This window comes from Sulfurimonas sp. NWX79, from assembly GCF_039667035.1.
GTDB lineage: Bacteria > Campylobacterota > Campylobacteria > Campylobacterales > Sulfurimonadaceae > Sulfurimonas > Sulfurimonas indica.
The window spans coordinates 115,344-159,429 of the sequence record NZ_JALCZL010000002.1; the positions used below are offsets into that span (position 1 = coordinate 115,344).

At 36.7% G+C, this 44,086-nt stretch carries 41 protein-coding genes (1 of these 41 running past the window's edge); 24 read left to right on the plus strand and 17 right to left on the minus strand.

Going from position 1 to position 44,086, the window contains the following annotated elements; genetic code table 11:
- A protein-coding gene (locus MNY27_RS01605) for a hypothetical protein (protein WP_346391788.1) crosses the window boundary here: on the minus strand, positions 1 to 934 show its 5' portion. Its footprint begins 341 nt before the window's first position; 934 of the gene's 1,275 nt are visible here — the first part of the coding sequence; it begins with the start codon at positions 932 to 934; the stop codon falls past the left edge of the window.
- A 111-nt stretch (positions 935 to 1,045) separates the two neighbouring features.
- Here MNY27_RS01605 and MNY27_RS01610 point away from each other — a divergent pair, with 111 nt between their 5' ends.
- From MNY27_RS01610 to MNY27_RS01620, 3 genes are read left to right on the plus strand one after another with little or no spacing between them, the layout of a single operon-like run.
- The gene (locus MNY27_RS01610; RefSeq protein ID WP_152183783.1) at positions 1,046 to 1,474 is read left to right on the plus strand and encodes a hypothetical protein; all 429 of its coding nucleotides are present in this window, start codon (positions 1,046 to 1,048) and stop codon (positions 1,472 to 1,474) included.
- 2 nt (positions 1,475 to 1,476) lie between these two features.
- Complete coding sequence (locus tag MNY27_RS01615; RefSeq protein ID WP_152183782.1) at positions 1,477 to 2,028, plus strand: thiamine phosphate synthase; 552 nt, start codon at positions 1,477 to 1,479, stop codon at positions 2,026 to 2,028.
- 9 nt (positions 2,029 to 2,037) lie between these two features.
- Positions 2,038 to 3,366 carry a cation:proton antiporter gene (locus MNY27_RS01620; RefSeq protein ID WP_152183781.1) on the plus strand — a complete coding sequence of 443 codons (1,329 nt, stop codon included), beginning with the start codon at positions 2,038 to 2,040 and terminating at the stop codon, positions 3,364 to 3,366.
- On the opposite strand, the gene MNY27_RS01625 is transcribed toward MNY27_RS01620, so the two are convergent.
- Positions 3,355 to 4,599, minus strand: a complete 1,245-nt coding sequence (locus tag MNY27_RS01625) for an NAD(P)/FAD-dependent oxidoreductase (protein WP_152183780.1) — start codon at positions 4,597 to 4,599, stop codon at positions 3,355 to 3,357. The two genes, MNY27_RS01620 and MNY27_RS01625, sit on opposite strands and share 12 nt — an antisense overlap.
- A gap of 26 nt (positions 4,600 to 4,625) precedes the next feature.
- Between MNY27_RS01625 and MNY27_RS01630 the strand changes: the two genes are divergently transcribed.
- On the plus strand, positions 4,626 to 5,300 hold the full coding sequence (locus MNY27_RS01630; RefSeq protein ID WP_152183779.1) for a tRNA-uridine aminocarboxypropyltransferase: 675 nt from the start codon (positions 4,626 to 4,628) through the stop codon (positions 5,298 to 5,300).
- Between the two features lie 47 nt (positions 5,301 to 5,347).
- Positions 5,348 to 6,097: a carbonic anhydrase family protein gene (locus tag MNY27_RS01635; RefSeq protein ID WP_152183778.1), complete on the plus strand. Its 750-nt coding sequence runs from the start codon at positions 5,348 to 5,350 to the stop codon at positions 6,095 to 6,097.
- 24 nt (positions 6,098 to 6,121) lie between these two features.
- Here the strand turns inward: MNY27_RS01635 and MNY27_RS01640 are convergent, their stop codons facing one another.
- The 4 genes from MNY27_RS01640 to pgsA form a co-directional block, all read right to left on the minus strand.
- Positions 6,122 to 6,514 (minus strand): DUF6858 family protein, encoded by a 393-nt coding sequence (locus tag MNY27_RS01640; RefSeq protein WP_152183777.1) that lies wholly within the window; start codon positions 6,512 to 6,514, stop codon positions 6,122 to 6,124.
- 120 nt (positions 6,515 to 6,634) lie between these two features.
- Positions 6,635 to 7,309, minus strand: a complete 675-nt coding sequence (locus MNY27_RS01645) for a YggS family pyridoxal phosphate-dependent enzyme (protein ID WP_152183776.1) — start codon at positions 7,307 to 7,309, stop codon at positions 6,635 to 6,637.
- Between the two features lie 3 nt (positions 7,310 to 7,312).
- Complete coding sequence (gene rseP, locus MNY27_RS01650; protein ID WP_152183775.1) at positions 7,313 to 8,371, minus strand: RIP metalloprotease RseP; 1,059 nt, start codon at positions 8,369 to 8,371, stop codon at positions 7,313 to 7,315.
- Positions 8,368 to 8,922 (minus strand): CDP-diacylglycerol--glycerol-3-phosphate 3-phosphatidyltransferase, encoded by a 555-nt coding sequence (gene pgsA / locus MNY27_RS01655; RefSeq protein WP_152183774.1) that lies wholly within the window; start codon positions 8,920 to 8,922, stop codon positions 8,368 to 8,370. The genes rseP and pgsA overlap by 4 nt, the downstream gene beginning before the upstream one ends.
- Positions 8,923 to 8,999: 77 nt before the next feature.
- Between pgsA and MNY27_RS01660 the strand changes: the two genes are divergently transcribed.
- Positions 9,000 to 9,626, plus strand: coding sequence for a class I SAM-dependent methyltransferase (locus MNY27_RS01660; RefSeq protein WP_346391789.1), 627 nt, complete (start codon positions 9,000 to 9,002; stop codon positions 9,624 to 9,626).
- 75 nt (positions 9,627 to 9,701) lie between these two features.
- Positions 9,702 to 9,836, plus strand: coding sequence for a hypothetical protein (locus tag MNY27_RS01665; RefSeq protein ID WP_281346806.1), 135 nt, complete (start codon positions 9,702 to 9,704; stop codon positions 9,834 to 9,836).
- Positions 9,837 to 9,877: 41 nt separating this feature from the next.
- Here the strand turns inward: MNY27_RS01665 and MNY27_RS01670 are convergent, their stop codons facing one another.
- A complete protein-coding gene (locus MNY27_RS01670; protein ID WP_346391790.1) occupies positions 9,878 to 10,654 on the minus strand; it encodes an enoyl-ACP reductase in 777 nt (258 codons plus the stop codon).
- A 1-nt stretch (position 10,655) separates the two neighbouring features.
- Positions 10,656 to 11,549 carry a 4-hydroxy-tetrahydrodipicolinate synthase gene (dapA, locus tag MNY27_RS01675; RefSeq protein WP_346391791.1) on the minus strand — a complete coding sequence of 298 codons (894 nt, stop codon included), beginning with the start codon at positions 11,547 to 11,549 and terminating at the stop codon, positions 10,656 to 10,658.
- 168 nt (positions 11,550 to 11,717) lie between these two features.
- Between dapA and MNY27_RS01680 the strand changes: the two genes are divergently transcribed.
- Genes MNY27_RS01680 through MNY27_RS01695 form a run of 4 tightly spaced genes read left to right on the plus strand, consistent with a single transcriptional unit; the run spans position 11,718 to position 17,762 of the window.
- On the plus strand, positions 11,718 to 13,604 hold the full coding sequence (locus MNY27_RS01680) for a hypothetical protein (RefSeq protein WP_346391792.1): 1,887 nt from the start codon (positions 11,718 to 11,720) through the stop codon (positions 13,602 to 13,604).
- On the plus strand, positions 13,601 to 15,463 hold the full coding sequence (locus tag MNY27_RS01685) for a hypothetical protein (RefSeq protein WP_346391793.1): 1,863 nt from the start codon (positions 13,601 to 13,603) through the stop codon (positions 15,461 to 15,463). Before MNY27_RS01680 ends, MNY27_RS01685 begins: the two co-directional genes overlap by 4 nt.
- A complete protein-coding gene (locus tag MNY27_RS01690) occupies positions 15,460 to 15,870 on the plus strand; it encodes a hypothetical protein (protein ID WP_346391794.1) in 411 nt (136 codons plus the stop codon). The genes MNY27_RS01685 and MNY27_RS01690 overlap by 4 nt, the downstream gene beginning before the upstream one ends.
- 11 nt (positions 15,871 to 15,881) lie before the next feature.
- Positions 15,882 to 17,762, plus strand: coding sequence for an EAL domain-containing protein (locus tag MNY27_RS01695; RefSeq protein WP_188109503.1), 1,881 nt, complete (start codon positions 15,882 to 15,884; stop codon positions 17,760 to 17,762).
- 1 nt (position 17,763) lies between these two features.
- Here the strand turns inward: MNY27_RS01695 and MNY27_RS01700 are convergent, their stop codons facing one another.
- The 4 genes from MNY27_RS01700 to MNY27_RS01715 form a co-directional block, all read right to left on the minus strand.
- Complete coding sequence (locus tag MNY27_RS01700) at positions 17,764 to 19,014, minus strand: pitrilysin family protein (protein WP_152184785.1); 1,251 nt, start codon at positions 19,012 to 19,014, stop codon at positions 17,764 to 17,766.
- Positions 19,015 to 19,121: 107 nt separating this feature from the next.
- Positions 19,122 to 20,183, minus strand: coding sequence for a quinone-dependent dihydroorotate dehydrogenase (locus MNY27_RS01705; RefSeq protein WP_152184769.1), 1,062 nt, complete (start codon positions 20,181 to 20,183; stop codon positions 19,122 to 19,124).
- A 36-nt stretch (positions 20,184 to 20,219) separates the two neighbouring features.
- Positions 20,220 to 22,223 (minus strand): EAL domain-containing protein, encoded by a 2,004-nt coding sequence (locus tag MNY27_RS01710; RefSeq protein ID WP_152184770.1) that lies wholly within the window; start codon positions 22,221 to 22,223, stop codon positions 20,220 to 20,222.
- Complete coding sequence (locus MNY27_RS01715) at positions 22,220 to 23,095, minus strand: ABC transporter substrate-binding protein (protein WP_152184771.1); 876 nt, start codon at positions 23,093 to 23,095, stop codon at positions 22,220 to 22,222. Before MNY27_RS01715 ends, MNY27_RS01710 begins: the two co-directional genes overlap by 4 nt.
- A gap of 112 nt (positions 23,096 to 23,207) precedes the next feature.
- Here MNY27_RS01715 and MNY27_RS01720 point away from each other — a divergent pair, with 112 nt between their 5' ends.
- Positions 23,208 to 23,768, plus strand: a complete 561-nt coding sequence (locus MNY27_RS01720; protein WP_152184772.1) for a DJ-1 family glyoxalase III — start codon at positions 23,208 to 23,210, stop codon at positions 23,766 to 23,768.
- A 14-nt stretch (positions 23,769 to 23,782) separates the two neighbouring features.
- On the opposite strand, the gene MNY27_RS01725 is transcribed toward MNY27_RS01720, so the two are convergent.
- The 5 genes from MNY27_RS01725 to murJ form a co-directional block, all read right to left on the minus strand.
- Positions 23,783 to 25,696 carry a methyl-accepting chemotaxis protein gene (locus MNY27_RS01725; protein WP_346391795.1) on the minus strand — a complete coding sequence of 638 codons (1,914 nt, stop codon included), beginning with the start codon at positions 25,694 to 25,696 and terminating at the stop codon, positions 23,783 to 23,785.
- A gap of 87 nt (positions 25,697 to 25,783) precedes the next feature.
- The gene (locus MNY27_RS01730; protein ID WP_346391796.1) at positions 25,784 to 26,698 is read right to left on the minus strand and encodes a class I SAM-dependent methyltransferase; all 915 of its coding nucleotides are present in this window, start codon (positions 26,696 to 26,698) and stop codon (positions 25,784 to 25,786) included.
- 12 nt (positions 26,699 to 26,710) lie between these two features.
- Positions 26,711 to 27,655 (minus strand): nitrate reductase, encoded by a 945-nt coding sequence (locus tag MNY27_RS01735; protein WP_152184775.1) that lies wholly within the window; start codon positions 27,653 to 27,655, stop codon positions 26,711 to 26,713.
- Positions 27,656 to 27,658: 3 nt separating this feature from the next.
- On the minus strand, positions 27,659 to 29,059 hold the full coding sequence (gene cysS / locus MNY27_RS01740) for a cysteine--tRNA ligase (RefSeq protein WP_346391797.1): 1,401 nt from the start codon (positions 29,057 to 29,059) through the stop codon (positions 27,659 to 27,661).
- On the minus strand, positions 29,046 to 30,452 hold the full coding sequence (gene murJ, locus MNY27_RS01745; protein ID WP_152184777.1) for a murein biosynthesis integral membrane protein MurJ: 1,407 nt from the start codon (positions 30,450 to 30,452) through the stop codon (positions 29,046 to 29,048). Before murJ ends, cysS begins: the two co-directional genes overlap by 14 nt.
- Before the next feature lie 89 nt (positions 30,453 to 30,541).
- On the opposite strand from murJ, the gene MNY27_RS01750 reads away from it, so the two are divergent.
- From MNY27_RS01750 to MNY27_RS01805, 12 genes are all read left to right on the plus strand, one after another.
- Positions 30,542 to 32,458 (plus strand): flagellar assembly protein A, encoded by a 1,917-nt coding sequence (locus MNY27_RS01750; protein ID WP_346391798.1) that lies wholly within the window; start codon positions 30,542 to 30,544, stop codon positions 32,456 to 32,458.
- Between the two features lie 10 nt (positions 32,459 to 32,468).
- Positions 32,469 to 33,041 carry a Holliday junction branch migration protein RuvA gene (gene ruvA / locus MNY27_RS01755; RefSeq protein WP_152184779.1) on the plus strand — a complete coding sequence of 191 codons (573 nt, stop codon included), beginning with the start codon at positions 32,469 to 32,471 and terminating at the stop codon, positions 33,039 to 33,041.
- A 14-nt stretch (positions 33,042 to 33,055) separates the two neighbouring features.
- A complete protein-coding gene (locus tag MNY27_RS01760) occupies positions 33,056 to 34,102 on the plus strand; it encodes a D-alanine--D-alanine ligase (RefSeq protein WP_152184780.1) in 1,047 nt (348 codons plus the stop codon).
- Entirely contained in the window at positions 34,102 to 34,836 is a 735-nt protein-coding gene (locus MNY27_RS01765; RefSeq protein WP_346391799.1) for an alpha/beta hydrolase, read from the plus strand. The genes MNY27_RS01760 and MNY27_RS01765 overlap by 1 nt, the downstream gene beginning before the upstream one ends.
- On the plus strand, positions 34,837 to 36,282 hold the full coding sequence (gene murF, locus MNY27_RS01770) for a UDP-N-acetylmuramoyl-tripeptide--D-alanyl-D-alanine ligase (RefSeq protein WP_346391800.1): 1,446 nt from the start codon (positions 34,837 to 34,839) through the stop codon (positions 36,280 to 36,282).
- Between the two features lie 33 nt (positions 36,283 to 36,315).
- Entirely contained in the window at positions 36,316 to 36,801 is a 486-nt protein-coding gene (locus MNY27_RS01775) for a TRAP transporter small permease subunit (protein WP_152184783.1), read from the plus strand.
- Positions 36,798 to 38,081, plus strand: a complete 1,284-nt coding sequence (locus MNY27_RS01780) for a TRAP transporter large permease subunit (protein WP_346391801.1) — start codon at positions 36,798 to 36,800, stop codon at positions 38,079 to 38,081. The genes MNY27_RS01775 and MNY27_RS01780 overlap by 4 nt, the downstream gene beginning before the upstream one ends.
- 10 nt (positions 38,082 to 38,091) lie before the next feature.
- Positions 38,092 to 38,592: an HIT domain-containing protein gene (locus tag MNY27_RS01785; RefSeq protein ID WP_346391802.1), complete on the plus strand. Its 501-nt coding sequence runs from the start codon at positions 38,092 to 38,094 to the stop codon at positions 38,590 to 38,592.
- The gene (locus MNY27_RS01790; protein WP_346391803.1) at positions 38,576 to 39,892 is read left to right on the plus strand and encodes a M23 family metallopeptidase; all 1,317 of its coding nucleotides are present in this window, start codon (positions 38,576 to 38,578) and stop codon (positions 39,890 to 39,892) included. The genes MNY27_RS01785 and MNY27_RS01790 overlap by 17 nt, the downstream gene beginning before the upstream one ends.
- Before the next feature lie 80 nt (positions 39,893 to 39,972).
- Entirely contained in the window at positions 39,973 to 41,175 is a 1,203-nt protein-coding gene (locus MNY27_RS01795; protein WP_152184939.1) for a molybdopterin-dependent oxidoreductase, read from the plus strand.
- A gap of 11 nt (positions 41,176 to 41,186) precedes the next feature.
- The gene (locus MNY27_RS01800; protein ID WP_152184940.1) at positions 41,187 to 41,495 is read left to right on the plus strand and encodes a sulfite:cytochrome C oxidoreductase subunit B; all 309 of its coding nucleotides are present in this window, start codon (positions 41,187 to 41,189) and stop codon (positions 41,493 to 41,495) included.
- A gap of 121 nt (positions 41,496 to 41,616) precedes the next feature.
- Positions 41,617 to 43,740, plus strand: coding sequence for a methyl-accepting chemotaxis protein (locus MNY27_RS01805; RefSeq protein WP_152184941.1), 2,124 nt, complete (start codon positions 41,617 to 41,619; stop codon positions 43,738 to 43,740).
- The last annotated feature ends 346 nt before the right edge of the window (positions 43,741 to 44,086 follow it).

Below are 44,086 nucleotides of genomic sequence, written 5' to 3' on the forward strand. Positions count from 1 at the left end.
AGATGGCCGAAGCATTGGAGAGATGGGAGAGCAGTTGATAATAGTCCATTTGTAGGGAAAGTTTATCTAACTGTTTTATAAGCTCTAATTTTTGGGGATGGTTTGTACTATTTAACTCTTCAAGACTTTTTTTGATAACAGCTTTAAAATCATCACTAAAAAGCTCTTGAATTTTTGTGGACTTTAGGAGTTTTTCAGGTTTATTGAGCTGCTGGAGTTGTGTATACAACTCTTTGGTCTCTTTAGTGAAAAGAATATCTTTTGGATACTGTGTTTTATCAAAATGTGAAAGTATCTGTTTATCTAGTTTATCCAATATCGTTGTTACTTTACTGCTCAACTGCGTGAGCATTGCTTTGTTTTGCTGTGGTGTTGTAAAAAGTTCACTTGAGAGTAGTGCTTTGATATCAATAAGCAGAGTTTTTACAACAGGTACTTTAGAGTCTTGCAGCTGAATGGCAAGCTCTTTTAGCTGCATTTGTAAATCTATTTTAGGGGCTGTGAAGTTTTTGAGTTTTGATTCTAAAAAAATGCCTGAGTTTTCCAGTCTGTTTTTGAGTGCTTTTTCTGTGATAATCGTGTTGTTACCCAGTGTAGTTGTAAGGATTTTTTGGAGCTTTTCCAAGGCAGGTAAAGGCTCTTTAGGAAGCTTTGTATCTAAAAGCTGTGCAAGCTCTTTGAGGCTTGTTGTAACATTTCCAAGAGATTTGAGCGTTGGATTGTTCTTTAAGAGTGTCAGCAGTGCTCTGTTTTGTGTCGCATCCTGTGGAGTTTTTTTTATAAGAGACTCTAAAACGGAGCCAAGGTCTTTCGCTTTTGCTAGTAGTGCCAACTCTTTTGGTGTTATATCTTTGAGCACCTCACGCAGCGCTTTGTTCGTATTTGCTAGAACAATGTTTAAAGTTTTGTTACCTGAGCTCTTTATATCTATCATAATAGGCTAAGTATAGCATTTTTTTTGTATAATTCTTATCACCACCCCAACAAACTAACTCAAAACTTGAGTTAGTTTGTTGGGGTGGTGATAAAAAAACAAGGGTGCTTTATGGATAGTAAAATAACAAAAGTATTGGATATTTGGCATAAATATTTTGCAGATGAGGAGAATCAATACTCTGAGTTTGAGCCTTCTGATATTGAGTATTTTGTAGGTTGTATGCTCTATAACCATTTTGCTTTTTCAAAGGCACACCATAATCTAAAAACGATGGACTTGAGTTATGACTTTTTATCTTCATGTGGTGATGCGTATGAAGCAATCCAAGAGATAATCAGTTCCATATGTTTTGAGAGTGAAGAAGAAGCACTTGCATACTTGCAAAGCTATATTCAGGAGGCAAAGGCAAAGTATACAAAACCGGAACTCTATCTCTTAGATAGACTCGACTATCATGTCTCTGCAATGGCTGAGCGTTATGCAAAAAATGTTGATGTTGAGTATATTGACTTTGCAAATCCGCTGCTGAGGAAGTAGGGATGAAAAAGTATCTCATTACCTCACGTGAGCATTATACAGATACACCGGCAGTCTTTCGCTCTATTTTACAAGAGGGTTTAAAAAAACATCTGCCTGATTTTGCACTCTATAGGGACAAAAACAATCCACACTATGCAATACAGGCTGACCATTTTTTAGATGTTTGTAAAAACTTTTATGGGCTTAAGGCTTTTTTACATCAAGATTATAACTTAGCAAGTAAACTTGGTGCAGCAGGAGTGCATTTGACTTCACAACAATTTGATGATATTTCTCTTGCCAAAGATTTGGGTCTTGAAGTTATCATCTCAACACACACACATGATGAAGTGCATATTGCTGAGGCAATGGGTGCTGATTATGTAACTTATTCGCCTATCTTTTCCACTCCCGGCAAGGGGGAGAGCAAAGGTGTTGATGACTTGGCAGAGATTGCCGGAATGACAGATATTGATATTTTTGCACTTGGTGGTATAATAGGTGATAACGAAGTCGCAGCACTCCAAGAGAGTGGTGCCTTTGGATTTGCATCAATTCGATATTTTGAGTAGGAGGAAGTGATGGGTGGACATGACTTGTGGACATACTCTGCCATTATTATCTTCTTCGTTGTTTTAGCGAAGATAATTTCACAAAAAACTTCCACCGTTGATGTACTCTGGCTTATTCTTTTTGGATCCATCGGTGTTAATCTAGGCATACTTCCCGAGCATAATGCAATACTTGAAGCTATTGGAGAGTGGGGGATTGTCTTTGTTATGTTCGCACTTGGGTTTGATGAGGACTTGAACCACTTCATACAAGGGCTCAAGCGAAGTTTTGGTATTGCCGTCATTGGTGCAATCTTTCCTTTTTTAGCCGGTTTTTATACTGCAAAACTCTTTGGCTATGACTTTAACTCACAGATGATTTGGGGTCTTACGATGACCGCAACGGCAGTCAGTCTGACAATGGTAAGTCTGCGGGAAGAGGGCCTGCATAGAACAACAGCTTCAACAGCTATTATGAGTGCGGCAGTAGTTGATGACATCCTCTCCCTTATTGGTCTTGCTATTATGATTCCTATTGCTATCAGTGCTACAGGAGGATCTTCTCAAAGTGTAGAGTTTGGAGAAATCGCAATAATCATACTCAAGGTTCTTCTCTTTTTTGGAATTATCAGTTTTATCGGTATGGTGCTTTTTCCTGATAGTCTGCAAAAAGAGAAAGGAAAAGAGCACGGTAAGTTTTTTCATTTGGCAGTAAAGGTAAGAAAGTATCTTGGTATCAGACGTTTACTGACTGCATACAGTGGAAAATTCACACCGCTTGTAATGATATTTACAGCATTTTTATTTGGTGCCATTGCAGACAAGTTTGGATTTCATCCGGCAATTGGGGCATATTTTGCAGGACTTTTTCTGCGTGAGGAGTATTTTGTCATTGAAGTTGACAATGTACTAAGAAGTCATAAAAGAGATGGTGAGTTCGTTATCAATCATCTGGCCTATACTATTTTTGGTCCTATCTTCTTTGTTGAGCTTGGAACAAAACTGATTTTTGATTATCATGTACTTTTTGATATTTTGCCAGCAGTTTTTGTACTCTTTTTTGCCGTATTGGTTTTTCAGGTGCTTTCAGCTGCTTTTGCAGCACGCTATACCGGTGGCTATGCTTGGCATCAAAGTGTTATGGTAGGACTTGGGATGCTTGGACGTGCTGAACTTGCTTTTATTGTTATTGATATTACTTATACTGATAACCATATTATCGATTTTCATCAGTTTTATATTTTAATATGTGCTATCTTTATGCTTAATCTTGCAGTCCCAACTGCCATTAAGTGGTGGGAACCTTACTATATGGGTAAAAAAGAGTTTCGTCTTTTTGGTGTGAAATTATCGAAGTAGTTTACCTGCAAGATAACCGCTTGCAAAGCTCCACTGCAGGTTATAACCTCCACAGGGACCATCAAGGTTCATAACTTCTCCACAAAAATAGAGTCCGTCAATAAGTTTACTTTGCATTGTTTTTGGGTTTATCTCTTTTAAACTGATACCGCCACGGGTAATCATTGCCATTTTAAAGCCGTCATGCCCTGTGACAGTCAGTGGTGTCCATGCAAGCAAAGAGATAAGTTTGTCACGCTTTTTTCCTTCTATCTTTTTGTATTTATCATCAGGATTTATTTTTGCAAGTCTGCAGAGCTCACGTGAGAGTGCTTCTGGCAGTAGTGTTTTTAGAAGATCTAAAACAGTTTTGATATTCTCATGCACAAGCTCTTGTTTGAAGTGCTCTCTAATCTGCTCCTCATTTTTTCCTTTTGTAAGATTGAGTAGCAGGGGTACTTCGCCATATTTTTTTAAAAGCGGTGTCACTTCTCGTGCAAAATCAAGTACGACAGGACCACGAATACCGCTCTTTGTAAAGATAAGGTCCCCTTTTGCACGTAGTTTTTTATGTTTTTTAATATCTACCCGAAGTTCAACTTTTGCAATGGTATCAGCACGGCAGTTTTGTACCCAATCCTCTTTTGTTTTAAGTGGCATCATGGCCGGAGAGAGGTCTGTGACTTTGTGTCCGAGCTCGCTTGCCAAATTATAGCCGTTACCTTCAGCTCCAAGGAGAGGATAACCAAGACCACCGGTGGCAACGATAACATTGGGAGCAAAAAATGTTTCGTTTTCTGTCCGTACACCATCGATATGTTTGCCGGTTGAGAGCAGGCGAGTGACCTTTTGATTGCATCTTACTTCTACACCAAGACGCTCCATCTCTTTTTTAAGACCTTCTATGATAGTTAGAGACGAGTGAGAGGTTGGAAAGATTCGAAATCCGTCAGGTGCATGTGTTTCTATGCCGATTTCTTCCAAAAAAGCAATGAGTTTTTTATGATCAAAGGCTTGCAGCGCATCTTGCATAAAACGACCGTCTCTGCCAAAACGTGCCATAAACTCTTCATTAGATAAGGTATTTGTCAGGTTGCAGCGTCCACCACCGGTTGCTTTGAGTTTTGCTGCGATTTGAGAGAGCTTTTCAAGAAGGAGTACTTTACTACCGTCTCTCGCTGCAACAATTGCCGCAATGATGCCTGCTGCACCAGATCCGATGACAATTAAACCATACTGTTTTTGAGTAAGCATAAGGCTATTTTAGTATAATTTTGCTAATGAAACAGACATATTATGGTAATAGAGAAAAATGTTATAGATGTTACAGACCAAAAAGCTCCTGTATGTGCGAGTACTTTTGTGAGATAGAGACAGAGACAAAATTTGTTATCTTAATGCATCCAAAAGAGTTCAAGAAGGTAAAGAATAATACAGGACACTTTACACATCAAAGTCTTAAGAATTCTGAGCTTTTTATCGGTATTGATTTTACTCATAACAGACGTATCAATGAGATTATTGCAACACATGAGAGTTATATTCTTTTTCCTTCACCTCATGCACTCAACCTTACGCAGAAAAATCCAAAAAAAAGTAACAGGCCGCTTGCGATTTTTCTTATAGATTCTACATGGTCGTGCACAAAATCGATTTTCTATCACAGTAAAAATCTGCAAAATCTGGGACATATGAGCTTTACAACAACAAAAAAGTCACAGTATCAGATAAAAGAACAGCCAGATGCAGCGTATCTCTCTACAATGGAGTCCACCCTTGTTGTTTTAGAAGCGTTGAATCAGCATGGTGTTGAGTATATAAAAAAAGAGTCATTAGAACTTTTTTTGGAACCGTTTTATAAGATGATAGCGTATCAACAAGCACTAATAGCAAATCCAAAAAGTAATGCAGTACGTTTTAAACGCTATAAAGAATTAAACTTCAACCATTTATAATGAAAATAATTCTATCATAAGAGTTGAACTTAACAGTAAGGAATTGAATGAAATTCAATAATATTTTAATAAGCAGTTGTCTTTTAGCAGGCTCTTTATTTGCAGGTGTACATCACTCTCACTGGGGATATACAGGGCATGAAGATCCTGCACATTGGGGTGATCTAGATCCAAAATATGCAGAGTGTAAACTGGGTGGTTCTCAATCTCCTATAAACATCAGAAAAGAGATTATCGTAGAGACAAAAGGTCTTGTACCGATTAATTTTCACTATACAACAGGTGCATCTGAAGTGATTAACAATGGACACAGTGTACAGGTAAACATTAAACAAGGCAGTTTTATCATGATTGACGGAAAAGAGTTTGAACTCAAGCAGTTTCACTTTCATACACCAAGCGAAAATCAGATTGACGGAAAAAACTTTCCGCTTGAAGCGCACTTCGTTCATCAGGCAAAAGATGGTGCTTTAGCTGTTGTCGCTGTGATGTTTGAAGATGGTAAAGAGAATGCAATTATCAATAAAATCTGGAAAAAAATGCCAAAAGAAGCAGGCAAAAAAGTACAATGCGGATTATCTGCTGCAATGATGAATGAGCTTTTACCAAAAGAGAGAGCTTACTACAGATTTGATGGTTCTCTGACTACACCACCATGTTCTGAAGGTGTAAGATGGTTTGTTCTAAAAGACTACTCAACTGTTTCAAAAGAGGAAGTCGAGGAGTTCCTGCATACAATGCACCATCCTAATAACCGTCCGGTTCAGCCTGTAAATGCCAGAAAGGTTTTGCAGTAAATTTTATAAGTAAGAGATTTTCTCTTACTTGTTGGCTACAGATTTAGCCCACTCCTCCATAACTTTGTGAAGCTGTTCGTTTGGTGCTTCCAAAAAGTCAATCACGAAAGAATCTTCCAGCTCACTCACACCAAAACTTCTTGGACGTGCTGCTAATATCTTTGTATTTGGAATCTGTTTTCCAAAACAGAAAATGAGGTTTTGTGCATCTTTGATATCTGGATTTATCTCACCATCTGCAAGATTTGCAGTATGCTCGTAGTGATTAAAAAGAGCGATGTATGTTGCGATGGGATGATTGTCAACTTTATCTTTCAGATAGGCAATAATTTCTGAGACCGTTGTAAATGTCGTTTCATTTTTAGCTATTTCTAGAGAGAAGACCGGATATTTATCCATAAGAATAGTTTTTTTCATAGCAGGTACCTTATAATAGTTTTATTTAGAAATTTTATCTAATAATTATTATAAGGCAATAAAATGATTAGGGTTACCTGAATATTTTAAGATTTCTTTTTATTTGTTTGTTCGTTCAGTCTATCTGTTAAACATGATAGAGCCAAGACGAACCATATTAGAACCACACTCGATAGCAAGTTCAAAGTCACTGCTCATTCCCATCGAACAGATAGTCGCACCCTCTAGTTGTGTAAAGATATTGTGTGTTGTTACAAAGCTTTCTTTGACTTGCTCTTTATCATCAGAGTGTGCACCAATGCTCATAACGCCTTTTAAGTTGATATTTGGGCACTCTTTTTGAATTGCTTCATACGTTGCAATAGCATCTTCAGGAAGTACACCATGTTTGGATGCTTCTTTAGCAGAGTTTATTTGCAAGAGGCAATCAAGTGTCATCTCACGCACTGCAAGTCGTTTTTGCAGTTCATGTGCAAGCTCTAAAGAATCAAGCCCTTGAAAGAGTGATGGATTTATCTCTAGGAGTTTGTTTATCTTGTTCTTCTGTAGGTTGCCGATAAAGTGCCATTCAAGAGGTAAATCTTCAAGTTCTGTTACTTTTTTCTCTAAGTCTTGTACTTTATTCTCTCCAAAAGCACGCTGACCTATATGGTAGAGTTTTTCTACCTCCTGCGATGTTGAGTACTTGCTTACTGCTACTATCTTTACAATATGATGAGGACTTACTCTTACTCTTGCAGCTTCTACGCGGCGTATAACATCATCTATTTTAAGTTTGTATTCGATATCGTTCATTTTTTATCCTTGTCCCATTAGTCTGTTTATATCATTGAAAAGCCCTAGCCCCATTAATCCAAAAAGAATAACCCAACCTGCAATAGTAAGGTTTATAAGGATTTTCTCACTTGGCTCACGGCGAAAAAGCATCTCATAGAGATTAAACATAATATGTCCGCCATCAAGTGCAGGAATTGGAAGCAGATTTAAAACTCCCAGGTTAACAGAGATAAGTGCAGCAAAGAAAAGAACACTCATCCAGCCTGCATCAGTTGCATCAGAGGTAAGTTTTACAATACTTATAACACCACCCATTTCAGATGCAGGTACTTCACCGAAGATGAGTTTTTTGACCCCTGTAAAGATAAGCGTAGAAGCAAAAACAGTCTGTTCTGTTGCATACTCGAGCTTCTCAATAAAGTCCAGTTCCCTCTCTTTCATAACACCGGCTGCAGAGATACCTATCATTTTACGTTTGATATCTTCACCATACATATTTTTGGCATCTTTTAATTCCGGTGTGAGTGTTATAAACTTGAGATAGCCTTTTCTGTCAACTTCAAGTGCAATACTGCCTTGTGACTCCTTAATGAGCTCTGCCATCTCTTTCCAAGAGGCTATTTTTTTGCCATTGATAGAGAGGATGGTATCATTGGATTTTAGTCCTGCAACATATGCTGGAGAGTCTTTTGTAACCTCGCCGATAACAGGGGCCAATACTGCAGGATTACCCATCGCAATGGCAAAGTAGAGAAAAAATGCTAAAACAAAGTTTGCAAGTGGTCCTGCTACAAGGATGAAAATACGCTGCAGGGGTGACTTGGAATTATAACTGTCTTGGTCGTAGTTCTTTTTTGTAGGGTCAGAATCATCTTGACCTTTCATACGGACATAACCACCAAGTGGAATGGCTGAGATACTCCACTCTGTGTTAAAAGCTCGAAATGTAAAGAGCCTCTTTCCAAAACCGATACTAAAAACCTCTACAGAAACACCCATCATTTTGGCAGCACTATAGTGTCCAAGTTCGTGAAAAAAGATAAGTCCTGAGATAACTATCAGTGATACGAAATAGCTCATGAAATTTCATCCTTCAGTAGGGCTTTTCGAAAGCCCCAAAGATATTCAAGACCGGAATAAATTGTTAAAAATACCGCAAACCAAAGTAGGGCATCTCCAAAAGGCCAGCGCATTAGTAAAAAACCGATAGCTATCATCTGTGCTACTGTTTTTACTTTACCGGCCCAGCTTGCTTTTACACTTACACCTTCACTTACAGCTACTGTGCGGATACCTGTAATGAAAAGCTCACGTACGATGATGATGTAAATAGCCCATGCAGAAGCTTCTCCTATAACCATGAGACCCAAAAATGCAGCAAGGGTTAGCATCTTGTCTGCAAGGGGGTCGAGTATGGCACCAAGAAGTGTCATCTGATTCCACTCTCTTGCTATATAGCCGTCAAAAAAGTCTGTAACAGATGCTAGAACAAAGAGAAGTGAAGCAAAATAGTAGTTCCATGTAATGTCAAAGCCATTGTTTGTAAATATTTGGGGATTTAAAATAACCCAGAACATCAATGGCGCAAGTACTATACGGATGGATGCCAAAAAATTTGGTAAATTTAACAATAAAGTTCCTTAAAAATTATAATAATAGGATTTTATCTTTTTATTGCTTATCAATGGTTGATACGATAAGATTAGGCATGAAAGAAAGATGTCCCTTATGTGATACACTAAGTCAAAAATTTTATGAAGATATGCAGAGATATTGTAGATGTCCGGAGTGCAGGGCTGTTTTTGTAGTGCAAGAGGATTTACCAAAGCAGGATGAAGAGGTAGAACGTTATGAGCTGCATGACAGTGATACGGAAGATAGAGGATATAGAAAATTTGTTTCACCTATTACAGAGAGTATCACTAAAGATTTTCAAGCTTTTCATAAAGGATTGGACTTTGGAGCAGGAACATCGGCTATCATCTCTGCAGTTTTACGTGAGAAGGGTTATGATATTCAAAACTATGATCCCTATTTTCATAACTATCCTGAACTTTTAGAGACGCAATACGACTACATCTCCTCATGTGAGGTCATAGAACATTTTTACAATCCTGCAAAAGAGTTTGGGCATCTGCGTGAGATGCTGCGTGAGGGTGGTAAGCTCTATCTGATGACAGATATTTATGATGAGAGAGATTTTGGCTCTTGGTACTATAAAAATGATCCCACACATGTCTTTTTATACACAAAAGAGACATTTTCTTGGATTCAAGAGCAGTATGGCTTTAAAGAACTTTTTATAGAGAAACGATTAATAGTTTTGACATTATAAAGATTTATGATTTGATTCATATTAACTTATAAGTTATATAATTGTAAAAGAAAAATAGAAATAAAGGAGCTCGTTATGAAACATGCGTACCTAACAAAAGAGTCTGTTCGTGATGCTTTAATACATCATGCAATTACAAAAAAAGAGGCTGAAAAATTAGAGAAGTGCCTTGAGTGTCAAGAGAAAATCTATGAAGCTACACATAGCTAACAAAGTCTTGGAGTGTCAGTCAGACACTCTACAAGCCTATTTTATTGGAATGTTGTTCCACCATCTACTACGATAGTCTGTCCTGTTAGCCAAGAAGAATCATTTGAACATAAGAACTTACAAGCACCTGTTAAATCCTTAGCTTCACCCATACGGCTTAGTGGAGAACGTGCTACAACTTCAGCTTTTACCTCTTCATAGTTTGGAAAAGCTTTGAGTGCATCTGTATCGATTGGTCCACCGCTTACGGCATTAACACGGATTCCTTTATCCCCAAGTTCTGCTGCTGCGTAGCGTACCATTGTCTCAACTGCCGCTTTGTTTGCACCATGACCTGCATAGTTGGGAGTATATACAAGATTACCTGTTGAACTCATAGAAATGATACTACCGCCACCAACTTTCTCTATTCTTTTTGCAGCTTCTTGAGCACCGACAACAAAAGCATCTACTGTCGCAGTCCAGATATTGTCAAGTCCTCGAGGTTTAAGGCGCATAAATGGACCAAAACCACCAACAACGGCACGACCTGAGATGATTGCATTGGAGATAAAGAAGTCTAATCTGTCAAAATCTGCGTCAAACTCTTTAAATACATCTTTATAAGTGTTTGGCTCTAGAATGTTCAGTTTGTATGCACGGCTTTTTACACCAAACTTGCTCTCAACATCTGCAATGATTTCATTCGCAGTATCTGCGCTTGAAGCGTATGTAAATGCAACATCTGCTCCAGAGGCTGCAAAAGCATAAACAATAGCTTTACCAATACCACGTGTACCACCACTGATAAAAAGAGTTTTTCCTTTAAAGTCTGCCATTCTATAGTCCTTTTATGTCGTAATTTTTCATTACTTCTTCGATTTTTTTCATATTTTCGCTGCTTGGTGCAAGAAGCGGAAGTCTGTACTCCAGAGTATCAAGCAGACCTGCGATGTACATGGCTGCTTTTACAGGGATAGGGTTTGCTTCACAGAACATCACTTTGTTTAAAGGGTAAAGTTTGTCATTGATAGCTTTTGCACCTTTGAAGTCACCAGAGAAAGCTTTATTTACTAACTCTGATTTGAGATCTGGCATTAGATTTGATGTCACAGAAGTGATACCCGCTCCACCATTTGCCAGAATTGGATAATCAATCGCATCATCACCAGAGAATACTTTTAAATCCGGTCTGCGTGAGAGAAGTTCTACTGTACGCTCTAAGCTCCCTGTTGCCTCTTTCACACCATAGATGTTAGTTACATCATCAAAGAGTCTTATTGTTGTATCTGCAGAGATATCGACTCCTGTACGTCCCGGAACATTATAAAGCATAAACGGAAGTTCACTTACAGCTTCTGCGATTGCTTTATAGTGCTGATAGAGTCCCTCTTGAGATGGCTTGTTATAGTAAGGTGATACAGAAAAGATAGCATCAACACCACAGCTTTGTGCATGTTTGGCAATCTCGATAGCTTCATGTGTTGCATTGCTTCCTGCACCGGCAAGAACCTTAGTGCCAGTTCCTTTACAAACTTCCACAGCAATCTCTATACAGCGTTTGTGCTCATCATGTGTGAGTGTAGCACTCTCACCTGTTGTACCTACAGGACAGACTGCATCCATGCCATTTTTGATCTGTCTGCGAATGAGCTCAGCATATTTTGCTTCATCAAGTTTTCCATTTTTAAATGGAGTAATAAGTGCGGTTGAAGAACCTGTTACGATATTCATAAAACATTACCCTTTAAATTGATAGCCGAATTATAGCTAAAAAGTTTTAAAACTTATATTTGTTTTATATCAAAACAGTTTAATTATAAAATATTTGAATTTGTGATGATGAATTAATGTTGATTTAAGTCGAAAATGAGGATAATAAAATCTATATGAGGATGGTATATGAAACTTTTGCTTTTTTCTATCTTGTTAGTTGCAAGTGTTAGTTATGCAAATGACTTAGATGCTTTACTGCAAGATTATCAAAAAGAGTCGGATTTTTCGAAAAAGACGAAAGATGAGAGTGCAGGAAATCTGATCATCTATACAAGAGATGACATGGAACGTATGCAGGTTGAAACACTCAAAGATATTCTCAAATCACTCAGAGCATTTATCTACGCAGAAAACAGAGTTGCCCAACCGGATATTTTAAATCAAGACCCTATTATCTATTACTCCAAGGGTGTGCGTGTCTACTTGAACGAACATGAACTTTTAACACCGCTCACAGGAAGTGGCTTTATCATCTTTGGTGATATGAATATGGATTTTATCGATCATGTAGAGATATATGAGGGTTTTCCTACTTTTGAGTTTAGTGTTGAGCCTGCGACAATAGTCATTCGTCTTTATACTAAAAATGCGGAACATGATGAGGGAGGACGTTTGAAACTCTCTGCGGGAAGCTATGCATCAAATAAAGAGAACGTATACTATGCAGGAAGTGATGAGAGTCTCTCTTTCTTTTTATATGCAAATCATTCTGAAAATAATCGTGATACAAAAGAGATAAATGCAGAACAATTAAAAAGAGATAAAAATACAAATGAGTTTTATGGTTCACTTACAAATGGGCATCATTCGATAGAACTACATGCACTTAACTCCAAGGGAGATGCGTTTTTGGGATCATTGATCGGTAATGTTCCAAAAAACACGCAAAAAGAAGCTACTTTCTTGAATATCTCGACAAATTCAAAATTTATGCAAGACTCTTTGGTGCTAAATCTCTCCTATATGAAGCAAAAAGATGAGTTCTCATCACTCTATGATCCTACAGCTCCGGTTTTTGTTCCACCAGCTACATTGGTAAATAGCTATGCACAGAGTATTGATGAAGAGGCATTTACAGCTAATTTGAAAAAAGAGTTCATTTATAAAAACAATGATATGTCTGTTGGGATTCAGTATAGGTATAAATATTTTGACTTAACAGATGTCAAGTTCAATGGTATCGATAGCAATATTACACAGGCATATAAAAAAGAGAATGTTTACTCTGTATTTATTCAAGATTTAATCACACTCTCAGAAAGAAATATGTTGACACTCTCCTTGATGCATCAAATATATCAAAGAAAAGGGGATGTGCACAAGTCACATACGACACAGCTCCGTATCGGATATATCTATTCAGATAAGCAATGGGTTGCCAAGACATTTCTTTCCTCTCAAGAGTTTGCATCTGAACCATATATGACAATATCACCTTATTATGGTAATCCAGAGTTACAGTCTGAATCATATAAGTCTATCTTTGAGGAGATAAGTTATACAACACAACAGACACTTACAAAACTCGTTTTAGGCTATGGGAAAAATTACGATGTACCTATACTTTTCAGTGATGGAAGCGGTGGGGTTATTATGCAAAACTCTTCAATAGATATTGATGGATATTCAGCATCCCTGGAGTTTACATATTACTTTAGAAGAGATGACAAGCTTGAACTTCAGGCAAATTATACACAGATAGAATCACCATATGGAAACAGTGCAGGTAAATATATAAATTATGTAGTGCGAATGTTAAATAATGTCGGTAAATTCAATATATTCAATGAGTTTATCATTAACAGTGGATATGAAGGAGTTGATGCAGGTTATGATTATACCGCAGGTATCCGCTATGAAGCGACGAAAGATCTGCACTTCAATCTCAAGGGTGAAAATATCTTCAACAGTGCCTTAAAGCAGAGTTTTTATATTAAACTTTTGCCCCAAGAGACGGAAGATTTTTCAATAGTGGATCAGAAAGTTACACTCAGTATGGAGTACCTGTTTTGAGTAGAATAGTTGTAATACTAATGATGATAAGCAGCGTAATACTATTTGCAGATGATCTTGATGTACTCCTAGACAAATACCAATCAGAATCAGAACTTTCAAAAAAAACAAAAGATGAAAATGGAGGTCATCTCATTATCTTTACCAGAGATGATCTTGAGCGTATGCAGGTCGAGACGCTCAAAGATGTCCTGAAATCTATTCGATTTTTCAGGTATTTGGAAAATCGAATAGGTGAACCGGACTTGCTGAATATTGATCCTGTGCTGTATAGCTCAAAATCTGTAAGAGTCTATCTGAATGATAATGAATTGGTTTTACCGATAACAGGCAGTGGCTTTTTAATGTTTGGTAATATTGATATGGACTTCATTGATCATGTTGAGGTATATGAGGGATTTCCATCGTTTGATTTTGGAATTGAACCTGCAACGATAGTTGTCAGACTCTATAGTAAGGTCGCAAGTAGAGATAGTGGAACACGTATTAAGTTTTTAGGTGCGTCACATACGTCAAATAAAGAAAATATCTATACAGCAGGGCAGAGTGATGAACTTTCATTTTTTGCTTATGCAAATCATTCGCAAAACAAACAAGAGAAATATAGTGTCGAAGGCAATACAATTGCAAGAGATATAACTATGAAACATTTTTATGGTTCACTCTCTAAAGCAAACTATAAAATTGAATTAAATGCTTTGCGTATGGAACATGACGGATTTTTGGGTTTGTTACCTGTTGAAGTTCCAAAGAGTACAAATATGCAGAGGGATTTTGTAAATGCTTCTTTTGCTTCTAAGTTTCAAGATGAATCACTTACACTGAATATCTCTTATATTTATGCCGATGGGGAATATGAAGCAAATTATTCTACACCTGTTTATGGTCTTTTCTCAACAATGCAGCAGGAGTATGACTCTGATATACTCACAGCAATTTTACAAAAAAAGATAAAGCTAGATGTTCACACGCTTAGTATAGGATTGCAGTACAGATATAAATTATTTAAGTTTGATGAGGTTAAATATGATGGTGTTCCATCAACACAGCAGCAAAAATATGACCATGAAAATATTTACTCGCTTTTTGTAGAAGACTCTATACTGTTAAATACAAACAGTCTCTTGGGAATCTCTCTGATGCAACAGTACTATGAAAGAAACAAAGCTATGAAGAATGAGTCTGTTACACAGTGGAGACTCTCCTATATATACTCAACAAAGAGCTTTGTCTCAAAAACATTTGTAGCAAGACAAGAGTTTATACCTGAGCCTTTTATGACAGCAGAGGCACACTTCGGAAATCCTGAACTAAATTCTGAAAAATATCTTGCTATCACGCAGGAATTCAGTTATAGCAAGGAGAATACACTTTCCAAATTTATTTTTGGGTATTCCAAGACAAAGGGTTTTTTAGTGTCTGACAGTTCTGGAGTAGTACAAAATTCATCGAAAGACTTAAAAGCACATTATGCTGCTGTAGGGTTTAGCTATTTCTTTCGAAAAAAGGATAAGTTGGAGCTACAGGTTGACTATACACATCTTGATGTCCCTGGGAGTAGAGATATTTTAAATCATTATAATTATCTTGCAAGAGTTATAAATACGTATGGAAAATTTGACATTTTTAATGAAATTATCATCAATAGTGGATTTGAAAATTTAGATACAGGCTATGATTATTCTGCTGGTGTGAAATACAGAGCAACACCTAATTTGCATTTTGGACTCAAAGGGGAAAATATTTTCAATCAAGGTTTGAGTCGAAAATATTATTATGACCTTCCTACTTCAAATGCACAGTTTGAAGTACCTGTAGTCGAGCAAAAATTTATGATAAGTATGGAGTATCTGTTTTGAGAGCTTTACTTTTCATCCTCATTTGTATTGGGACTGTTTTTGCAAACGATGTTGCCTTAGAGTCTGCCATATTTAACAAAGTCATTATAGCTGTTACAACAAAAGAGTATCCGGAAGTTTATATTTATAAAGAAAATAAGGCATTAGAACAATTTCCGGGTAAATTAAAGATTGTCAATAGTTGCAAAGAGGCGGATATTGTCATCATTACAACACTGAAAAACCTACCAGAAGCATGTAAAGAGAAGATACTTTTTGGGACAAGGTATTCTCATTTGCGTGATAACAGGGTTGTTGGAGCATTTTTTTGGCAAAAAGGACGACCAAACATTCTCTTTTATAAAAGAAGACTTGAGAGATACAATATAAAACTTGATGCAAGTTTTGACAAGTATATTGAAAAATGATGAGTAATAAGATGAAAATAAGTAGAAGTTTTATTATATTAGCTTTTGTCATTCCCCTTGTTACCATTGCATCTATGGTGATTTATTTTGAGTTTATAGAGGCTAAAGAGAGTGTATTTAAAATAATAAAAGAGCATCTTATCATGCAAAAAGTATCGTTGTTTCAAAAATATGTTGAGAGTATGGAAAAGAATTATGGAGATAATCTTGCGGAACTTATCATAGATAATCCCAATATCGCTTATGAGCTTGAAAGTGATCTGGCACTGCTACAAGGGGATGATGTAAAGTACCTTTATATGCTTTATAGAGATGAAGACGGTAAATACAGATATCTTTTAGATGCAACAAAAGATGAGAATGAAAGAGCCTTTTTAAATCAGAAATTTGATACAGAATCAGATATTTGGCAAACAGCTTATAAAACGAAACAGTATCAGGTTACCCAGCAAAATGCCTTAGAAACTCTGTGGGTTACTATCGCCTATCCAATAGTTATCAATCAAAAAGTAATAGCAGTCTTAGGAGCTGATTTTACCTATGATGTTTACACGCAAATCGTGAATATTTTAAACCCTATCGAAACCATCTTCTTTTATATCAGTTTTTTTATGTTTATAATGCTGCTTTTGGCATATATATTGGTTTATCTCTATTATAAAACAAGAAAAAAAGCTTTGGTTGATTCGCTGACACATGTTTATAACCGACAATATCTTTCAGAGTTTTTAGAAACAACTTCACTGCAAAACTATTATTTGATGATGATAGATTTGGATAATTTCAAGCTTGTGAATGATAATTATGGACATGATGTTGGTGATGATGTTTTAGTAGCTGTGGTCAAAGAGATAAAATCAAATATCCGACATGAAGATATACTCATCCGCTTTGGTGGAGAAGAGTTTATCTTACTTGTGGATAAAAAAGAGTCCAAAGAGTCTATTCGTGTTGCAGAACGCATACGAAAAGCGATAATGAATCTTGATATTGAGAGTCGTAACAATAAAATCAATATGACACTCTCCATCGGTGTAAATCCTTTTCCATACAGTGCGAAAAATATAGAAGAGGCGATCAAGATTGCTGATGAACAGCTCTATATAGCAAAATCTTCAGGACGTAATCGGGTCGAGATATTTGATGAAGCGAAAAAATATGAGAGTGAAGCATCCAATCGTATCAGTGATATTCGATTTGCCATAGATGAGGGTGGGATAAAGTGCGCATTTCAGCCCATCTTTCATGCAAAAACAAATGAAATAAGAAAATATGAGATGCTTCTACGTATGATGAACAAAGAGGGTAAAATCATTCCACCAAATAATTTTCTTCCTTCTATTCGTCATACACAGGTTTATATCTCTTTGACAGCCATTGTGTTGGAAAAAGGAGTGCAGACGCTGCAGAAGAGACCTGATGTACATCTCTCAATCAACCTTGATATTCAAGATATTTTAAATGAGGATATTTTAGAGTTGTTACGTTTGACTTTCAAAGGAAACAAAGAGCTTGCAAAACGTGTGACCATCGAGATTTTAGAGCATGAAGAGATTACAAACTTTGAGATAATTTCTCAAAGTATTTCCAAGTTAAAAGAGTTGGGGCTTTTAATTGCTTTGGATGATTTTGGAAGCGGTTATGCCAATTTTAGATATATGATAAATCTTGATATTGATATCTTGAAAATTGACGGCAGTATCATAAAAAATGTCGATAAAGACAAAACAGCATATAACATCATAAAAGCAATAGTTTCGTTTGGAAAAAGTATGAATATGAAGATAGTAGCCGAGCATATTGAGACGAAAGAGGAGTATGAAACAGTTATTGCTCTTGGTGTGGATTATCTGCAGGGCTACTATTTGGGTCGCCCTGAATTTGAAATATAGTTTACTTTTTAAGAATTACTGTTGTAGCAGTTGTAAAATCAAAATACTTCAGTGCTGCTTTTTGTACTTTTTTTGCAGTAACTTTGTTGACTCTCTCTTCATACTCCTGAAGTGGTGTTATGTCACCTCTGACAAGATAGCTTCCATAAAGGTTAGCAACAGAGCTTGAACTCTCTAAAGAGTGGATAAAGTCGGATTTTGTATTGATTTTTACTTTTGCAAGCTCCTCTTTTGTTACCGGTTCATTTTTAATCAGCTCTATTTGTTTGATAAGCTCTTTTTCTACCTTCTCAGCTTTTACATCAGGATTACAGGTTGCCAAAAAGATAAAAAGTCCCGGATCGATATTTTCCATATTATAAGCATAAACAGAGTTTACCAGATGCTTTTTATCAACAAGCTCTTTATAGAGTCGTGAACTTTTTCCAGAGTAAAGAATTTCAGAGATAACGCTCAGTGTTACCTGATCTTTATGCTGGAAGTTTGGAATGTGAAAAGTAATGGCAATCATTTCAACTTCACTCTCTTTGTGGATGATTACTCTTTTGGGACCATCTTGTTTTGGCTCTATGAACTTGACTTCAGGAATTTCTCCAAAGTTTTTAATAGCACCAAAAGCAGCTTCGGCCTCACGGAAGACCTCTTTTGGATCTATATCACCTGTTACCATCAAGATGGCATTTTGCGGCTGATAATAAGTTTTATGGAAGTTTCTGATATCATCAATTGTCCATGTTTTTATATCATTGATAAAACCGATAGGTGTCCAGTGGTACGGATGATAGATATAGGCATTGTTAAAGAGTCTAAAGTAGAGATATCCTAAAGGGTTGTTATCCGTTCTCCAGCGTCTCTCTTCCATAACAACATTACGTTCGGGCTGAAACTCTTCATCTTTGAGGTTTAAATTTTGCATTAACTCTGCAAAAAGTTTTACTGATTTTTTAAAGTTTGGTGTTGAAGATTTGATAAAGTAGTGTGTATAATCAAAACTTGTCGAGGCATTATTGACACCACCGACACTTTTTACTTCCTTGTCAAACTCTCCGGCTTTGAGGTTTTTGGTACTTTTAAAGTTCATATGCTCAAGCATATGTGCGATTCCTGTTTTGCCCATAACCTCGTTACGACTTCCGACCTTATAAAATATATCGGTAGAGACAACATTTGTCTCATTATGTAGAGGAATCACTACAATCTCTAGTCCATTTTTTAGGGTCTTTGTTTCATACTGTGGTAATGGTGAAGGCATTTTATGTTTCTCACTCTTTTGTATTTTATTTTGCTTGGTTGCTTTATAGTTGATAAATGATGATGCAAATATCAAAGAAGAGCCAAGCAGCAGTGTTGTTAGAATTTTCATTGTTTTCTATCTGCTCCGATAGCCTCTGTGATGTTGCTATAGCCATCAGCGCGTAAAAGCTCAATAAGCTCACGGTTGATGTTCATAATCATATCTGGACCATGAAAGACGATGCCGCTTAAAATCTGTACCAGTGAAGCACCAGCTTTTATACGTTTATATGCTTCCTTGGCTGAGTCAATACCACCGACAGAGATAAGTATAGTCTTACCATAGAGCTCTTTTGCAACTGCTTCAAAGATCTTAAAACTCTTCTCTTTTAAAACTGCACCACTGATACCGCCAATCTCTTTTGGATGTTTTACCAATGAGTAATCAATAGTGGTATTTGTCGCGATAATGCCATCAGCTCCTTTTTCAACTGCCAGAGTAGTAAGGGCAACAGCATCTTCAGAGGTCATATCAGGTGCGATTTTGAGAAGAATAGGCATATCTGTGAGTGCTTTGGCCTCAGCAAAAAGTTTTGTGATGAACTCTTCATTTTGCAGGTCACGAAGCCCCGGAGTATTTGGTGATGAGATATTGATAACGAAGTAATCTCCTAAACCATTGAAGGCTTTAATGAGGTGTGTATAGTCATTTATGGCCTCTGTTTCAGGTGTGACTTTGTTTTTTCCAATGTTAATACCGATCGGTGTTGTAAAAGGGTATCGTTTTTTTAGACGCTTAACCACTTTGTAGGCACCGTCGTTGTTGAATCCCATCGCATTTTGAATACTCTCTTGCTTAACATGGCGAAACATACGTGGTTTTGGATTTCCGGCTTGGGGTTTTGGAGTAACGGTACCTATCTCTGTAAAACCAAATCCAAGGATTTCAATACCACGAATCATTGTCGCATTTTTATCGAATCCAGCTCCAAGACCTATCGGATTGTAAAATTTACGTCCAAAAAGTTCCTGCGTGAGGATATCATCTGTTACAAAATGGGATTCTAAAAATGGATTGAATGGGATTTGACAAATATTTGGCAGACGCAATACGCACTCTGCAACATGGTGTGCATTTTCAGGCTGTAGTTTAAATAAAAGCGGTTTTATAGACTCATAGTTTATCATTAGACAATCACTTTAAAAAATTTAAAGAGATTATACTCAAATTTCAGTAATAATAGAGTTATGTACTCTAAAAAGTGTTTCAAATTCTTGAACAGGCAGTGGTTTTGAACAGTAGTAGCCTTGATACTGCTCACATTTCATCTTTTTGAGATATTCAAGCTGTTCTCTGTTCTCAACACCTTCTGCTACAACTTCCAGCCCTAATTCATCGGCAATAGTTACAATCATATTGACAAAGGATTGGTCTTGTTTGTTTTCTAAATCATCAATAAAACTTTTATCGATTTTCAGTGTATCGAAAGGAATTTGTTTGAGATAAGATAGTGACGAGTAACCTGTACCAAAATCATCAAGTGAGAGGCTAAGGCCAAGTGTTTTGAACTGATGAATGACTTTGAGTTTTGCATCAAAGTCACTCATAAGTACTGACTCGGTCAGTTCAATATCAAGTTTTGAAGGGTCAATGTTCTTTATGGCATTTTCTATGATTTTGAAGAGGTTTTTATTTTTAAACTGTACTCCGGAGACATTGATAGAGAGTTTTATATCTTGCAGCGGTGTATTTTCCCAAAGTTTGAGTTGTTTTGCAGCCTCTTCAATGATCCAGTTTCCAAGCGGAATGATAAAGTTGTTCTCCTCTGCAATATGAATGAATTTATCAGGCGAAATCAATCCGTGAATAGGGTCAATAAGACGGATTAAAGCCTCACAAGCGACAATTTGATTTGTTTGGATATCTACTTTTGGTTGATAAAAGAGTTTGAAATTGCCTTCTTCAAGTGCATTTATCATCAATCTTTGGATATTCATCTTCTCTTGAATCTCATCATTAAGGGTTTCTGTAAAAAAATGAAAGTTGTTTTTTCCAAGCTCTTTGGATTTATACATTGCAATATCAGCATTTTTCAAGAGCTCTGTAACATTTTTTCCATCTTTTGGATAGATTGTGATACCGATACTGCAGGTGATATGGTATTTGTAATTATCAAAGACAACCGGCATTGACAGTGAATGTTGGATTCTTTTAATAACTTCCAAAATAGATTTATTATCTGTAATGTCCGGTAAAACAATGACAAACTCATCACCACCGATTCTTGATACTATATCATTGTCTCTTACAGAAGACAGGAGGACTTTTGAGATATGTTGCAGGACTTTGTCTCCAAATTCATGACCTCGTGAATCATTGATATTTTTGAAGTTGTCCAGATCCAAAAATAACAGAGCAAATTTCGCATGTGAGCGTTGACTTCTAGAAATGAGCCAATTGATCTTTTCTATAAGACTCAAACGGTTATATAAACCACTCAGTGGATCTTTTGTAGAGAGATTAAAAAGTTCTTCTTGCTCTTTTTTAAGACGTCTGAAGGTGAGTTCCAGTGAATAACGAATACTCTCTAGCTCTTGGATAAGAAACTGCCTTGGAGTTTTCTCTGAATAGTAGGCAAATTGACGTAACTCTTCTAATGGAGCGATAATAAATTTTCGAATCGTAAACCACAGAAGAAGAATGAAGATGATAGTGTAGCTGATAAAGAGCCCCAGATATTTAATGATTTTATCTTTAAGCAGAGAGTCTAGATAATCTTTGTCCAGATAAACAATAGAACTGTAATAGTAAGGCTTCAGCCCATCGAAGAGTTTTATTGAAAAGGTATAGCATTGCTGCTCAAAAATATCTGAACTAATGATTTTTGAAATAGCACTGCAGTGTACTCCTTCATGTTCTAATAGCGTATCTCTGTCTGTTGCATAAAGCAGTTTTCTTTGGTTGTCAATAATGTGAATATCATTGATTACCGTATTGGAATTAACTATATTGTCGAGATAGGCTTTTAGTTGGTTGATACTGTTTTTTTGCAGATTTTTATCTAAGAAATATTTGATGTTTAAAATATTGACCTGAATATTCTCTTCAAGTAGTCTTTCTGTAACCTCTTTTGAATCATCAAAAAATTTATAAAAAAGATAACTGCCTCCCGTAAAAAGCAGGAGCATAACAATAGCTGTAAAAAGTTTTATCGATATAGTTTTCATTTGATTAATTGCTTTTCATCATAATCCATAGGTTTTATACGTTTTAGCAGCTTTTTAGAGGGATTGTTAATCCACTCGATAAGTTTAAACGAATTAACATACTCATCATAGCTGATATTTCCAAGATAGCCTTTTGTAATTTCATAGGAGAGTTGTTTATTGGCCTCTATTTCATGGATGGAACGATCGATGATTTGTTTGAGTTCTTGCAATCTTCTTTGATATATGTCTATTGTTGCCTGATTACTGCAGAGTGAATCGATAACGACAATCGTCTCCATATCTTTTGTTGAGGCAATCTCTTTGAAGCCTTTTTTTTCAAGGGAAAGATTATAAGGTACATAGGTAACTATCAATATGTTTTTATCTTTTTGGGGTTTTAAATCTTCTATTTGGGCCTGGTCTTTGTTTATGTACTTTATTTTATTTTGATCTATTTTGTAGTGTTGTAAAAAGTCTTCCAAGATTTCTGCATTGATAGAATCTATCTCTAAATAGGCATAGATTTGCTTTGCATTGACAAGTTCATCAATAGTTCTGTTTGATAAAATCATATCACCGCCATTAGAGCGATCAAGTAGAATTATAGGAACAATGGCGTGACCTGAATTTTTCAACATATGGTATTCATGTAGTGTTGTCGTCACAAGATCTGCCTTGCCGACACTATAGATATCTACGGCTTCTGCCAAAGAAACATTTGTAATAAGCTTGATGTTGAGTGCATCAAGATAACCTTTCTCCTTTGCATAGAACAGAGGAGCATATCCTATCCATGAGTTGGTCGCGATGCGTAACTCTTCTTTTTTCTTTTGAGTACAGGAAGAGAGAAATAAAAGAGAAATTAATGCAAATAATAAAATTTTTTTCATAAAAATACTCCAAGTTCGTTAAATGCTATCAGATACTCCTTTAAATATAGATTAAAAGAGAAGTGATAAAATAGTTCATATTGTTTTATATCGCAGATAATAAGGAGAGGTTATGAATAGAGTATTAGTGCCATTGGCAGCAGGTTTTGAGGAGATTGAAGCAGTAAGTATCATCGATGTACTACGTCGTGCAGAGATAGAAGTCCTCGTTGCAGCACTCAACAGTAATATGTTGGTCAAAGGAACAAACGGTATAACGATTCAGGCAGATACAGAGGTAAAGGATGTTAGTGTTGATACCATAGATATGATAGTACTTCCTGGTGGTTGGGGTGGAACCTATGCGCTTGCAGATGATAAGCATGTACAAAGTATCTTGCGTGAGATGGATGCAAAAGGCAAGCAGATAGGTGCTATCTGTGCAGCACCGTTCGCACTCAACAAAGCGGGTGTTTTAAAAGAGAACTATACCTGCTATCCGTCAGTAGAAGAACAGATAAGAGAAGAGGGGTATCAAGGTGATAAAGCTATGGTTGTAGAAGATGCGAATGTTATGACCTCACGTGGACCTGCAACTGCTCTTTGTTTTGCTTTGGAAATCGTAAAAAAACTTGAAGGCCATGAAAAGTATCAGGCTCTAAGAGAAGGACTGTTGGCAACATATTGCCAGTAGAGATTTATGGTGCTTTAAATTATTTGAGCACCATAAAAATTAATATCATTTATAACTTGAAGACCAGTGTACTTAACCTGGCATTTAATACTTTTATGACTATCTATCGTTTCATCTAAAGTAAGAGTGATAATATCATTCAGTGAAAGCGTAATTGTTGACTCTTTATAATAAAAAGAGATACCATGTTTTGATTTGTCAAAGATATAAACATTATTGCCTTTTTCATCTTCTGCTAAAATTGGAGGTGTTAAAACTGTTCTCTCATCGCCTCTTTTATTGAGCACAATATCAAAACCGTCTGCCAATGTTTTCAACTCTGCACTTTTTAATGAGATTGTATGCATTATCTCCTTTGTATTCTCCGCATTTTCAACAAGTAAATGGCTTGAAGCTTCTACATCATTGAGATTCTCATCAACACTGTTAAGCATTTTTGAGGCATTGATAAACTCATCTTGAAAACTATCCAAAGATGTTGAGATCAGATTAAAGGTCTCTTCTACTTTTTCAAAACTTGTATTGATTTTTTGAGAGTTTTCTACTAATGCTAGGACACTCTCTTTGGAATTTAAAGCACTTGAAGAGACTCTCTTTATCTGTTCGTTGATTTTGTTCAGTACTTGGGATATATCTTGGGCATTTTCTCTTGATATCTCGGCGAGTTCTCGAATCTTATCCGCTACAACGGCAAAGCCACGACCATGCTCTCCTGCATGTGCAGCTTCTATGGCAGCATTGAGAGCAATAAGATTCGTTTCATCTGCGATATCTGTAATAATTTCAGTCATCTTAGATACTTCTTCTGAAAAACTTTTGAGATCATTGATGCTATGGGATGTTTCATCCATAATTGATGCTGTTTCATTCCCCTGTTTAAGGCTATTGTCTACATCTTCCTTGCTTTTACTGACAATTTTTTTGGACTCTTCTGTGTTGTTCATAAGTAAGTCCAGTGAAGAGACCATACTGTTGTTTACATCAAGTACATTCTCAAGTTGCTCTTTAGAGTGGTGGACAAACTCACTTTGTTGTTTGGCATATTGGTTTGTATCATCAATTTTCACATAACTATAACTTGCTTGAAAAGCCATATTTTTACTCGCTGTAACGACATTTGCAATAACAGGCTTGAGTGAATCCACCATTTTTTTGGTATGTCGAAAGAGCTTGTCAATCTCATTTTGTGAATTTTCATTCTCAAGAGGTTCATCTTTGACTAAATCCTCAATGACAAAATTACCTTTTTCAACTCTAAAAATGAGTTGAAGCAGTTTATTGATACGTGAGGATACATATTTCTTAAATAGAAAATGTGTTAGAAAGAGAATGATGATAATGTTGATAACCCCTGTACTAACAGTCAGTATAATATTCTCATTTAAAGCATTATAGTAATCTTCCAAATCGATCATAACATCTTCAACAGCTACTACATTACCTGCTGTCCAGTCCGGGTGGCACATTTTACACTTCTCTTCGGCAATAATCGGTCTTGCTGAGATAAAGTACTCCTTACCTTTATGACTGATTGTGTCATCTATCTCTTTGAGCTCTCTGTTTTTGGAAAATCTTTGGATTAGCTCCACCTCATAAGGAGTTGCTTGGTTGAGTGGATCGTAAGGGTTTGGACGAGCTTCTTTGAAAAAGACTTTTCCTTTGGAGATTTCTGTGAATTTTTGAAATACTTCATTTTGAATGACTTGCGGTGTCTCAGGGGATTCACCACTGAAAAATTTTTCGTTTCTAGATTCTAAAAGGACATCTGCAAAATTAAGTACTGTTGTTGCTTGCTGTTTGAGTTGCTCTTTTTGATTTTTCACCTGTTGTGTGTAAGCATAATAATAAAAGAGAGCAGATACAAAGATAAATGCCCCTGCAAACATGATAGAAAACATTGTGGCAAGTTTAAATTTTTGTACATTCATCTGCAAAGTCCTTAATTGTCAATTACAAAAGATTGTAGCAATTTGAAAATAAAGACTAGATTATAAACTCTAAAAGAGCATCTTATACTAGATATGACGTGTAAAAATAAGATTTTTTAGTGATTTTTCCTCATCGGCACTTGCAAACTCTGTAAGATTAGGTAAACGCTTTTGAAATTTAAAGCTTGGTGCCCACTGCTCAATGAGTTCTATTAAAAAATTGCTCTCTAGCTCTGGAGAGTTAAGACAGGCTAAAAGTATGCAGGCATCGCTTGCAATTTGTGGTAGTTTTTTGATGATTTTCTCATAATCTTTTGTCGCCTCAAAACTTCCTTTCTGGAAGCTTGGCGGATCGATGATGATAAGGTCATAAGGACCTTTTCTTCGAATGTTTGAGAAAGATTTTAGGATGTTATACGGTAGAAAACTCACTCCTTTTGGATTGAGTTGATTGAGCGAATGGTTAGCCATACCGACTTTAAGTGCACCTTTGCTCATGTCTATATTTACAACACTTTTGGCTCCTCCAAATTTTGCTGCAACTGAAAAGGCACAGGTATAGGAGAAGAGATTTAAAACATGTTTCTCATTTGCTATCTCACGCACAAAAGCACGACCATTTTTCATATCGGGAAAGTAATAATTGTTTTTATTTGAAAGCAGGTTGAGTTTGAGTTTCATACCGTTTTCAAGTATATACAGATCTTGAGGGAGCTCTCCGATAAGTACTTCTGATGGTGCACCTTTTTGGTAGCGTCTCTGGACTACAAAAGTATCAAACTTTTGACTCTCCTTGACAAATGTTTGCAAGGCTTCTAATAGCTCTGATTCATGCTCTTCTTCAAAGTAGAGCGCAACACTTAAAATATTGTTAATGGAGTCAACAGTGAGATGTCTCCAGCCATCATAGAGTCCACCACGTCCGTGAAAGACCCTTTGGAACTCCTCATTAGTTGTTTGTGTGTTTTTTGCAATCAATGCTACAATATCTTTTACCTGCATTATAATCATCCTTTAATCCAGTTTCCAGTAGTAAATATAGGGGCTGTTTTCACTGCTGTAAAGCTCTTTTTCATTGACAAATTTTATCTGATTTATCACTGCTTTATGTCCACTTAGTTCGTGTAGTTTTTGCTTTGTTTGTATAGAGAAGAGTTGGAGTTTGTTATCTTCACCGCTACTATAGATACCGGTTTTTCCACTTGGTGTGATACCAACACAGTAAACAAGAAAATCACTCTTGATATGGTAAGGAGTTCTTCCTTTTTGATAGACACCGATACGTCTGTCCTGACCTGCCGTGAGTGTGACACCTTTTGCGTGTGCGACATGAAAAACATTGTCTACATTCTCTGATGATAAAATCTGTAGGGTTTTTGAACTAGCAACATCGATAATACGGGCTTCTCCACTTTCATCTGCTATAATAATATGCTTTTTATCCTGCGTGAGGGTAATGTCTCCAAGCGTGCTTTGTGTAACATGACGTTTGTAGCGATTATATTTTTCACCCATATCATAAAGAATAATCTCTGAAGCAAAAGTTGCTAAGAGAATTTTCTCATTATCAATAAAACGCGCCTCTTTTATGCTTAGTTTTGCATCTTCAAAGATGATCTTGTTTAGCTTGTGATTTTCATAGACCCAGACATTACGGTAGAGGTTCTTACCAATGCTTACAAGTAGGATTTGTCCATTGAGATAGTCAATACTTAAAATTCTTGCAGGCTGGAGCTCGCCCAGTTCTGTTGTAAGAGGTTCTAGTATTATCGTATCGACTATCTTTTTTGTCTTGAGGTCAAAAACAGTGACAACACCTTCATCATCTGCTGCATAAAGACGATTATCGGTTACAATAAAGTCACTGACATAGCCGATAGCTTTAAATTTGTAGTGAGGGTGTATCTCTTTTGCTTGCAGAGAAGCCAGAAGCAAAAAGATAAAGAGTAGGCGTAACAAAAACTACACCTTCTCCCAAAAGGTCCCTTGAGGTGTATCCATAAGCCCAACACCATACGAGAGTATCTCCTCACGCAGGGCATCAGAGCGTTCGAAATCTTTTGCTTTTTTTGCCTCGTTACGTGCTTCAATGAGCTCTGAGAGTTTGGCTTTTGTCGCATCATCAACACCGAATTGAAAATATTCATAAGGATTTTTCACCCCAAAGCCAAGCACTTTTTCAATAAAGCCAAGATTTGCCATCGTCTCTTTTTTCAGTGCCTTATGTTTTCCCGGAGTATCCAGTGTCTCATTTGCCTCTGCTATCATCGCATCAATGAGTGCAAGTGCCGATGAAATGTTTAGGTCATCACTGAGTGCTTCTAAGAGTTTTTCTCCAAAAGCTGTTTTTTCTTCATTACCTGGGAGCCCAAAAAGACGTTTTTTAAGTCGATAAAGCTTATCAAGCCGTTTTTTTGAAGCTTCTAGGTCCTCAGTATTGAAATTAAAGTTTGAACGGTAGTGAGAACTTAAAAGATAGAAACGAAGTACCTCTCCATCATACTCACGCAGGGCATCTTTAAGGAAAAAACTGTTGCCAAGACTCTTACTCATCTTCTCGCCATTTATGTTGACAAAGCCGTTATGCATCCAGTAGTTCGCAAGTTCATGTTTTGTTGCACAGCGAGTTTGTGCCGCTTCATTTTCATGGTGAGGAAAGAGCAGGTCTGCACCACCTCCGTGAATGTCTATAGCATAAGGCTTGTCTTTGTATGCCAGATGTTTTTCAATCATCGCAGAACACTCCAAGTGCCACCCTGGACGACCTTTTCCAAAAGGGGAGTCAAAAGTTACAGAGTCATCTTTTACAGATTTCCAGAGTGCAAAATCAGCAGGGTTTTTCTTCTCTTTTGAACTCTCAACGCGCTCTTGACGTTCATCTTCATCCTGGACTCTGTGAGAGAGTGTGAGGTATTCACTGTCACTTTTTGTATCAAAATAGACATCGCCATCACTTGTCTGATAGGCATGACCACTCTCTATGAGCTTTGCTATAAGAGCATACATTGCATCAAGGGATTCTGTTGCTTTTGGCTCGATATCGGGGCGTTTTACACCGATGGCTTGCATCTCTTTGTGAAAGGCCTCTGTATAAAAATCTGTAATCGTTTTGATATCTTTTTTCTGTTCTATCGCTTTTTTTATGATTTTATCATCAATATCTGTGATGTTTCTTGCATAGGTCACTTCATAGCCGTTAGCACGGAGCACACGTGAGAGCAGATCAAACACGAGTGCTGATTTTGCGTGACCGAGATGTGCATCATCATAGACGGTAGGTCCACAGACATAAAGTGTTGCTTTTCCCTCTACGAGTGGTTCAAATTTGCGTTTTGTTTTTTGTACAGAATCATAGATATGCACTGATAAAATCCTTGAAAATTACTAATAGGATAGTAAAAATTATGGAACCTGCAATCAGATAGAGCAGGTTACGTGAGCGAAGTATAGCAAAAAAGTTTTGCCAGCCAAAAACTTTTAATGTAAAAAAGAGACTTACAAAGCCGCCAAGCGTACTTGCCAGTGCCAAACCAGCTACTCCAAAAGGAGCAATGAAAGTAAGCGCAAAAACGATATACACAAGAAGTGAAATGGTCGCAATTTTTGCAGCTCGCAGCTGCATCTCTTTTGCATAGAGCCATAAAACAAAGAGTTTTTGCAGACCAAAAGGCAGTAGTCCTATGAGGTACATCATTAAAACAAGAGAGGTGTTTTGTGTATCGAGCGTATCAAAAGCCCCTCGTTCAAAGAGCAGGGTAACAATCTCCTTTGAGAGAATAATGCCGCCTAAAGTACTTGCAACAAGTAAAAAAGTTAAAAACCAAAATGCACGTCCTAGATTTTGGAGCGCTTTTTCTTCATCTGCATTTTTTAAATAACGTGCCACTCGTGGAAAAAGGGCAACAGAGGTGGCAATGGCAAAGAGTGCCAAAGGAAGTTGGAAGATGCGATTTGCATAGTAGAGATACGAGATGCTTCCAGTTGCTAAGAAAGAGGCTAAAAATGTGTCTAAAAAAGCTGAAATCTGTGCTGTTGAATTTCCCCAGATTGCAGGAAAAAAGTTCTTTTTAAATTTCTTTGTATCTTCTTTGATAAGGATGGACTTCTCATGCAGGTACTTAAAACCACCAAAAAGCAATCTCCAAAGACCTAGTTTATAGATGGCGATGAGATGGACGAAGAGCTGCAGTCCTCCACCGATAACAACACCAAAACTAAGATAATAGACAATTTCACTTTTTGTTTTTTCACGTGCCAAAAGCAGCGCAGCAATTAAAGAGAGATTCAGGAGTGCTGTTGCAAATGCCGTTGTTGCAAAGTGATGCTTATACTGTAGCATAGCCGCTAAAAAGGTAACACAAAAGATAAGTGGCAGATACCAGAAGTTTATGGAAACAAAAGGTGCCGCCATCTCTATGGTACGAGCATTAAAACCGCTAGCAACGGCTTTTGTAAAAAGTTCAGGAACGATGTTTACCAAAAGGGTGATGAGTAAAATGATGCTAAGAAAAACTACAAAAATATGAATCGAAAAAACAGCTTTATGTCTGCTTTTTGCATAGGCAGGCAGAAAGACCTGCGTGAAAGCGCCTTCGGCAAAGATGCGGCGAAAGAGATTTGGGAGTTTAAAGGCAATGAAAAATATATCACTGTAAACAGAGGCACCAAGAACGGAAGCGGTCAAAAGGTCTCTGAAAAATCCTAAGATACGTGAAAATAAAATACCAAAACTATTGGTGAAAATTGCTCTAAACATGGGCTTCTTTTACATAAAATATAACTTTTACGAGATTTTAACAAAAGTTTCGTTAAAATCTCTCCTAAACTAAAATATCTGGATAAGTAATGGCACTCTTTGGCTCAAGTAAAAAGACACCTGCAATCAAAAAAGTACGTCCTACGGTTGTACGTACACAAAATGTCGCAAAAGAGCTTTTTAAAATAGCAAAATCCTATGAGATGGAGCCGGAACTCTTAGATTTTAATCTGCTGGATGTCCAAACCTATACGCGCTTGATTTCTGAAGAGAACAGAGAGACAGAGTGGGAGGAGATATCAAAAGAGGAGTCACAAAACTTTCACGATGAATCCCTTCTGCTAAACCCATTTTTCCAGATTAAACAGACCTATGAGATAGAAGTTTTTTCAAAAAAAGCTTCCAAAGATGACCACTATAGCAACTTAAAACTAGCCGTAGGTGCCAATGCAACAAAGTGTAAAGTCTATCTTAGCATTGCACAAGGGTCAAAAGTTGATTATGTTCCTCATTTTGAGCAAGATCTGATTGATATGATAAATCGTAAGAAAATTCGAGCAGGAATTTTGGTCTATATGTTTGATGCTATGGTTGAGGGTGTCGCCTCCAAGATATCTGCCCGCGTGAGGATTGCTGAAAAACTGGAGTTTGAACAGAGTGAAACACATCTTATCGCTGAAGCATATGAGCCGACGGTAACGAGAAACGATGAGTTGATACTTCATTATGAAGACTCTAAAGAAGTTGAAGAGAATGAGCGTGTAGACTATGCCTCACGTGGATTTATCCAGAGTGTACAAAAAGGGCAGCTGCTTATAGAGTATGTCAAGGCCAAAATGGGAAAACCGGGACGAAACTGTCGTGGTGAGTATATGGAACCAAAAGAGCCGATTGTAGCACATGAGCCAAATTTTAAAGTGAGTGAAAATATTAAAGTAGTCGAAGATGAAGACTCTATAAAATATTATGCCAATGAAAATGGCTACATCGCTTTTGAAGACAATACCTATGTTATCAAAAAAGAGGTGGATGTCGATGCTATTAGTTTTAAGACAACAGGTTCGATTGACAGTGGTGTAGATTCAGAGGTAAATATTACGGTCAAAGAGACAGATGCTATCAAAGATGCTGTTGGTTCTGGAATGACAGTCGAAGTAACAGAGATAGAGATAGATGGAAATGTTGGATCTAATGCAAAAGTAATCGCTAAAAAGGCAAGTATAGGCGGACAGACGCATAAAGCAGCAACGGTCATTGCAGATGAGTTGGAGATCAATGTCCATAAAGGAAAAGCGTACGGTAAAAATATCCATATAACAAGACTAGAGCATGGTCAAGTAGAGGGTGAAGTTGTAGAGGTTGCACAGGCAATAGGCGGTATCATCCGAGCCAAAGAGGTCGAGATAGGTATCTGTGCATCGCATGTAAAAGCAACAGCATCAAATACAATCGAGATAAAAAAGATGCTGGGAAGTGAAAACGTTTTTACGATTGATCCGCTTTTAAGTCGTGATATACAAAACTCAGTCGAAGACAATGAAGAACAGATAAAAGAGTTGGAACTTCGTATACGAGAGCTGAAAAAAGAGATAGAAAAATATACGAGTTTAATTAAAAATGGAACGAAAGTCTTTTTGGAAATTAAAAAGAGATTACTCCATTATCAAAAGAACAATGTGAAAATGCCGGAGAGCTTTGTCAAAAAATATAAACAGTTCCAGAATATGCAGCAACGTCTTAAAGAGCTTAAAGATGAATATACCCTCAAACAAGAGAAGTTGAATCTTTTAACAACACGTACAGCTTCATTTCAAGATAATATTATGGATGCGAGAATTATTAACAGAGACAAGTGGATTGGTTACAATGAGATAAAATTCAGACTTGTTGATCCCCCGATCGAACTTGTCTATAAGCCACTTGAAGGTTCAAGTGAAAAAGTATTTGGTTTGGTAGAGTTAAATGATGGCGAGTATGCAATTCGCCCTGTAGCTGAAGAAGGGTAAGTAGAAGAAGATGATAGTAGGACTTAATGGAGATGTAGTTTATAAAGAGCCTTCGTTTGTGCATATAAATGTAAATGGAGTTGTTTATGAAGTTTTTATATCATTGCATACTTTTTCTGCACTAGAAAATGAGAAAGTTTCACTTTTTACTACGCAGATAATCCGTGAAGATGCAAATCTGCTCTATGGCTTTATGGATATGAATGAGAAGAAGCTTTTTGCAAGATTGATCAAGATTAACGGGGTAGGGCCAAAAGTGGCAATGGCGATCTGCTCAACATATACGCCTGCACAGTTTGCAACGGTGCTTGGTAATAAAGATGTCAAAGCTGTACAAAAAGTTCCGGGAATCGGACCAAAGAGTGCAGGGCGCATTTTAGTTGAACTCAATGGTTTTGATGCAGAGATACTTAGTGGTACACCTGCAACACCAAATGCTTCGGCTGCATATAATGAAGCAAGTGAGGCACTGGAAGCACTTGGATTTAAAAAAGAGAAAATATCAAAAGCACTTGCAGCATGTGAAGGGGAAGATACGGCTTCTCTAGTAAAAGGTGCTTTAAAGTTATTACAAACAATTTAAGAAGGAATCGTATATTGAAATTAACAATTTTATTTGGCGGAGCGAGTTTTGAACATGAGATAAGTATTGTGAGTGCAATTACACTCAAGGAGAAACTTACAGATTTTGATTTGAGTTTTATCTTCTGTGACAGTGACCACACTTTTTATCTTATAGAGCCTTCAAAAATGAAAGCAGTTACTTTTTCAAAAGGTGAGCATAAAAAGATGCCACAACTCACACTCACGCAGGGTGCATTCATACAGCAGAAAAAAGGAATGTTCGGTTCTAGTGTAGAACATAATAATGTGGTATTAAATCTGATTCATGGCGCTGATGGTGAAGATGGAACAATCGCTGCACTTTTAGATTTTTATGCTATTAAATACATCGGTCCACGTGTAGATGCATGTACTTTTTCTTATGACAAACGCTATACAAAGTATCTATGTGAAGCAATAGGTGTAAAAACTGTTCGTTATGAGGTGGCGCATAAAGATGAACTGAGTAATATCTCTATCTCCTATCCTATCATTGTAAAGCCTTCACGTCTTGGCAGCTCAATCGGTGTTAGCATAGTCAAAGATGAGAGTGAACTTGATTATGCACTTGATGTTGCTTTTGAGTTTGATACGGTTGTTCTGATTGAGCCGTTTTTAGAAGGTGTCAAAGAGTATAATTTGGCAGGTTATATGGCTGATGGAGTGATGCATTACTCCATCGTTGAAGAACCTCATAAAGAGGAGTTTTTGGACTTTGATAAAAAGTATATGGACTTTTCACGCTCTGAGCAGGTTTTAAAGGCGGATATCTCTGAAGAACTAGAAGTAAAACTCAAAGCAAATTTTGACAGAGTCTATCGCGGGCTTTTTGAAGGAGCACTTATTCGTTGTGACTTCTTTGTTCATAATGATGAGGTATTGCTTAATGAGATTAATCCTATTCCGGGTTCAATGGCAAACTATCTCTTTGAAGACTTTGCAAAAGCCATAGAGTCTCTAAGTCTCTCTTTGCCTCACGCAAAGAGAGTAAAAGCCTCTTATGAGTATATTCATTCAATTTCTAAAGCAAAAGGGAAGTAATGGCGCTAAAGTCCATCCAGTACAAACAACATACATTTGATATAAGTTATGAGATTGTAAATCCTGAAGCACAGATTGATTTAATCATTCTGCATGGTTGGGGAAGTAATAAAAACCTGATGAAACAGAGTTTTTCAAGCTATATGGATGGATTTCGTCATATCTACATTGACCTTCCTGGATTTGGGAACTCAACATGTTCTATGGCACTGACAACTGCAGATGTGGCGCGAATCGTAGAGCTCTTTATGATTCATATCAATGCGCAAAAAGATATCATTATGGGACACTCTTTTGGCGGTAAAGTTGCACTTGTACTGGAGCCTAAAATACTGGTCTTGGTTGCAAGTGCCGGTATCTATGTTGAAAAACCACTCAAGATCAAAGCAAAAATTGCACTTTTTAAACTTTTTAAACTTCTAGGCCTTTCAAAATTTCGTTCTTTATTTGTTGCCGATGATGCAAAAGAGCTGAGTGAATATATGTACCAGACCTTTAAAAATGTTGTCAATGACGATTTTTCTGATGAATTTTCCAAGTATGAGGGAAGAGCACTTCTTTTTTGGGGTAAAGAAGACAGTGCAACACCATTAAGCTCTGCAAAGAAGATAAATGAGCTTATCAAAGACTCAACACTTGAAGTGTATGATGGAGATCACTACTTTTTTATGAAGTATGCTGCAGATATCTCTAAAAAGATAGAAACAGAATTTTTGAAAAGTTTAGGACACTAGATGGAGAGTTATGAGACTTTTATAGCCTTTGTTGTCAATGTAGTCTTTGTTACTCTTTTGGGTTGGTATCTCATTACCAATCTGCAATGGTATGACTATAAACTAGAACGTGTACTTTTTAAACATCATAAGCCACATTGGCACATTCTGTACTTTATCATCCCTTTGATAGCTTACTATACTACAGACAAGTTCTTTACCATCTTTTTTATTTTCGCTATTATTCCTGCTATTGTCATATGGTACAAAAGACTTGATAAAAAGTTAGTACTTACCTGGCGTGTCAAACGCTTTTTAATTCTGCTTGTATCACTCACACTTTTTCAAGATGTTTTATGTACTTTAAAAGAAGCGTGTAATATCTATGGTGTAATGATGCCTCTGGCCGTAGCCTATATCGGTTCAACACTGATAGAGAAATTTTTGTTCAAAGTCTATAAAAAAGAGGCAAAGAAGAAGCTTCAAAGTATGAAGGACTTGCAAATTATCTGCATAACAGGGAGTTATGGCAAAACAAGTATCAAAAACTTTGTAACACAGATCTTAAGTGCAAAGTACAATGTCTATGCGACACCAAGAAGTGTCAATACTATTGGCGGTATCATAGCTGATGTCAATAACAATCTCCGTGAGGATGTAGAGGTCTATGTCTGTGAAGCAGGGGCACGTGAGAGAGGTGATATCTATGAGATTACAACCTTTTTAGAGCCACAGACTGTGGTTGTCGGACGTGTAGGTGAAGCACATATCGAGTATTTTAAAACTTTGGACAATATAGTACGAACGAAGTTAGAGATTATGCAATCACCTAGACTTGAACGTGCTTACATCCATACATCTGTAACAGATGAGTCTCATGATAAAGTGACATTTTTCGGTGATGAGATACAAGATGTCAATGCAACGTTAGAGGGGAGTGACTTTAAATTAAAGATCGATGATGAAGTTTTAGAACTGCATACTGATATATTGGGTAGTTTTCAGACGATGAATATCGCTGTAGCTGTTCGTATCGCCAAAGATTTTGGACTGAGCAATGAAGAGATAGTCAAAGCTGTAAAAAAGCTTGAATCTGTTGAACATCGTCTGCAGCTTATAAAAGCAGGTGGGAAAATCATCTTGGATGATGGCTATAATGGAAACATTGATGGAATGTTGGAAGCTATTCGTCTTTGTGCAACACATGAAGGTCGCAAAGTAATTGTTACTCCAGGACTTGTAGAGAGCAGGAATGAACTCAATCTCAAGCTGATTGAAGCCATTAATGAGGTTTTTGATATTGTCATCGTTACAGGTTCACTCAATGCAGAGCTTTTTAAGAAACATCTGAAAGTCAAAAATAAAATTATGCTTTCAGATAAATCTACTTTGACAGAACTCCTAGCAAATCAGACAAAAGCAGGAGATATTATACTCTTTGCAAATGATGCACCGAATTTCATTTAATATATCGAAAATAATATTTTTAAAAGAGTGGGTATGAAATTTATAGACAGCATTACAAAATATACAGCATATTTGACAGCTTTTATCTTGGCACTGTTAGTTGTTTTGGTTGTTTACGATGCGACAAGCAGGTACTTGTTTTCAGAAGGATCAACAGCGCTTCAGGAACTTGAATGGCACTTTTTTGATGTTGTAATTCTTTTGAGTATTGCATATACTTTACGAAACAATGCTCACGTGAGAGTTGATATCTTTTATGAGAAATTTTCACCAAAGACAAAAGCACTCATTAATATCTTCTCTTTTATATTTTTTGTTTTACCGCTCTCTTTTTTGATTATCTACATTGGTATTGGTTTTGTGGAGATGAGTTATCTGCAGCATGAGGCTTCTTCAGACCCGGGAGGGCTCAAATATCGCTGGATTGTAAAATCTTTGATGCCTTTGGCATTTTTCCTTTTGGCACTGCAGGCTTTTAAAGAGCTTGTAAGTGACATTAGAAGATGGAAGTCACTATGATAGCACTTATAATGTTTTGTGTGGCTCTTTTGTTATTACTGTTTGGTGTACCGGTTGCTTTTGCTTTTGGTGGAGTGGCGATGATGTTTGCATTCTTCACTCCAGATGTTGGTTTTGAAGTCTTTAATATTCTGCCGTTTCGTATCTATGGAATTATGGGCAACACAACACTGATGGCAGTTCCACTTTTTATTATGATGGGTTTAATTCTTGAAAAATCCGGAATGGCTGAAAAACTGTTGATGTCAATGAGCTCACTCTTTAAAGGTGTAAGAGGTGGGCTTGGTGTGAGTGTTGTTTTAGTGGGTGCAATACTTGCAGCTTCAACTGGAATAGTCTCAGCAAGTGTAGTTATGATGAGTGTTATAGCCCTTCCTTTGATGCTGCAAGCAGGCTATAACAAAGGTTTGGCATCAGGGACTATTGCAGCAAGTGGAACGCTTGGGCAGATTATTCCACCTTCAATTATCTTAATTGTTTTGGGTGATGTTATGAGTGTGAGTGTGGGTGAGCTTTTTATGGGAGCAGTGCTTCCGGGACTAACACTTGTAGGACTTTATATTATGTATATCCTCATTCGTGCATTTATCAACAAAGAGGATGCTCCTGCAATTATCAGTGAAGAAAAAATAAGTATAGTAGCGCTTCTTTTTACCATCATTCCGCCACTGCTGTTAATGGTAGCCGTGCTTGGAAGTATCTTTGCAGGAATCGCTTCTCCGACAGAATCAGCCGCTTTTGGTGTTGTAGGTGGTGTACTGCTCTCAGCGCTCAATAAAACACTGAACTTTGAGATGATAAAGTATGCACTCTTTGAGACAATGAAGCTCTCAGGTATGATTTTTATGATACTCATCGGTGCAACGACTTTTAGCCTTGTCTTTAATGAACTTGGCGGAACTGATTTGATATTAGAGTTTTTCTCTCATGATATCGGTGATGTGTGGGTGTTTATCGGTGTAGCAATGCTTGCCATTTTTGTACTTGGCTTTTTCATTGACTTTATCGAGATCAGTTTTATTATTGTGCCGATTCTCGTTCCTGTTATGGATGCTTTTGGGATTGATCCTATCTGGTTTGCAGTACTTATTGCTATGAATCTGCAAGCATCCTTTTTGACACCGCCTTTTGGACTCTCGCTCTTTTTTCTAAAAGGTGCAGCGGGTAACAGTATAACGACGATGGATATCTACAAAGGAATCATCCCTTTCATTCTTTTACAGCTTTTAGGACTTGGTCTTGTTATAATGTTCCCAGACTTAGTATTTGCATTTATATAAGGAAGAGAAGATGAATGATATTTTGTATGCTCCGTGGCGTGATGAATATGTTGCAGGTGAGAAGATAGAAGGGTGTGTGTTTTGCCATATCATCTCTCACAAAGATGATGATGAAAAACTGCATGTGCTTTACCGTGATGAGCACTGTTTTATGGTGATGAACAAGTATCCTTACACCCCTGGACATTTTATGATTATTCCAAATGTACATACAGATAAACTAGAAGCATTGCCAAGTGAGATATGGCTGCATATGTCGGCTTTAGCACAGCAGGGGGTAAAGCTTTTAAAAGAAGGTCTTAATGCCCGAGGTGTAAACATCGGGATGAACTTGGGTGCAGCTGCAGGTGCGGGTATTGCAGAGCATATTCATATGCATCTTGTACCTCGTTGGGAGAGAGATACGAACTTCATTACTTCCATTGGACATACACGTGTGTACTCAACTGATTTTGATAAGATTTATAAAAAGATAAAAAGTCTGATACCAAAGTATGTCACACAGCATTAGAACACTCTTTGTTTTTCTACTTTTATTAACTTCTCTCTATGCTGGTGAGTACCCAAAAACTTTTGCTTCTTTGGGTACACCACTTTACAAAGCTTCCAGTCAGCTCTCACACTTCTCAAATATGCCACTTATACAAAAAGAGATAGTCTCATTTCAAAGAAAAAGCAAAGCTTTAAAAGAGCAAGGGTTCTCAGTAGATAAAAGTGAAATTAAAGTAGAAAAACTTGCCTATTTAAAAGCATTGCGTGAGCTTCAAAAAGAGTATGATTATCTGATATATCTTTTGCACCGTGAAATTATAAAAGCAATAGAAGATGATGATTATGAGGATTTCATCAAACTGACATCATACAATCTAGAAACACTGCTTGGGCCAAACTCCTTGCGTGAGCGTGCAATTAGATACTATAAACAACATAAAGATAAGAAAAAAAGCAAATTTCTTGAGCATTTTATACAAGAGAAAGAGCTTTTAAATGCAACATCGCAGGAATTTTTCAACCAAACAAAATCATCACGCTTTAGCTCACAAAAAGAGAGTTATTCTACATATAAAGATGTCTATGCAACAACAAAAAAGTACAAAAAGTATGTAGATATCTTTTTTACCAATACAAACTTTTATGATGTAACCATTAAAGTCAAATCACAATACAAAAATATTCAAGAGTCACGTTACAAAGATTCTCTCTTTGTCATTAAAGCAAAATCAAAAATGCGCTATGCCCGCTTGTATTATAGAGCTGCAAATGCACGTTATTCATTTCAATATAATTGGATAATCGGTTCAAAAGATGTCAGACCAGATAAGAAGTATCTTTATAGGCTTCCCTTTAGAGTAGGGGAGTCACATATGGTCTCTCAAGGTTTTCATGGAAAGAGCACTCATAAAGAGCACTCGGAGTATGCAGTGGATTTTAAGATGGATATTGGTACAAAAATCTATGCTGCACGAGGTGGTATTGTTGTAAAAACAAAAGATGACTCCAACAAAAAAGGCTTTTCGAAAGCTTTTGCAAAATATGGTAATTATGTTATTGTCCTTCATGATGATGGAACATTCGGAACATATTATCATCTAAAAAAAGGTGGCGTGCTTGTAAGTGTCGGAGAGAGAGTAGATAGAGGCAGTGCTTTGGGATATTCAGGAAATACAGGTTATACAAATGGACCGCATCTTCACTTTGCAGTATTTAAAGCAGTGAGAACATTAAAGACAGAGTCTCTTCCTATCAAATTTATTTCTGCGCAAGGAGTTGTAGACAAGCCAATTACAGGTAAATATTACAAGGCAAAATAGTGCTAGTTTCTACTATTTAATTATGTTTAAACATAAATTGATATAATAAGAGCTATATTTAAAAGTTATAAGGAAAACTTATGAAGAGAAGAGAGTTTTTAAAGACTTCTATTGTTGCATCTGCAGCAGTTTTAGGATCATCTACTACTTTATCTGCTGGCGAAACACATCAACCAATAGACAGCAGAAAAGTATCAGATATGGCATTCCCTGAGAAACGACCGCTTATTACATATTCTGACAGACCACCACTTTTAGAATCACCAAGAAGCACGTTTGCAAGAGGTATTACAGAGAATGATGAATTTTTTGTGCGTTGGCACCTTCCGGATATTCCTACACATATAGACCCAGACAAATATACTATTAAAATCAATGGACTTGTAGAAAAAGAGTTAGAGATTTCTTTAAAAGAGTTAAAAGAGGATTTTGAACAAGTTGAAGTTACTGCCGTACTGCAGTGTGGTGGTAACAGTCGTTCTGCATTCACACCTATTGCCGGTGGTATCCAGTGGGGAAGTGGTGCTATGGGTTGTGCTAAATGGAAAGGGGTAAGACTCCGTGACCTTTTACATAAAGCAGGTCTTAAAAAAGATGCACACTGGATCGGATTTAACGGAAAGGACAATGCGGCTTATTATGAAACACCGAACTTTGTTCGTGAATTAGAGATGGAAGAGCTAGATGACCATGTTATCGTTGCATATGAAATGAATGGTGAAGATCTTCCATACTTGAATGGGTATCCGCTTCGTTTGGTTATTCCGGGATATTACTCAGACAGCTGGGTAAAAATGCTTAGTAATATCACTGTTACAAACAAGTATAAATCACTCTTTTTTATGGATGTTGCGTATCGTGTGCCAGACAACAAAACTGAAAGTGAAACTCCAGAACATAAGTTTAAGCCAACAAAACCTATTACTACAATGAATGTAAAATCAGTTATCGGATACCCTGAAAACGGTATGAAGGTATATCATAACTCTCATGTTGTTGTTCGTGGTGTTGCGTTTGATGATGGAACAGGTATCAAAGATGTTTATATATCTACTGATGGTGGCAAGAGTTGGGACAAAGCAGAACTAAAACAAGAAAATGGACGTTATGCTTATACTGAATTCAGATATGCTTTTAAACCTACTAAATATGGAAAAGTTACATTTATGGCAAAAGCTGTAAACCGTTTAGGTAAGGAACAACCATTTGCAAAAGATATCGGATGGAATCATGGCGGTTATAAATATAACGGCATAGATGAAGTTACAGTAGAAGTTGTATAAGGAAAAAAAGAATGAATAAAATATTATTATTAGTTATGTTGTCAGTAGGTTCACTTTTTGCACAGGTAAAAGGTGATGTTGAAGTTCCATATATTGCATATCAGATTAAAATGGGAAAAGGGTTTGATGCAGTGCAGGCAAATTGTCTTATGTGTCACTCATTTGGGTATATTATTAATCAAGGTCCTCAATCACGTCTTTTTTGGAAAAAGAAAGTTGATAAAATGATCACTCATTTTAAAGCACCTATCCCTAAAGAAGATGCAAAAATTGTTACAGATTATCTTTTTGAACATTATGGAAACGGAGAGTTAAAATAGCATCTAGAAAAGAATAACCTAGTAAAGGTTGTTCTTTTGCATGTATAAATAATTATTTTCACCACTAATTTTATAAAATTAGTATAAAATTAGTGGTGAAAGTATAAAAAGGGGGAGAGATATGGACTTTAAATCTATTTCAATTAGCAAAAAGATACACATTCCGCTCATTGTTTCTATTGTCATAGGCTTGTTAATAATCTTAATTAATTATTTATATTCAATAGATGAGTTGACAAATGATGTGTATTCAAAAGAGAAAAACTCTCTAGAGTCTACATATGCAGAATTAATGCGCGGCAAAAGAGATATAGGATTAACCAATGCGATCAATATCTCTAAGAACTACAGTGTTATTCGTGCACTGTTAGAGAACAACAGAGAGATTGCAATCGATGGACTCAAATCGCTCTCTGAAGAGTTCAAGACATACACGAACTATAAAAACATCAAAGTACATATTCATGATGCTAATATTCACAGTTTTTTACGTGCCTGGAAGCCTAAAAAATTTGGTGATGACCTAAGTGGATTTAGAAATACGATAGTAGCAGTAAAAAAAGACAAAAAACCGATAGTTGCCATTGAACTTGGTCGTGCCGGGCTTGTTCTACGAGGTTTATCACCTGTTATTGTCGATGGTAAATATTTAGGTTCTGTAGAGTTTATGCAAGGGCTCAACTCAATTGTAAAAACAGCAAGAAAGGTCAATGGTTACGAGATAGTCATTGTTATGAAAAATGAGTTTCTTCCTATCGCTACGAAACTAAAAGATGCTCCAAAGATCGGCAACTATACATTGGCAGTAAAAAAGAATGTAGTGGATAACGACTTCCTCAACAATCTTAAAAATGCACAAATTGATAAAGTAGATGGTTTTCAGATTACAGATAAATATTTTCTAGTCTCTAAAGCTATAAAAGATTTTTCAGGTAAAGTTGTTGCTTACGCAGTTATCGGTGAAAATATTGAAAATGTTAACAGTGTCATATCTCAGTCAGAAGAGTCTCTGCAAAAACAGGTCTATATTATAGCCTTTTTTGACTTGCTAATGCTTCTCTTCTTATTACTTATTATTAAAAAATCTGTAACAGAACCAATACTCAACCTTGATAATGTGGTAAGTGAACTAGCACAAGGTGATGCAGATCTTAGCAAACGTTTACCGGTAAAAAGTAATGATGAACTTGGGCGTGCAAGTAAAAGTTTCAATGCTTTCTTAGATAAGGTAGAAAAAATTGCACTCGATGCACAAGAAGAAGCTAAGAAAGCTGAAGAGGCCGCTAAAGTAGCTGAATCGGTTGTAGAGAACAATAAACTGACATTGGCACTCTCTTCTGAAATGATAGGTGGTGCTGTTAAAAATGCAGATAACTTACGTAGAAGTATGGAAAAAAGTGTTGAGAGTGTGAATCAGGCAAATGAACTCAATGCAAAAACTTCAGAGGTTATTTTAGAGGTTACAGAATCAACAGGTAATATTAAACAGGCTATCAACAATATTACAGAGATGATAAGTGAGTCAAGACACTCCGCTGAAGAGCTTAACTCAAATGTAGAAGAGATTTTCAATGTCATCTCTCTTATTAAAGATATTTCTGACCAGACAAATCTCTTAGCGCTCAATGCTGCCATAGAAGCTGCGCGTGCAGGTGAACATGGACGTGGTTTTGCCGTTGTTGCAGATGAAGTAAGAAAACTAGCAGAACGTACGCAAAAAGCGACAAGTGAAGTAGAAGCGAATATCAGTGTACTTAAACAAAACTCTATGAGTATGAGTGAAAACAGTGAAAAAATTGAAGAGCATTCAGTAGAATCGCAACAGACACTTGATGAGTTTGTAGAGATACTCTCTCAACTTATTGAAAATAGTAAAGTGATTACAAAAGATAACGAAATCATTGGTCATGAACTCTTTGCAAATATGGCAAAACTTGATCATATGGTTTATAAAAACAATGCTTATTCGTCAATGCTTGAAGGAAAACTCAATTTCCAACTGACAGACCATAATAGCTGTAGGTTAGGAAAATGGTATGCAGAAGAGGGGAAAGGGCATTTTGGTAAAACAAATGCATTCCAATCTATTGAAGTACCACATAAACAAGTGCATGATGCCATTGCTAAAGCGATGCAAAAACTTGACAGTAGAGATATTGATGAGATTATTGCACTCTTTAAAGATGCAGAAGAAGCATCGTTAGAGCTTTTTGAGTATCTTGACAATATCATTAAAGAGGATTAAAGATCCTCTTTAACCCTTCTTAGATTTTAGAACAAAGAAAAAAATCCCCGCAATTACTAAAAAGATTCCTATTCTAATTGTTAAAGTTGTAATATCTGTTGTGTCATTCATTTTATAACTCCTTTCTTTTTTGATCTTTTGTAGCTTTAACCCATCGTTTTAAAAAACTCTCTCGTGAGTATATTTTTGAACCCAAACGTTTTTTATATTCCATATGAGGATGACTGTCAAACGAACTGCTAAAATTGGCACTAAAGGAAGTGAGTTAAAAGTTACTTTTTAAACACAAACCTTAAAAAATCAAATTAATTTTTGATAGACTCCATTTCATCTTTTTTGAAAGGAG

Excerpts from the sequence above, each read along its gene's own strand:
- MNY27_RS01670 (WP_346391790.1), bottom strand. The coding sequence starts at position 10,654 with ATGGCAGACTTTAAAGGAAAAACTCTTTTTATCAGTGGTGGTACACGT.
- MNY27_RS01775 (WP_152184783.1), top strand. The coding sequence starts at position 36,316 with ATGAAATTTATAGACAGCATTACAAAATATACAGCATATTTGACAGCT.
- MNY27_RS01715 (WP_152184771.1), bottom strand. The coding sequence starts at position 23,095 with ATGAAAAAAATTTTATTATTTGCATTAATTTCTCTTTTATTTCTCTCT.
- MNY27_RS01730 (WP_346391796.1), bottom strand. The coding sequence starts at position 26,698 with ATGCAGGTAAAAGATATTGTAGCATTGATTGCAAAAAACACACAAACA.
- ruvA (WP_152184779.1), top strand. The coding sequence starts at position 32,469 with ATGATAGTAGGACTTAATGGAGATGTAGTTTATAAAGAGCCTTCGTTT.
- MNY27_RS01720 (WP_152184772.1), top strand. The coding sequence starts at position 23,208 with ATGAATAGAGTATTAGTGCCATTGGCAGCAGGTTTTGAGGAGATTGAA.
- MNY27_RS01610 (WP_152183783.1), top strand. The coding sequence starts at position 1,046 with ATGGATAGTAAAATAACAAAAGTATTGGATATTTGGCATAAATATTTT.
- MNY27_RS01615 (WP_152183782.1), top strand. The coding sequence starts at position 1,477 with ATGAAAAAGTATCTCATTACCTCACGTGAGCATTATACAGATACACCG.
- MNY27_RS01680 (WP_346391792.1), top strand. The coding sequence starts at position 11,718 with ATGAAACTTTTGCTTTTTTCTATCTTGTTAGTTGCAAGTGTTAGTTAT.
- MNY27_RS01645 (WP_152183776.1), bottom strand. The coding sequence starts at position 7,309 with ATGAACGATATCGAATACAAACTTAAAATAGATGATGTTATACGCCGC.
- MNY27_RS01625 (WP_152183780.1), bottom strand. The coding sequence starts at position 4,599 with ATGCTTACTCAAAAACAGTATGGTTTAATTGTCATCGGATCTGGTGCA.
- MNY27_RS01700 (WP_152184785.1), bottom strand. The coding sequence starts at position 19,014 with ATGCCTTCACCATTACCACAGTATGAAACAAAGACCCTAAAAAATGGA.
- MNY27_RS01795 (WP_152184939.1), top strand. The coding sequence starts at position 39,973 with ATGAAGAGAAGAGAGTTTTTAAAGACTTCTATTGTTGCATCTGCAGCA.
- MNY27_RS01780 (WP_346391801.1), top strand. The coding sequence starts at position 36,798 with ATGATAGCACTTATAATGTTTTGTGTGGCTCTTTTGTTATTACTGTTT.
- MNY27_RS01725 (WP_346391795.1), bottom strand. The coding sequence starts at position 25,696 with ATGAATGTACAAAAATTTAAACTTGCCACAATGTTTTCTATCATGTTT.
- murJ (WP_152184777.1), bottom strand. The coding sequence starts at position 30,452 with ATGTTTAGAGCAATTTTCACCAATAGTTTTGGTATTTTATTTTCACGT.
- MNY27_RS01750 (WP_346391798.1), top strand. The coding sequence starts at position 30,542 with ATGGCACTCTTTGGCTCAAGTAAAAAGACACCTGCAATCAAAAAAGTA.
- MNY27_RS01765 (WP_346391799.1), top strand. The coding sequence starts at position 34,102 with ATGGCGCTAAAGTCCATCCAGTACAAACAACATACATTTGATATAAGT.
- rseP (WP_152183775.1), bottom strand. The coding sequence starts at position 8,371 with ATGAGCTATTTCGTATCACTGATAGTTATCTCAGGACTTATCTTTTTT.
- MNY27_RS01800 (WP_152184940.1), top strand. The coding sequence starts at position 41,187 with ATGAATAAAATATTATTATTAGTTATGTTGTCAGTAGGTTCACTTTTT.
- dapA (WP_346391791.1), bottom strand. The coding sequence starts at position 11,549 with ATGAATATCGTAACAGGTTCTTCAACCGCACTTATTACTCCATTTAAA.
- MNY27_RS01790 (WP_346391803.1), top strand. The coding sequence starts at position 38,576 with ATGTCACACAGCATTAGAACACTCTTTGTTTTTCTACTTTTATTAACT.
- MNY27_RS01630 (WP_152183779.1), top strand. The coding sequence starts at position 4,626 with ATGAAACAGACATATTATGGTAATAGAGAAAAATGTTATAGATGTTAC.
- MNY27_RS01665 (WP_281346806.1), top strand. The coding sequence starts at position 9,702 with ATGAAACATGCGTACCTAACAAAAGAGTCTGTTCGTGATGCTTTAATA.
- MNY27_RS01805 (WP_152184941.1), top strand. The coding sequence starts at position 41,617 with ATGGACTTTAAATCTATTTCAATTAGCAAAAAGATACACATTCCGCTC.
- murF (WP_346391800.1), top strand. The coding sequence starts at position 34,837 with ATGGAGAGTTATGAGACTTTTATAGCCTTTGTTGTCAATGTAGTCTTT.
- MNY27_RS01785 (WP_346391802.1), top strand. The coding sequence starts at position 38,092 with ATGAATGATATTTTGTATGCTCCGTGGCGTGATGAATATGTTGCAGGT.
- MNY27_RS01640 (WP_152183777.1), bottom strand. The coding sequence starts at position 6,514 with ATGAAAAAAACTATTCTTATGGATAAATATCCGGTCTTCTCTCTAGAA.
- MNY27_RS01660 (WP_346391789.1), top strand. The coding sequence starts at position 9,000 with ATGAAAGAAAGATGTCCCTTATGTGATACACTAAGTCAAAAATTTTAT.
- MNY27_RS01620 (WP_152183781.1), top strand. The coding sequence starts at position 2,038 with ATGGGTGGACATGACTTGTGGACATACTCTGCCATTATTATCTTCTTC.
- MNY27_RS01705 (WP_152184769.1), bottom strand. The coding sequence starts at position 20,183 with ATGATAAACTATGAGTCTATAAAACCGCTTTTATTTAAACTACAGCCT.
- MNY27_RS01695 (WP_188109503.1), top strand. The coding sequence starts at position 15,882 with ATGAAAATAAGTAGAAGTTTTATTATATTAGCTTTTGTCATTCCCCTT.
- MNY27_RS01635 (WP_152183778.1), top strand. The coding sequence starts at position 5,348 with ATGAAATTCAATAATATTTTAATAAGCAGTTGTCTTTTAGCAGGCTCT.
- MNY27_RS01710 (WP_152184770.1), bottom strand. The coding sequence starts at position 22,223 with ATGAAAACTATATCGATAAAACTTTTTACAGCTATTGTTATGCTCCTG.